Genomic DNA, 55,671 nt, shown 5'->3' with positions numbered 1-55,671 from the left:
CAACGGCCCGTTCCCAAGACTAATTCTAACTGTTTCTTAATGTGTAAATCTGCTATTAATCCTTTGGTTGAAGGTATTCTGTTTGAAATCTATCTTTACATAGGCATTTTTTTAAGGTTTAAGCCTAATGATGTGCGACTAATAACCAATGATTATTTTTAGCGGCAGCTATCCTAAGACTAATTCTAACTGGATTAGTGCGAAACTTTTAAAAAATAATAGAGCAATGCTAAGAATGAAGTGAGTGGACTTTTTTTTAATAAAAAAAGACGTGGAACTCAGCTTATTGCCGTTGAAGTACTGGTATACCGTGGAACAATAAGTGAGCCCACGTCAGTTGACGTGAGCATCTTACTTATCATCTCGTTCCAAAAATTACCAGTTTTCAACGGCGAGATTCTAAGCGAATGCTTCTATATATCTTATAGAAATGCTTTCGCAAATGTAATAAAATGTAACCTTTTTTAATTGGATACAAAGCGAATATAAAAAAAACAATTGACCTATTCAAATATATACCCATTTAATTTCAAGCACATCTGTGCAAATTGTTCCGAACACATATAATTAATATGATAAACAAGGACAATAACGAAATTAGAAATAGAAAGAAGTTTAGCAAAAACTTTCAAAATATTTTAGCTGTTAAAGGAATCACTCCGTATGAATTTGGTAAAATTTTCTTCCCTGAGAAAAAGAAAAGTACAATAGGGTATTACTATCTAAATAATCCAAATATTACTATTTATAATCTTTGCAAAGTTGCCATTATCCTTAACGTTGATATAACTATCTTTTTCCAAGATAATCTAAATGATATAATTAAACTTGAAAATGTTGATGTTAATAGTTATTATTCTCTAGTATTGAAAAATATTGCTACTAATATTAAATTAGTAAGAAAAGAAAAGGATGAATTGCTGCTTGACTTAGAAGTTCTTTCTAATATTGACAGTTCTAATCTCAGTAAAATAGAAAATGCAAAATCAAATTTGAGTATCGCAATTTTAACTAGGGTTGCGGATACCTTAAGCACGAATATTCAAGGACTGTTAGAGTGGAATTAAGAGATTTTACGGTTTTGACAAGCTATGGTAAAATTATTCTTTTATCAATTGAGTCTCTTCTATTGGTTAAATTTTGTTCTATCAATTTGAAAATTGTTGGTGAAACACACCAACAATGGCTAAACTTCAAATTGAGTTATCTATTTTTATTTTCGTATCGTATAATAATTCCATAAGTATTAGTAGAGAATCTCTCTTTATGGGGCAGTAATCCGATAATATAAAAAGTTCTATAACCTTTTTTGTCATGCCATGATAAACTAAATCATAAAATGGTTGATCTTCATTTCCCACAAATTCAATTTTGGTTAGTTCGTCACAAACCCTATGATATAAAATATTAATCTTCAAAACTTCTTCTTCATAAAAGATATCAAAAATTAGATTTATAAGTTTCGTCGGTGTTGTTGTTTTCATATCAATTTGTGTTTAAGGGAGGTTGGGAGCCATGAAATAGTTTATGATAACCGTTGGTAAAAACATTGTTCTGAAAATGAAACCTTTAAGGTTTGAAAATAATAAATTTTTTCAAAATAGGCAAAGAAGAATCAATTTACGTCGCTGCTGGTGTTTTCCACTACCAGCTTTGGTGTATTTGTCATTGTAAACCATCTGTGGGGAATTTGTTTGGTATTAAATCCCTCATCAAAATTACCAGGTTTAAATCAAATGAAGCTTAGCCACCCCTCTCAGGGTTTAAAAACCCTGAGAGGGGTTTTTAGTTAACAGACGCGGTTTCAGTTTAGACTTTTAAATGGTCGAAGTTAATGAATCAGGAAAGAATAATTTCTTAAAGCAAAAAGAGTGTGGAACTCAGCTTAAACGCCACTAAGAAATTGTGATGCGATGCTACCGCTAAAAAATAAGCCCACGTCAAGAGACGTGGGCATCTTACTTATCATCTCGCTTCTTAATAAATTACCAGTTTTCTAAGACGAAATTCTAAGCAATATTTGTGAATTAGTTCAATCAATGCTATCGTAAGTAGTTTATATCAATATAGGTTGATGAATACTAAATAAATCATTGTTGTCCGATAAAGAATCAAGACCGCTTCGCTGTTAGAATCAAGAATAAAGACTTGATTGTAAATAACTAATAAACAGAGTGCCTATAAAACAAAACTATCCTCTCTTACTCTTTAAAATCATTTCCAATAAAGCAAGGTCGTTCTTTAAATACTTCTTGAATCTCTTACATTTACAAGCCTCATCAACTTTTTACAATTTTTAATCGGACACTAATGTAAATAAATATAGTAAAATATTCTATATGCCATATATGTTTGTTGATTATTTTTCAAGATAGGGATGGGGGTGACTACTAATAACGGAGACTATATACTTCAGAAGAAAGATTGTATACATGGCAAAAAATATATTAAAAACTTAATGTTTCTACGACGTCCCCATAAATTCGCTCTTCTGCTTCCATGTTTCTCATCAGAATTACTATATTAGACCCATTCAAAAACTGCTATATCATTGAATACAAAAGACGACGACTGGTTATACACCATCTCTTCCAAAAACAAACTGATCGATCTCAATTTTAAAGAGATCTGGCGTTATCGTGATTTACTGATGTTATTTGTAAAGCGTGATATTGTAACGGTGTATAAGCAAACCATTTTGGGGCCGTTGTGGTATGTGATTCAGCCCTTGTTTACTTCGGTTATATTTACCTTGATTTTTAATAATCTTGGGAATATCAGTACCGGAGGTATTCCTCCATTTTTGTTTAACCTTGCCGGTATCACGGCTTGGAACTATTTTAATAATTGTTTGACCGGAACTAGTGACACCTTTAAAAAGAACGAGAATATATTCGGGAAGGTATATTTTCCTAGGGTCATTATGCCCATGTCGGTAACCATTTCCAATTTGTTGAAGTTTTTTATACAGCTGGGTATCTTTGCAGGTTTTTATATCTTTTATTTAAGTACAGGCAGTATCCTATCAGTGAATATGAATTTGTTATTATTTCCAATTTATATTTTAATGATGGCCATGCTTGGATTGGGACTGGGCATGATTCTGTCATCCATGACCACCAAATATCGAGATATGACCGTAGTGATCGGGTTTGGTGTGAGTTTATTGATGTATATGTCGGCGGTGCCTTATCCGTTGTCGGAGGCACGAAAAAAATTTCCGGAATGGGTTGCAAATTTCGTGGAATACAATCCACTGACACAAATTATTGAAGGGTTCAGATATATGCTACTCAATACGGGTACCTTTACTTGGTTTGGTTTTTTATATACATTAGCTATTAGTATTGTGTTATTTTTAGTGGGAATTATTATTTTTAATAAAACGGAGAAGACGTTTATTGATACAGTTTAGGCATTAGGCATTAGGGATTAGTGAGTAGAAATTTGTATGTCTCTAGTATAGGTTGACCACTTTAAACAAAGTGTAAACTTATGAAAGCAAACATTAAACTATTGAAAAAGCAACGCATTTATTCGGATGAATTTAAACTACAAATTGTAAAAGACTTTGAATCGGGAGAATTCAGTGTAACTCAGTTAGAGAAATTACATAATATAAGTAATGTATCGATTTACAAATGGATTCATAAATTTTCTACCTTTAATGAAAAAGGTTCAAGAATTGTAGAGATGAAAAACAGTAGCACCCAAAAGATGAAAGAACAACAAGCTCGAATAAAAGAGCTTGAAGCCATAGTTGGGCGCAAACAGATCAAGATAGATTATTTGGAGAAGATGATTGATATCGCAAAGGACGATTTAAATATAGATATCAAAAAAAACTTCGGCACTCCACAATCAACTGGTTCAGGACACATAAAGAAAAAATAAGCTTTAGTATGAACCAGCTTTATCAAACCATAGGCATAAGTAAACAAGCTGTCAGTCAGTATGCACGGCGACAGGCCGTTTTCGATGGCCGAGTGTCTCAATTAATTTTAGAGGCGGATGATCTTCGGGAGGACCATCCTGGTTGTGGAGTTGAAAAGATGTACGATATATTAGATCCGGATTTTATAGGTAGAGATCGGTTTATAGAAACCATGATGGATCTCGGTTACAGGATAAAAAGGAAGAAGAATTATAAACGTACAACAATAGCAGGCAAGAAGTTTTATCCCAATCTAATAAAAGGCTTAAGAATAAACGCACCAAACGTATTATGGCAATCGGATATAACCTATTTGCCACTCAATGGCAAACACTATTACGCTGTGTTCATAATAGATGTTTATACAAAAAAGATTGTTGGATTTATAGTATCGGATAACATGCGGGCTCAAGCCAATTTAGAAGCTCTTAAAATGGCACTAAAGGAAAATAATGCACCTGAGATTCATAATTCGGACAGAGGAAGCCAATACACTTATCATAAGTATATAGATTTATTGGTAAGCAATGGAACCAAGATAAGTATGTCCTTAAGTGGATTGGACAATGCATATGCGGAACGTATCAATAGAACTATAAAGGAAGAGTATCTAGATTATTGGAAACCTGAAACATCCGTTCAGTTAAAAGAATGTGTAGCAAAAGCTGTAAAAAATTACAATGAAAAAAGAACACATAAAAATTTACCAAAAATGAGCCCAAACAATTTTGAGGAATATTGGTTGACCTTGAAACCTGAAGATAGACCAATAATAACTATTTTTAACAATGAAATAAATAACTAAAAAAACGGTCAACTCTATTCAGGGAAGTACAATTAGAGTCGGTAGAGGATAGAAAATAGATCAACGATTCAAGAATCAGGAGCCAGGACAGAGAAGCCAAAACAAAGAATAACGAGATGTCATTGAGAAGCCTCTCCACCTAGCGTCATTGCGAGGAGTGACGAAGGAACGACGCGGCAATCTCATAATTGGTTAGCTAAAACCCAAAGATTACTAACGTCTTTTAGTTTTGATAAAGGGGTGTTAGTGAATGCTCTGCATTTGCTTCACATCGTTCGCAATGACGGCATAATTAAGAAGCTCGCAATGACGACCAAACAATAAATAAAAAATAAAGAATAAGTAATATTTTAATGATCATTTTAAAAGCCGAAAATATCAGCAAACAATACCGCCTCGGGCTCGTGGGTACGGGTACTATCAGTCATGATTTGAACCGATGGTGGGCTGGCATTCGTGGGAAGGAGGATCCATTTTTAAAGATTGGATCGGTAAATGACCGCAGTACGAAGGCTGATAGTGATTATGTGTGGGCGTTACGGGATATTAATTTTGAGGTGAAACGTGGCGAAGTACTGGGGATTATTGGAAAAAATGGTGCCGGTAAATCTACTTTACTTAAAATCTTGTCGCGTGTAACAGGACCGACTACGGGCGAGATCAAGACTAAAGGCCGGATCGCCTCATTATTGGAGGTTGGTACGGGTTTTCACCCTGAATTGACAGGACGAGAAAACATTTATTTAAACGGGGCTATTTTAGGCATGAGCAAAGCTGAAATAAAAGCCAAGGAGGAAGAGATTATTGAATTTTCTGGGTGTGAGCGTTATATTGATACCCCGGTAAAACGTTACAGTAGCGGGATGCGGGTGCGTTTGGCATTTGCCGTAGCGGCGCATTTAGAACCTGATATTTTGGTGATTGATGAGGTGCTTGCGGTTGGGGATGCGGAGTTTCAGAAAAGGGCGATTGGGAAAATGCAGGACATTAGTAAAGGCGACGGACGGACGGTATTGTTTGTAAGCCATAATATGGCGGCGGTGAAGAGTTTGTGTACCCGTGCTATTGTTTTGGAGCATGGAAAAACCGTTTTTGAAGGAGAAACGGATGAAGCTGTTGATTTTTATTTAAATCAAACTAAAGAAAGATCAAAACGCTATATTTCAAAAAAAATAGGAAATAATGAGAATTACGTAAAAAGTGTAAAAGTAATTACCAGTAAAAAAGGTTTTCATGAATTCAAGGAAGACTTACAAGTTGAAATTATAATTAATTGTGCAGAAGAGATTCAGGCACCGGCCGTTTCTTACCAAATAATAAATAATGACAACCTGCCTATCATCCATGAACTTATTTTAAATACTGAGGAAGCATTTGGAGAAGAAAAAGGTATTTATAGATTAACTTCTGTTATAAGAGGCTTAAAACTATATGAAGGCGAGTATAGATTAAATGTTTTTTTTGCAGATAATTTTAGCAAGAAAGCCTTTGATAGGTTATTTGAAGTTTGTCATTTTGAAATTATTAACAGTGATAAAAGACCTTACTATTGGCAGAAAGGATCGGCAGTATATAAGGAGAATGATACAGAATGGTTTATTTCTATAAATGATGAAAACAAGGTATAGTAACCCTCTATATAAAGATGGTTTAGTTGATAAAATTGAAACATTTAAAACTAGGCTGATTCTTGATGCTTACAACTCCATGGGAATTGACGTAGCAAGATTATTTAATGGAACGAAAGAAATAGAATTGTTACGATGTCGTAAAACAGGTTACAGATATTATTATCCATTTTCAGTTATAGGTGATGCAACTTTTTACAAAGATTTATCATTAAATCGAGAAAATTATTATTCAACCCGTTGGGAGCATCTTGAAATATTACCGACTATTAAAAAGAATGAAAAAGTTTTGGAAATAGGCTCTGGTTTTGGAGTTTTTTTGAAGCTATTAAAAGATAGAGGAATAGAAGCGGAAGGTATTGAGCTCAATCCAGAGGCAATTAATATTTGCAAAAAGGAAGGGTTGAAAATACATAGTATGCTTATAGATAAGTTTTCAAAGAATCATCCAGAACAATTTGATGTGGTCTGTTACTTTCAGGTTTTAGAACATGTAACGAATGTTCATGATTTTATCAACGACTCTTTGAAAACAATAAAAACAAATGGAAAGCTAATTATTGGGGTTCCTAATAACAACCCTTATTTGTTCGTTAAAGATAAATATCATACACTTAACTTTCCACCACATCATGCTGGATTATGGAACAAGAAATCATTGAAATCCTTAGAAAGTCTTTTTGAAGTTAAATTGGAGTCTGTAAGTTACGAACCATTGGAAAAAACCTATTCTCAATTTTTAAAAACATATATTAAGAATTCTAATCCAATTTATGCTGGGTTTTTAAAAATGATCAATGGGATTTCACCTAAATTTTTAAAAAAGATATTGTGTCATTTTATTGATGGGAGAAATATTTTAGTGGTATTTAGAAAATTGTCTTAATGAAAGATTTTATTGACATAAAATTAAATGTAAAAAATCTCGATAAGTATATTATCAGGAATGCAATATTTAATGCACTTAAAGAAGTTCTTATCAATTTTAATGGTGAATTATTAGATGTTGGTTGTGGTAAAATGCCTTATAAAAATTATATATTAGAAAATTCTACAGTTTCAAGTTATTCAGGTTTAGATATTGAAACGGCAATAATTTATGACAAGAATGTGAAACCTGATTTTTTTTGGGATGGTATCATGATGCCTTTTGAAGATGCCAGTTTTGATTGTGCTTTTGGCACTGAGGTATTGGAACATTGTCCACAACCTGAAATAGTTTTAAAAGAAGTATATCGCATTTTAAAACCAGGTGGTGTTTTCTTTTTTACGGTTCCATTTTTGTGGAATTTACATGAGGTTCCACATGACGAATATCGTTATACGCCATTTTCTTTAAAACGTCATTTGAAGAATAGCGGATTTAGAGATATCAATATAAAGGCTACAGGAGGCTGGCATGCATCTATGGCTCAAATGTTGGGTTTGTGGGTGCGACGAAGCCCCATGTCTAAGAGAAAAAGAAAGTTTTTATCAAAATCACTAAAGCCAATAATAAAGTATTTAATCAAATTGGATAACCCTAAATCTGTTCAGTTTAAAAACGGACAGATGATTACTGGCTTATATGGAATTGTCAGAAAATAAATCTTGAAAATGAAGATTGCTTTTATTACGAATAAACCATACGAAGATTGTGAAACATTCATTAAAGCTCAAGTTGATGGTTTGCCTTTTAAAATGCTGCATTATTGGGGTAGAAAAATACCATTTAATATTGAAGCAACCAAACCAAGCATATTATTCTTGGGGTTTCGGAAGTTGGGTTTAATAAAAAAGAAATCTAATCTGAATCGTTTTGTGGAAGATTTACACTTAAAAAACATTCAATTGATTTTTGCTCAATATGGAATGATGGGTGAAGAAGTTTTGAAAGCATGTAAAATTTTAAATTTACCTTTGGTCGTTCACTTTCATGGTCATGATGCAGTTAGGAAATCAGTTTTGGAACACTATGAAAATTACAAAAAGCTGTTTTCTTATGAACGATTAACAATTGTTTCTGTAAGTAAGGAAATGACCAAGCGATTAATTGCTATTGGATGTCCAGAAAACAAAATAGCGTATAATGTTTATGGTCCAGCAAATAATTATTTAAGTTTATTGCCAAAATACAGCCAAAAACAGTTTATCAGCATTGGTCGTTTTGTCGATAAAAAAGCACCTCATTTAACTATCTTAGCCTTTAATGATGTGTTAAAAATCCATAATGATGTTGTATTGATATATGCAGGGGATGGGGTTCTGTTGGATAGTTGTAAGGATTTAGTGGAAGCATTAGGTATTTCCAAAAAAGTGAAATTTCCTGGTAGGATTACACCCAATGAATATCAAGACTATTTAGCAGAATCATTAGCCTACGTGCAACATTCTATTGAAGCACAAGATGGTGATATGGAAGGTACTCCTGTATCTATTTTAGAAGCAAGCGCCGCAGGATTACCTGTAATAAGTACGATTCATGCGGGTATTCCAGATGTTATACTACATGAAGAAACAGGCTTGTTAAGTCAGGAAAGGGATATAATAGCTATGACCAAACATTTGTTGTGGGTACTTGAAAACCCACAAGAATCGCAAATTATGGGTATGAGAGGGAAAGAGAGAATTGAAAATAATTATACAATGTCACATCATTTAAATAACCTATCAAAAATAATTAAAATAGCAAAGACGAAGGAATGATGGTTTCTATAATTATGCCAACTTACAACCGCGCGCATTTGATTACTGAAACATTAGATTCCATCATAGCGCAAAGTTATATACATTGGGAATGTTTGGTTATAGATGACGGTAGTTCCGATAATACCATGGTTGTCATAAATAAATATACCAATCGAGATTCACGCATCAAACTTTTTTGCAGACCCGAATCAAAACCGAAGGGAGCAAATGCATGTAGAAACATAGGCTTGGAGAAAGCACAAGGTAATTACGTAGTTTTTTTTGATAGTGATGATTTAATGACCGAAAATCATTTAGAAGTTAAAGTACACGCAATGCAAAAATATAATTGTGATTACGTGATTACTCGAACGGAATATTTTAACCATACATCAGAAAAACTTAGGAATTATTACAATTTCGAAGATTTCAAAATATCAAAATATAATTATATCGCACAGAATATTAATTGGTTGACCTTAGATATTTGTATTAAAAGAGATTTGGCAACGCGTATAAGATTTAATGAAGCGTTACAATCTGGTCAAGAGTATAATTATTTTTCCATTTTGGTTCATCACTCAACCCATGCTTATTTTATAGATAAGGTTGTAAGTTTACGGCTTTATCACACAGATTCTATACGAGGACGTATTGATAATGAGCAAAAGTTGCTTTCTGGTGCCTTTAAATCAAAATGGTTAACTTATTTAGATTTAAAAGAAATTACTGAAAAGGAAATAAGGGTTTTACTGTTAGAAAAGTGTCTTTTTTATATGGCCAAAGGTCGCAATATGGGTTACGCACCCAAAAAAATTGATTTTATAAAAGCGCTATTTAGCGAACTACACGTTAAAGCCATTTACTTTTTTCCCATGTGGTTAAGTTTTAAGGTTAGCGAGGATAAGGGTTATTTTTTCTATAAAAAGCTAATTGGTCATAGTGTTTAAAGTTTTACCTTAAATATTAAATTAGTATCCGATTAAAATAGTGTTTTAATATAAATAACCATTGTCATTGAAAGAAAAACCTTTAGTTTCTATTATTATTCCTACCTACAACCGTGCATACCTCATTGGTGAGACACTTGATAGCGTATTGGCACAAAGCTATACGAATTGGGAATGTATCATAGTAGATGATGGGAGTACAGATGAAACTGCGGATTTACTCATTCAATATTTAAACGAAGATAAACGATTCAAGTTCTATAAACGTCCAGATTCTCATAAACCTGGAGGAAATGGAGCAAGAAATTATGGGTTTTCAAAGAGTACTGGGAAATATATTCAATGGTTTGATAGTGATGATATCATGATGTCGGATTTCCTTGAAGCCAAACTACGACCTTTTATAATAAACCTTGATACGGATGTTGTGTTTTCAGCTTTTGAAAACGTCAATGAAAAGGGTGAACGAACGAGAATAGCCAATCAAAGCTTTAGTGGCAACATCCTTGACGATTTAGTAGATGGACATGTTTCTTTTGGGCCTTATTCTTTTATGTTGCGAAGAAACAAAATAGCAAATATGCGCTATGACGAAACTTTGAAAAAAAACCAAGATCTTGATTTTTTCTTTCGGTTTTTTACATCATCTGATTCCTTAAAAATTGTCCATGTTAACAAGATACTTTTTACAGTTAGGACTCATGATGGTTCAATGAGCTATCATTCGGATAAGGATATTTTAAAAATGGTATCTATATATCAAGTATATCATATGGTTTTGAATTATTTTGCGGCACAAAAGCACACAAAAGGTATTTACAGATATAAACAACGCTGTTTAAATAGTTTAAAAGTGATGTTAAGAAATGGTTACTATCATGAGGTAGTTAAGCGCTTGATTGCTTTTCAATACTTGAGCATAGGCCAAAAGGTTTATTTAATGGGCTGTATTGTCTCTCAATTTTTAATAAAACGCGGTGCTACTCAATTTGTTATTATTGATTCGCAAAAAACCTTTAAGGACTTTAAAAGTGATTGAACAAACGATTATAAATAGATTTTATAATTAACACAAACACGCAACTTAAAAACTGAAACAATGTCATTTAATTTCAAGAAAAAATTACAAATCTATATACAGGATCGTATTAAGGAAATAGCTGTAAATCAACAAAAAAGCGAGCAAGTTGTGTTGGATTATGCTCAAATAAGCAGATTATTTCCTGAGCCTGATTTTATTCCTTATACGGATTGGTCAATTTCACCAAGTGTTATTTTGCACATCTTAAATGATATAGTTATTAATAAACGTCAGAATATTATTGAGTTTGGCTCTGGTGTTTCTACACTGTATATAGCTCAATTAATTAAGACTTTGAAACTGCCTACACGATTGTATTCTGTAGAGTCAAATGAAGAGTGGCTATCAAATATGCACAAGGAAATTTCTCGTTATGGTCTAAATGATATTGTTACATTCGTTCATGCTACTATGGTCGCTGTTCCTAAAGAGCTTGGTTTACATGAACAAGAACTTTGGTATGATTCAGAGAAACTAACTAGCGCTTTGCAGAATGTGAAAAAGTTTGATTTAGTTATAGTTGATGGACCTTTTGGAAGTAGCACTCCATACGCTCGCTATACAGCAATTCCATTCCTTCAGAATAGATTAGCCAAAGATTATGCGGTTTTTTGGATGATGGTCATAGAGAAGAGGAACGTAAAATTTCTGAAAATTGGGCTCACATATTACAGGTCAAACCTCAATTTATGGGGAGATATACTTATTTTAGGAGTAACAAGTCTTTTGATACTTTACCCTTTATGATTTCAAATTTTTAAATAATTTCTTAGAATAGAATAACGAGCATTGCTCATTTTTAAAAACATTAATAATCTCAGAAGGAGTCAATACTTAAATTCAAGAGATGTTAAATAGTTTAATAAGCTCTATATTGAAAGACCTAAAAATGACTGTATATAGCTTATTGTAAATATACTTTAAACTAAAATATTAGAATGCCGATTTTATATATTTGAAAACAAATTAAATGCTTAACCCACTAGTTTCTATAATCATTCCAACCTATAATCGAGCACATTTAATTGGAGAAACGCTTGATTCAATTATTGCACAAACCTATAGTAATTGGGAATGTATAATAGTTGATGATGGAAGTATGGATACTACAGAACAACTTATTGAGGGTTATATGGTCAATGATAGTCGATTTCAATATCACCAACGCCCAGACACACATTTACCAGGTGGTAATGGTGCTCGAAATTATGGTTTTAAATTAAGTAAAGGTGATTATATTCAGTGGTTTGATAGTGATGATTTGATGGTTCCCAAAAAATTAGAGTTAGAAGCTAAGGCTTTGACTGAAAATGATGTTGATTTTGTGGTGAGTAAAACAAAGTACTTTAATACGAAAAATAATTCATTTTTTAATTATGATTTTGAAGTGTCAGATGTCACCTTTGAAAGTTATGCAATCGATTATATAAGATGGCACACGCCAGATTTGATGGTAAAACGTTCCGTTATTAAAACTATTCAATTTAACGAAATTATGTCCGCCGGACAAGAGCATAACTTTAATTGTAAGCTCTTATTAAAAACCAATAATTTATATTATTTAGACACTTTTTTAACGTTGAGAAGGTACACACCAAGCTCGATACAAGGACAACGAGATCAATCAGCTGAAATACATCTTAAAAAAATGTTTGAAACACATTGGCATAATTATATAGATATAAAAGAGCAAGCCAATTCATCGAAATTTAACAGGTATTCCTTGTTGCAATGTGTTCATTGTTATTTAGAATTGAAGAACGAAATAGGTTTACCAAATGGATTTATGAAAGAATTAAAAGAGGCATTTCCAAAACGTTATTACTTTTTTTATGTTGCAAAATTCACAAATTCAGCTTTTGGTAAGTATTACAAATTTTATGAGTTGATGAAACAGAATGAAGTTTTTAATACTTACCATTTAAAACAAGAAAATCAATAAAAGACTTGATGATTAATTTTAACAGATCTTGGTTTATATTGGGAAAGAAATTGGTAGCAATAAGCTCAGTTTAGCCGTTACTTTGTTTTTGAATAAAAGGTTTAAACATAAGGTATTAAAGTTTGACTTAGTTATTTTAAATAATTTTGAAACTCATCCAAGTTCAAAATATAGTTTCATCAAATATTATGATTCACTTTCTATATAATTTCACCTTAACGAGAAAACCCTCTAAAAAAGACAATAAGTTGATTGAGTGGTTACATTGGCAACTTTATAAATATTTGAAAGTAGGTTTGATTAAATACTATAAGAATGTTTCTCCCAAATCTTTAGGGATTGATGCTGGGAGTAGTTTTATCGTCAGCTTGACTTCTTTTCCAGCAAGAATTGATTTGGTTTATCTGTCCATACGGAGTATACTAAATCAAACCCTAAGACCCCAAAAAATAATATTATGGTTAGGGAATGCACAGTTCCCTCTTGGTGAAGAGAGTTTACCAAGTTCATTATTGGAATTGAAACCCTTAGGATTGGACATTGAGTTTTGTGAAGATATCGGTGCCCATACAAAATATTATTATGCTTTTCAGAAATATCCAGATAATTTAATTGTGACTGTAGATGATGATATAATATACCCTATACATCTATTGGCTAAGTTATTTGAAGCCCATCAAAAGTTTCCCAATTGCGTGGTAGCCAATCGCGTTCGTTATATGGAAATGAAAGGCAATCAATTTAAACATTATAGAGCTTGGAAAATAAACGAAGTGGGCAGGGGTAACCCTTCCAAAAGAATATTTGCTACTGGAGTTGGGGGTGTGCTTTATCACCCAAGATTTTTTAAACAATCGTTCTTTGATCTCGAAGGAATTAAAAAAACGAATTGTCTTGGAGATGATATTTGGTTAAAAGCTGGTCAGATTGATAATCATATTGCCGTTGTATTTACCAGTTTTTATTTTCAACCTTTTCTTGAAATTCCTGATTCCCAAAAAGAAAAACTGTCGTCAAAAAATGTATTTAATAACGACAATAATCGGCAAGTTAAAGAGGTGTTTGAATATTTTGGAATCACTAATACATTGTTCGAATAGAGTGGCGCTTACAATTGGTAATTTTAACATGTATCTGAATCAGCAATTTCAATCTTATTTCAGGATAATCAATAGATGCATTATCATCCATAATCAACTTTTTATCAAGATAGATCGCGTATGAATTTCACTTTATTATTACAAAAGTCACAAAATATGTTATCTTCAATTTTGCTTTAACATGAAAACAATCACAACCCCAATTATTCCTGTAAAACAGACGTTTGCGAATGTAAAGACGCCACATACACTTAATTATGAAGCCATCTGTGTATTTACAGCTATTGGCTTTTTTTTGGATCAGGATACGTATTGGAAGGATGAAATTGCCTTAAAGCCAGGAACGACTTATACGCTTGATGGAAACGGTGAGGTTATTAATAGTAAAGAGAATTTCCGTTGGCATTATAAGCCACGAAATATCAGTTTTAAAACAGCTGTTACTGAATTTACAGATTTATTTGAAACCATTATTAAGGAACAAAGTGGTACTAATACTGTTTTGTTACCCTTGTCTGGAGGATTGGATAGCCGGACCCAAGCGGTGGCTTTAAAACATCTTGGTGCAGCCGTTCATTCATATTGTTATAGTTTTGAAAATGGGTTTAAGGAACACGAAATTGGCAGAAAAATAGCGGAGGTTTGTGGCTTCAGGTATGATCCATTTATAATTCCACCCAATTATTTATGGGATGTGATAGAAGAGGTGTCAAGTATCAATGATTGTTATTCGGATTTTACGCATCCCAGACAAATTGCGGTATTAGATGATTTTAAAAGAATGCAAGGTGAATTTTCATTAGGGCATTGGGGGGATGTCTTCTTTGATAGAGGTTTTGCTGCGGCAGATGAAAAGTACTCTGATTTGGAAATCATCTATAAAAAGGTAGTCAAGAAGGGTGGCATGGCAGTAGCTTCTAAACTCTGGAAGGCTTGGGATTTGGATGGCGATTTTGAATCTTATTTAAAACAACGCATTCAGGATCTATTAGACAAGATTGACATTCCACACAGAGAGTCTAAGGTTAGAGCTTTCAAATCGTTGTATTGGGCGCCACGATGGACTTCAGTAAGTTTAACCTTTTTTGAAAACGCACATCCAATCCATCTACCTTATTATGATGACCGCATGTGCCGTTTTGTTTGTGGAATACCAGAAGCCTATTTGGCAGATCGCAAAATTCAAATTGAATATATCAAAAACAGGAATCCCAATGTGGCAAAGATTGAATGGCAAGATCAAATGCCCTATAATTTGTATAATTATAAGGACCGTCAATTGTTGAAAACTTTTTCGTATCGGGTTAAGAATAAAATGCAACGAGAGATTAATGCTGTTTTAGGTAAAAAATATATCCAACGTAATTGGGAGTTGCAATTTTTAGGTGAAGAAAATGATGGTCATTTAAGAGGTTATTTATATCAGCCAGATTTTTTAAATTTTGTAGGTAAGGACGTTGTTGATTATTTGTACCAAAAATTCACAACTGAAGATGTCGTCTTTTATTCGCATGCTATGAGTATGCTGCTTACGTTATCAGTATGGCACAGAAAGTTAAAAACCTTGTGAGTTTGGAGGATTTATCAATAAATAAAATGCAACTTAGTCCTTTGGTCAGTATCATTATTCCTGTCTTTAATGGGCAATCTTTTATTAGAGATGCTTACCGGCTTTTAATTGATCAGAAGCTTGATAATTTTGAGATTATTTTTGTTGATAATAATTCAACTGATAGTTCTGTTGAGATAATTAATAACATAATTAAAACGGATGCTCGTGTGTTGCTTTATCAAGAGTTTGAGCAAGGGGCAGCTGCTGCACGGAATGCAGGTTTAAAATATGCAAAAGGCGAATTCATTTACTTTTTTGATGTCGATGATGAATTATTTGATAATGCTTTAAATGCCTTATTGGAAGTATTAATTAGCAATGAAGATTTAGATAGCGTTCATGGGAATATGGTAAGGTCGACCTTGAAATTATTAGATACACCTATCGGGAACGATGACACTAATAAAATTACTTTTTGTGAACGTTATTATTGGGGCATGCTCTGGATGACCTACGCTACGTTACCAAATACAGGATGTTTTCTTCACAGGAAAAATGTTTTTGACAAGATTAGTTGTTTTAATACCAAATTAAAGCTCGGTGAGGATGCTGCTTTTCATGTGAAGTTAGGCATGGAATGCCAGGTCGCCCATTTAGATAAAAACATACTATTGTATTTTAGACACGAGCAGTCAACCGTATCCGCTCAAAACAAAAAGCAATCAAAGGTTTTTACGTATTGGGAACCTTTGATCCATTCGCATATTCCTTATCTGTTAACGCATGACGTGCCGCTCGATTTTAGAAAGCAAGTTTTAGTGCGGGTTTATGGTTCTATTCCGCACATGTTGTTTTTAACTAAAGGCTATGCCCAAAAGAAGCAATTAAAAAATAAATTATTCCGAGAGATAAAACCTTTAAGGATTCCTGTTTTTTTAAGACCTTTTATTAATATTGTTATGTTATCCGGAAACGGCAATGTTTATAAGGTGTATGCTTATTTTGTGCTGAGATATTACATGAAATATGCTGTTAAATGAGTGTAAAACATACTGCTATTGTCAGCATTTGGACTTGTTTATAGATCGTTTTGTTATTTTAAAATTAGAACATTTTTATTTATGTGTGGATTTTTAACTGAATACAATCTGTCAAGTTCAAGTAACTTCCGTAAGGGTCAGTTTATAGATTTGTTGAAGCTCTCACACAAGCGGGGTCCTGATAGCTGCGGTTATATTTCTATAGAACCACATTTACAAATGGGTTTTAATAGGTTGGCTATACAAGATACTTCTATAGCGGGAAAACAACCCATGCAAAGTCCTAATAATAAATTTACAATTGTTTTTAATGGTGAAATATATAACCATTTAGATTTGCGTAAAGCACTCGGTTTTACAAAGTATCGTGGCCATAGTGATACGGAGACCATTACTGTTTGTTTGGAGGTTTGGGGAATTGAGAAAACCATAAAATCGCTTAATGGTATGTTTTCTTTGGTTATCTATAATCACTTAACACAAGAAGTGAGTTTGGTTCGGGATTTTGCAGGCATCAAACCTTTGTTTTATGGATGGGATGGGAGGACATTAGTTGCCGCCAGTCAATACGATCAAATTAAAGCGCATCCTGCTTATTCAAGCAAATCCGTTAATCCACAGGTTTTGAAGCTCTACTTACAACAACATTTTTTACCTGTACCTTTTGGGCTTCATGAGGACACCTTTCAAGTTTTACCAGGTGAAATCATAACGTTCAATAATAAGGGATTTAAAACACAGCAACGTTATTGGGAATTGCCGGTGGATCGAACCTCATTTATATCCGATTCTAAAGAGGCCGAAACTTGTATAGAATCTATATTAGATCAGGTAGTCCAAAGACAACTGATCTCTGATGTTCCTTTAGGCGCTTTTTTGTCAGGAGGTGTTGATTCTTCATTAATTGTGAGCTCCTTAAAGAAATTTCACAAAAACACTCAAGTATTTACCATTGGTTCTGATAGTGAAAAGCACGACGAATCTGAACGTGCCAAGCAATTGGCTGAGGCGATGGAATTACAACAGACCATTTGGAATTTGAACGCTAAGGAGATGCTTTCTTATTGGGATGAAGCCATGAAGGCGGTGCATGAACCAATGGCCGACTTTAGTATCTTGCCCACCTATTTAGTCTCTATGTTAGCTAAAAAACACGTAAGTGTTGCTTTAAGCGGGGATGGAGGCGACGAGCTATTTTTTGGCTATGAACGTTTTTGGAGTATAGGTAAGAACATCAAATACCAACACTATCCAAGTCTTTTGCGCAAAGGTTTATATGGTTTAGATAAATATACCAGTGGGAATAAAAACTTAAACGCCGTACTTTTGGCTTCGAGTCAAGCAAAAGCGCACCAGGGTTTACATTCAAGGTTCAGAAATGAATGGTTAGATCGATTGACACCAGATCTAACAGGTGTGGCTTTGCCTGACGCATATCAAGTATATAATTATCAGAACACAAAAGATACAAGAACCTTATTGCAACATATGCGGCATGCTGAATTTTATGGGATGATGCAAAAAACGTTGCGCAAGGTGGATTTGGCCAGTATGGAAAACAGTTTGGAAGTGCGGGTGCCTTTTTTAGACAAAGAGATGATTGAAGCCAGTTTGCGAATCGATCCTTTGTTGAATTATGGCAGAAATAAAAGCAAACAAGTACTAAAGAATATTCTTCATAAACGTATTCCATCAGTAGGAGAAGAAAAGGTTAAAAAAGGATTTTCAATCCCGATAACAGATTGGCTCAGGGAAGATTTGAAACCTCTTTTTATCAAGCGTCTTTTGGATGCCGATTTAACCTCTTTTGGGTTTGATCGCCGTGCTATAGAAAATATGTTGCAGGTGCATCAAAGTGGCCAGCACGATTTAAAATGGCCGTTATTTACCATATACGCCTTATTGAAATGATAAAAATATTGTTTACCATCCCAAATTTTGATACCGCCGGTAGCGGTAAAGCCTTACTTCACATCGCCAAAAGATTAGATCCTAAGCGTTTTGAGGTGCACATTGCATGTATGCACAATCGCGGGGCTTTTTTTAAAACTGTTGAAGCCTCTGGTTTTTCTATTCATATTTTTGACTATACGACGCCCATGAAACCCTATGTTAAAGGTTTGAAAGCGTGTTATGAGATAAGCAAAAAGTTAAAAAACATCGGACCCGATATTATCCATAGCTTTCATTATGCCGCCGATTATTCTGAACCCTTAGCAGCAAAAATGGCTGGTATTCAATGGGTCTATACTAAAAAGAACATGAATTGGGGAGGTGCTTCTAAAAACGCTTGGTATTTAAGAAGCTTTTTGGCGGCTGCTATTGTAGTTCAGAATACTGATATGATGGTAGAGTTTTTTAAGAATTCAAGCAAAACAATTCTAATTCCGAGGGGTGTGGATGTGGAGACTTTTAAGCCCTTGGAAAAAAGTGAAGACTTAGCTAAGGAATGGCAATTGGAGACTGACAAGCGCATTATTATGTGTGTGGCCAATTTAGTGCCCGTAAAAGGCATTGAAGTGTTGTTACAGGCTTTTCAATGGATGAATGCAAAATTTCCAGACTGGAAATTAATGGTTGTGGGGGATCATAATAATCCTTATGGACAGAAAATGATTGGCCTAGCAAATACATTAGGTTTAAAAGAGCAGGTTGTATTTTGTGGCAAGCAAAATAATGTTCAAGATTATCTGAGTTTGGCGGAAGTTGTGGTATTACCAACGCTTAATGAGGGCAGAAAGGAAGGCTCGCCTGTTTCTTTGTTGGAAGCGATGGCAAGCGGTAAGAACGTTTTAGGTTCAAATGTGTCGGGCATAAAAGATCAGTTACAACCCTTTCCCCAACATTTGGTGAAAGCGGGCGATATCGAAGCTTGGTATATAGCATTATTAAGGTATTGTTCCAATACAAGAGAGAGGAATGCCCATATTGGAAACCAATTTAGGGACTATGTTGTCCAACATTACCATATTGATAAAGAAGTCAAACGTTGTCAGGAATTATATCTTAAACTCATCAATTAGTCGCGTTACATGCTTTTTAACTCTTTAGATTTTGCAGTTTTCCTTCCAATAGTATTTGTACTCTATTGGTTTGTTGTGAATAAGGAGTTGAAGTATCAAAACTTACTCATTGTTGTTGCTAGCTATGTGTTCTATGGCTGGTGGGATTGGCGCTTTTTGATCTTAATACTTTTCAGTACCCTTGTTGATTATGCAGTCGGCATGGCTTTATCCAAACAGCAAAATTATAGCAATCGCAAAATACTATTATGGATTAGCATTATAATTAATCTCGGTTTTCTGGGCTTCTTTAAATACTATAATTTTTTTGTTGATAATTTCGTACAAGCGTTTTCTTTTTTCGGTCGTGAGATCCAGCCAAATACCTTAAATATCATATTGCCTGTCGGTATAAGTTTCTATACGTTTCAAACACTAAGCTATACTATCGATGTTTATAAACGAAAATTGGAACCTACGAGGAATTTTATATCTTTTGCAGCTTTTGTAAGTTTTTTTCCGCAATTAGTAGCAGGTCCTATAGAGCGCGCTTCGAACTTGTTGCCACAATTTTACGTTAAACGACATTTTATTTACCAAAAGGCCGTTGATGGACTACGACAAATACTTTGGGGTCTGTTTAAAAAGGTAGTCATTGCCGATAATTGTGCAAATGTTGCCAATGCGATTTTTGAGGGTTACGAATCTTATTCTGCAAGTACCTTATTGTTAGGAGCGGTATTTTTTGCCTTTCAGATTTATGGTGATTTCTCTGGGTACTCAGATATAGCTATTGGCACCTCCCGACTTTTTGGATTTGATTTAAAGCAAAATTTTGCATTTCCTTATTTTTCTCGAGATATGGCTGAATTTTGGAGGCGCTGGCATATTTCTCTATCTACGTGGTTTAGGGATTATTTATATATCCCATTAGGAGGATCACGGGGAACTAAAAGGAATCAAATCCGTAATGTTTTTATCATTTTTATAGTAAGTGGATTTTGGCATGGTGCTAATTGGACCTTCATTATTTGGGGTGGATTAAATGCTGTGTACTTCATACCTTTGTTATTACTGAATAAAAATCGCGTAAATACCGATGTTGTGGCCGAACATCGCTTATTGCCAAGTGTTAAAGAATTGTTGCAAATGGGGCTGACGTTTAGTTTGACGGTTATTGCTTGGGTCTTTTTTAGAGCTGAGAGTGTTTCAATGGCACTTCACTTTCTTTATAGAACAGCGAATTCATCTTTATTTACCATTCCACAAATAAGACCAACGGATTTACTGATTTTTTTACTAATTTTCATTACTATAGAATGGGCAGGGAGACGTGATTTTTATGCCATAGAACGTTTGTGGTTTAAATATCCTAAACCTATAAGATTGTTTGTTTATTATACAATCGCAATGATGATTTTTTTATACGGTGGAAGGACTCAAGAATTTATTTATTTTCAATTTTAATGCGGCGATTTTTATTTCATACAAGTTTATTTTTAATTGTGTTGCTTGCCAGTTTTTTCGTGGTGTTTAGTATAGCAGATGGGACTACTGATGCGTTTTATAAAAAACTGTCATCACCAAAACAAACATCATTAATTGTGGGATCCTCTAGGGCTGCCCAAGGAATCCATCCAAACATTATAGATTCTATCTATGGTTCCAACAATATATATAATTACAGCTTTACAATCTCAGCTTCTCCTTATGGCAAAGCATATTATGAAAGTATTTCAAAGAAGCTTAATAGTAAATGTAAAAATGGTGTTTTTATAATAGCCGTAACCCCATGGTCTTTATCAGAAAATAAATTCAATAATAAGAATAGCATGGGATATCCTGAAGATCATGATTTTATTGGAAAAACTAATTTTGTTAATTTAAAACCCAATATTGAGTATCTTTTAGAATCTTTTATTCCGAAAAACGAGGCTATTATTAGAAATAAATATAGGAAAGGCTTATATCAGACATTTTACGTGCAAGATAATGGTTGGCTAGAGGTAACTATAGAATCCGATATGATTTCCAAGACAATAAGAACGAAAAATAAAATTGAAAGCTATAGGAACATGCTTTCTAATTATAACGGCTTTTCTGAATACAGATGGAATTATTTAATTAAAACGATTAATTTATTTAAAGAACAAGGAGATGTATATTTAGTTAGAATACCTGTAATAGAAGAGATGTTAGAAATTGAAAATGAATTGATACCTAATTTTGATGAAAGAATCGACTTGCTAGCAAAACACCACCAAAGTCCTTATATCAATATGATGCTATATAACCACGCTTATGATTATACGGATGGAAATCATTTAACTGTTAATTCAGGAAAAAAATTTTCATTAGATTTAGCATACCAAATGAAGAAATTGAAACACGTCAGCAATTAAAATGATTATAGGAATTATACTTTCCAAACCTCCTGGATATTCTGAAACCTTTTTTAATTCCAAAATTAAAGGACTGAAAAAAAATGGGTATAAAATTGTTCTGTTTACGGGACCTACTCAGGAAAAATATGGAGGTTGTACACATATAAAAAGCCCGAAAGTCTATAAATATTTTATATTACAAGTGTTCAAGATGTTTTTGGTAGGATTTCAGTTGCTTCCACACTTAAAAGCCGTGAGGAACTATTTTAAACTTGAGCGGCAATACGGTAGTTCCTTAAAAAGATCGATTGAAAAAATTTATATGAACTCTGAATTGTTAAAATTTAAAGGTGATTGGCTACATTTTGGATTTGCTACTCTCACCATAGACCGAGAACTAGTTGCACAAGCAATTGGAGCTAAAATGGCTGTGAGTTTGAGAGGTTACGACATCAATGTCTATCCTTTAAAACACCCCAGTTGTTATAAATTGCTTTGGAAGCAAGTGAATAAGGTTCATTCTATATCTCATTTTTTGTTACAAAAAGCTTGGCTTTTAGGTTTATCTAAACATGTTCCCTATCAAATAATATCCCCAGCAGTTGATTTAAGTAGTTTACCAAGTACAAAGAATCATAATTCTAAGGGGATTATTAAAATTGTCACTATTGCTCGGTTGCATTGGATAAAAGGGATTGATTATTTAATTGAAGTTGCTAAATGCTTAAGAAATGCTAAGGTCAATTTCGAATGGCTCGTCATAGGCTCAGGGCTAAATGCGGAAACAGAACGTTATATGTATCTTCTTAAAGAAAGAGAATTAGAAACGCAGGTAATTTTAAAAGGGGCTTGTTCACATTCTGAAACTTTGAATTGTTTAGCAGCTGCTGATATGTATGTACAAACCAGTTTAAACGAAGGGTTTTGTAATGCGGTTTTAGAAGCGCAGGCATTAGGAATACCAAGTCTTGCATTCAAAGTTGGCGGCTTGCCAGAAAATATTAGGGATAAGGAAACCGGTTGGCTCATTGAACCTTACGACGTGGAAGCGATGGCAAAAATTATCATTGATATTTCTGAGTTTAGTTTTAAAGAAAAAGAAGCTTTCACCAAACGAGTTATCAAACGCGTGCAAAACGATTTTAATTTGGAGCAACAGAAACAAGCTTTTGACGAATTTTATATGAAATAGCCTCTATGAAACTATACTATCCATCCAATCATTATAATGCTTCTTATCGTGGCCAAGTATTCCCGTTATTAAAGGCATTTATAAAAAATAAAGATTTTACCGACATGCAACGCGTATTATTATATGGTATTAGTGAGCGTGATTTTGAAATGGTAGACACGATGGATACTGCTGATATAGTGGTTCTACCCATGTCTTGGAATTATTATGTTAGAACAAAGCAAATGGATTTGGCCTATACACTTATACAAGAGGCTAAAAAGTTAGATAAAAAAGTTTGGTCTATTAATACCGGTGATTTTGGGGTGAAAATACCGTATTTTAGAAATCTACTAGTTTATAGACAAAGTGGTTATGTTGCAAATAAACAATTAGGTCATAAAGGTTTTCCTTCTATAATTGAAGATTACCTTCATAAACATCAGATAGGAGATAGGTATTTAGACAGTGTTTATGGCACACTGCCCCTTGTTGGTTTTTGTGGACAAACAAATTCATCAAAATTGGATGCCTTTAAAGAAATGATAAAGCAAGTTTTACGTAACTTGGGTAGTAGGATAGGATTGAGGAACTTAGAGCCACAGAAAATTTCAGCTACGAGTTTTTTACGTGCGAACTTGTTAAAAAAATTAGAAAGTAATAAAGCTATTGATTCCCGTTTTATTAAGCGCAAGCACTATCGCGCTGGAGTGACTAAAAACAAAGAAACCCACATTAGCACTAAAGAATTTTATTGTAATATGTTGATGTCGCAATATGTATTATGCGTGCGTGGCGCAGGGAATTTTTCAGTCCGCTTTTATGAAACACTCATGATGGGACGAATTCCGTTGTATGTGCATACCGATGGCTATTTGCCTTTAAATGATATAATAGATTGGAAGAATCACGTGGTTTGGGTGGATTATAAAGACCGACATCGTATAGCGGACATCTTGTTAGAATTTCATAGCAAACTAGATCAAGAGAAGATGCAGGTATTGTTTGAAAACAATCGTAGGTTGTGGAAGGAAAACCTAACCTTATCTGGGTTTTTTAAGATGCAAAAAATAAAAATGTAACAACGTCGAGTATTTTGTGAAAAATATTGTCTGAATTTATCCTATATAAAAAAGAGATTATTTTTTTAGAAGTCTAATTATCTAACAATAGTTAATGAAAGTATATTTCTTATCTTATAACTTAATGAATACGTCAACTGGTGATTATTTTATTACCTTAAGTAATAAGTTGTCTGAAGAGAATGTAGTGGTAGTTATTGCTGGAAAGATTAGAGAAACGAATATTATATTAAAGGAAGATATTACCGTTTTAAAATGGCCGTCAGAAAGACCAAACTCTTGGAAGGATTTTTGGTTTCTTTATAAATTAATCAAAACTTATAAGCCAGATGCGATGCTATCCATGTTTAGTTTTGTTAATCCGTTTTTAATTGTAGGCTGGTTTTTACGTGTAAATATTAGAGTCGCCTGGATTAGAACTTTGAGCTCTCAATACACTCAAAAAAGATACAAAGTAATGCGGAAGTCGTTGATTTATAGTTTAGCAACAAATATCATAACAAACTCAAATACGACTAAAAAAGACGTTTCTAATTTTTTTAAAATTCCTAAATGTAAAATAACAGTACTTCCAAATTCAGTAAAAGATTATAGTGATACATTATTGGAAGAAACTACCAATAAAAAAAACCTACTATATGTTGGACGTCTTCATCCCAGCAAAGGCATTGATGTTTTGTTACGTGCTTTTTCAACATTATTAAAGAGGTTTCCAAATTTTCATCTAGATATAATTGGTCAGGGAGAAATTTTAAAGGAACTTATAGCGCTAACAGAGTCTTTAGACATATCTAAGAGTGTTTCTTTTTTAGGAGAACATAAAAAAGAAATGGTATTAAAGGCCTATAAAAAGTCATTTTGTACCATTATTCCAAGTCGTTCTGAAGCCTTTGGGTTTACTGTTATAGAAGCTATGAGCGTTGGTACTTGTGTTATAGGTGCTAATAATACGGGGATCAAAGAGATAATTAAACATGAGGAAACAGGCTTGCTGTTTGAAACTGGTAATCCAAATGATTTGGTTCAGAAATTACAAATAGTCATTTTGGATGTAGATTACCGAAATTCTTTAGCGCAGGCTGGTTATCAGCGATTCATAGAATGTTATGAGAATTCGGTTGCTATTAATCGAGATATTAATTTTTTTAAAGAATTAGCAAATAAATAAACAAAAGTCAAAATGAGTATTAATTTAAGTAACATAGTCATTCTCATGACTGGTACTATTAAACCTAATAGTTTTGCGACTTTAGCATTGAAAGATCCAGAGGTAAGGAAGTCGCAATATGTTGATGCCATAAGGTTTTATCTAACAAATACTACGCTAAATATAATTTTTGTTGAAAATTCGGGTGTTGAACTATATAAAGAATTTGAAAATAATAAGGATAGAAAAAGGTTGGAGCTCATAACCTACAAATCAAAACCAACTGTACCTGATAAAGGAAAAGGAGCAAAGGAACTTGAGATTATAGATTATGCTGTTAATCATTCTAAATTTATATCTGAATCTTTTGCTGTGATTAAAGTAACTGGAAGACTAAAAGTTTTAAATATAATAGAATTAACTACGAAATATTTATCCCAAGCAGAGCGATTTAAAAAAGTTTTTTCTTGCAATATCTATAAGTTGAAAAAAATGGATGCTCGTTGTTTCTTTTTTACTAAGGATTTTTTTCCATTTCTGCGGGAAGTAGGTCAGACTATTGATCTTCAATATTCAATAGAGATGGCGTTATGGGATTCTGCTTTAAAATATCTAAATTCTGATGGGAATTTTAGGCAACTGAAACATCCATTGAGGATTAAAGGTGTCAATGCTGGGTTTGGAACCTCTTATGAAGACAGCTTTATTAGTGCTACAGCAAAACGGATAAGACATTGTATTCGAGCTCCATATTATTATCAAAAAATGATAAAAAAAGCTAAATCATATGGTAAGATTAAAAATAGGAACCATTGAAAATACTTATCCTATACACTTATAACAAAGGTCTTTTGTCTGAGTTTTATCAAGAGTTTTCAGAGAAACTTTGTGCTGATGGGTTTGAGGTGGATAATTTTTATTTAAAACATGAAAAAGCCTGTTTTAAACAAAATGGGGTAACGATTTATGGGGAAAAACGACGTGATTTTATTTCTAATTATCACGCTATATATAAGATGATTAAACAAAGTCAACCAGATATAGTCGTCTCTAATTTTAGTTATATTAACCCTGCTATTTTATTTGGTAAATTATTAGGCGTAAAACATAACGTAGCATGGTTTCATTCCGCTTATGGCCATACAAAACCCAACAAATTAAAAGTATGGAATAAAACGCTTTATTTAAATATGGCAGATGTGGTGGTAGCAAATTCAGCGTCTTTACAAAAGGAAATGCAGAGCGTCTATAAGGTGCCAGAAAATAATACCAGAAGGGTACCGTTTTGGACGAATATTACAAAATATTCTTCAGATTCAAACACTTTAAAGATTCCAAAAGACCAATCTGTCATAAATATTGGTTGCCCTGGTCGTTTGCTTGCCGATAAAAATCATGCCTTGGTGATAGAGGCAGTCTTCCAGCTTAAAAAAAACCATACAAGTCGCATTCGTTTATACATTGCAGGCAATGGTGTGTATCGTAACCAATTAGAAACCTTGGTTAGAGATTTAAAGCTTGAGCAGGAGGTCGTTTTTTTAGGGTTGTTGGATGTAAATAGTATGGCCGCGTTTTATGAGGCTATGGATGTGGTGGTCTTGCCAAGCTTTCATGAAGCTTTTGGATTAGTTTTTATTGAAGCTATCGCTTTAGGTACTCCGGTGTTGGTTTCGAAAGCTTTTGGAGCTTTGGACTTTATAAATGATAAGAAGTTCCCCTTGGAAGATTTTTCTTTTAACCCACATTCACTCCATGAATTAATTAATAAATTAGCCCCTTATATAAATCATAAAGGCTTTAAGGCTGATTATTTTAAAACCATGTACTCTGAAGCTTTTGAAAAAGAGATTATTTATAAAAGGATAAAAGCGGTGATTTTAGATCAAAAAACAGATACTTGACGACTTTTAAAGGACAACGTAATATAGCCTTATGCCATTTAATTTTTTAAAATATTTACAACCTACTCACTATTTTCGTCTATATACTAAGAATAGAGCCACAGTGTTTCCTTTAGTTTCTTCCCTGCCAGAGTCTATTTTAGAACAACTTGTGGAAGATACGGCTTATGAAACAGAAATAGCACGCGACTATGATTTATCATGGCAGGCTGTACAAGCAGGGTATGTGGGTTCTGCAAAAACCTATAGTCGCTTTGAAATCGTTTCTGTTCGTGATAATTATCACTTTATTCGCAAACAGTTTCATCCTATTTGGGTGTTTTATGTGTTGGTTATGCGGTTGGTGACCTTACATCATCCATTAAGAGACATTCAGGCTTGGTTAAGAACATCCTCCATAAAAAACCAAAATAACAACATTAAACCCATAGCTTACACTCCTTGGCAATCTTATGAATCTACGTTAATCGCTCAGCAGTCCTTAGTGTCTGTGGTGATTCCAACCTTAAATCGCTATGTATATTTAAACGATGTGTTGGAAGATTTGGAAAAACAAGATTATCACAATTTTGAAGTGATTATTGTGGATCAATCCATACCATTTCAGCCCGAGTTTTATAATGATTTTGATTTGGAGATTCGTGTGATCCGGCAAGAAGAAAAAGCCTTATGGTTGGCTAGAAATAGAGCCATTAAAGAAGCCAAGGGTGACTATCTCTTATTATTTGATGATGATAGTAGAGTTGCAGTTAATTGGATAAGTAACCACTTGAAATGTTTAGATTATTTTAAAGCTAATGTTTCTTCTGGAGTTTCCATTTCTCAGGTAGGTGCTAAAGTGCCTAAAAACTATTCGTATTTTAGATTAAGTGATCAATTAGATACCGGTAACGTATTAATAAAAAAAGAAGTTTTTGAGCATGTTGGACTTTTCGATAGACAATTTGAAAAGCAGCGAATGGGTGATGGCGAGTTTGGTTTACGTTGTTATTTAGCAGGTGTTTTGAATGTGTCAAACCCCTATTCTGAGCGTTTACATTTAAAAGTTGGTACAGGGGGGTTGCGTGAGATGGGTAGTTGGGATGCGTTTAGACCTTCGACAATTTTTGCACCTAGACCGATCCCGAGTGTGTTGTATTTTTACAGAAAATATTATGGGAATGCAGCAGCGCGATGGTCTCTCTTACGCACCATACCTTTGTCAATAATGCCCTATCAATTTAAAAAAAACAAACCGATGTTGGTGATTGGGGCGCTCTTGAGTATCTTGCTGATGCCCGTGGTGGTGGTCCAAGTGTGGCGGAGTTGGCGGTTGGCGAGTGTGAAGTTGGGGGAAGGGGCGAGGATTGAGAGGCTATGAATTAGGGAGGAATAACCCTTCCGTCTTTAAGCTCTTTTCTGAGCTTAAAGCCACCTTCCCTTGAAAAAAGGGAAGGAGCTTATTGTGTTTGTTTGAAAATGAATAATGAATAACGAATGATGAATGACGAATACTGAAGTAAAAAAAGTAGCTTATTAAACGACAACAGACAACAGACAACAGACAACAGTGAAAAAGAACATACTCATCGTCACCTCTGAATTTCCACCACAACCTGGCGGCATAGGGAACCATGCGTATTATTTGGCTTGGTATTTATCTAAAAATGATTATAGCGTTTCGGTAATTGCGGATCAGCGTGATGTTGATAATAGTGTAGAACAAACTTTTGATGCGGCCTTGCCTTTTGTTGTGAATCGGATCTCTTTGAAACGGTTTAGAATTTTCATGTATTTTGATCGGATTTTTAAAACCTTTCAAGCGTTCAAGCAAACCGATGATGTGATTGCCACAGGGAAATTCTCGCTTTGGAATGTGGCGTTCTGTTCGCTTTTTTTTAAGCGTCACAAAATGGCGGTGATTCATGGTACGGAGGTGAATTTTAGATCGACTATTTTGAAAAAAGCGATTGATTTGTCGCTTAAACGCTTTGATGTTATAGTCGCCGTATCTCTATATACCAAGCAGTTGGTAGCTCATTTAAACCGTAAGGTTGCGGTCATTCCTAATGGCATCGACTTAAGCCAATGGCAGGCCGACAACATATCAAAAGGGCGTTTAAAAGGATTTCCTGTTTTAACTACGGTTGGCAGGGTGAGTTCTCGAAAAGGCCAGTTGCAGGTCATTAAATTATTACCTGAATTGAAAAATATATATCCAAAAATTCATTATCACTGTATCGGGATTCCTACCGAAGCTGAAGCGTTTTTAAGTCAAGCAAAAGCCTTGGGAGTGGAAGATCAAGTGAGTTTCCATGGGGCTGTGGATGATATAACTTTGAAAACATCGCTTTTAGCAACAGATGTGTTTGTGATGTTGAGTACTGAGAGTAATACAGGCGATGTGGAAGGCTTTGGGATAGCAATTTTGGAAGCCAACGCTTTGGGGATTCCGAGTATTGGTTCCAAAGGCTATGGGATAGAGGATGCCATTGCAGATGAAATTTCAGGGTTTTTAGTGGATTCACAGGATGTGGTTGCTTTTAGTTCTATTCTTAACAGCTTATTGAACGATCCACAAAAATTCAAATCCCAAGCAAAAGCTTGGGCTGAGGAGCACGATTGGAATCAGATTATAAAACAGTACCTATTGCATTTGTCATGAGAAGTTTAACCATTATTTCACATACTGAACATTATATCTTGCCTGACGGAAGTCTTGTGGGCTTAGGTTCTACGGTGACTGAAATCAATGAGCTTTTGGCGATTTTCGATAACATTACCCACGTGGCCATGCTGCATCATACTGTAGCACCACCAAGTGCCTTGCCGTATGTTTCCGATAAAATTAGGTTCGTGGCTTTGCCAGCAGTTGGTGGTGAAACTTTGAGCGCCAAAATGGCTATCGTGTTTCAAGCGCCTAAAATATTGGGGACCATTCGAAAGGCATTAAAAGCATCCGATTATTTTCAATTTAGAGCCCCTACAGGGATAGGTGTTTTTGTGATTCCTTATTTGGTAATGTTTAACTCGCAAAAAGGCTGGTTTAAATATGCGGGGAATTGGAAACCATCCGACGCACCTTTAGCGTATTGGTTTCAGAAATGGCTTTTAGAAAGACAATCCCGACCAGTAACCATTAATGGGTTTTGGGAGGATCAACCCAAGCAATGTTTGAGTTTTGAAAATCCCTGTCTGACCGACGAAGAAATTCAAGCAGGACAAGTAGTTATTGCCACCAAAACGCTTCAATTTCCTTTGGAACTTTGTTTTGTGGGGCGTTTGGAAGCTGCCAAAGGTGTGGATTTGATTATTGAGGCTCTAGCAAATTTAGATGCCGAGTCACTTCATAAGATAGGAATAATTCATTTGGTTGGAGCAGGACAGCAGATGGCAGCCTATCAAAAACGAGTGGACGATTCAGCTTTGCCTATTTTGTTTTATGGGTATCTATCCAGAACTGAGGTGCATCAGATTTACAGAAAATCTCAAGCTATTTTATTGCCATCCGCCTCTGAAGGCTTTCCTAAAGTGATTGCCGAAGCCATGAATTTTGGATGCGTCCCTATTGTTTCGAACGTGTCTTCTATCAGCCATTATATAAGTCACCTTGAAAATGGATTTTTAATGGAAGAATTGAATGTTTCTTCATTGCAGGTCTGTCTCATGGCCTTATTGGGCATGGAGGCGTCTGCTTATAAACAGATGGCATCGACCTCCCATGGATTTATAGATGCCTTTAGTTATGCCCATTACAATCAGCGCCTATTAAAAGATGTTTTATAATGCCTCATATTTTAAAATAAAAATGATATTTTTAACCCGAACTAACTCTTTGTCATTTAGTTGATGATTCTTAAAAAAATACACTGGACTTTAAAGCGACACCCTTTTTTGTACATGACCCGATTTCGGTTATTGTCTAGGAACTCGAGTGCCGCCGCTATTGAGTCCATTTCTTATAATGTTTTGAACAAGAAGGAAGAGATGCCTCGTAATTTTTATAAGGTTAATGAACTTATTTTCGAGCAAACAAAACCTGATACAGATTTGGAAGTTGTTAAACAAATGGTATCTTGGCTCTATGAGCATACTAGAGTAGGACCTGGTTTGAGTGAGCCTTCTGACAAGGCCCTTGAAATTATGGTCTATGGGAAAGGGGGGGTGTGTAGTGATATGGCTCAGATCTTTAATAATTTTTGTGTGATCAACGATATTCAAGTCAGAGAATGGGGTACTACGAGTGCACCGTTTAGTCGCGAAAACGGAGGGCATTCGTTTAATGAAGTGTATATAAATGAATTGCAAAAATGGGTGTTGATTGATGCTAGTTTAGGTTTGTTGTTCTATGATGAACAGGGGGTGCCCTTATCGGTTCTTGAATTATACCAATTGTCCCGAACAGGTGAAACCGTAAGGTATCGCTCTTTCATTGAAGGTCGAGTAATTGAAGAAGGCCAAGTGATTAAAAACTATTTAAATACGGATGTCACTCCTTTTTTAATTTGTGATTATCGGAATAAAGTCTATGACACCTATCTAAGGTGGGCAAGACCTCGAGTTCCTGTTTTTTTAATTCATTTTGCGGTTTATGTAATCGGAAAGAGCTATCACTATGAATTTCCAATGGACGATTATAAAAAAATATTTTCCTAATCGTTTTTATTTTCTCAGGCACATGATATTAGCAATTATATAATATCTTACAGACATATAATTTTAAACTCCAACCAGTTCTAATTTGAAGACTAATATTACCTATATCACTCTTGTTGGTTTTCATGTTGCTTTGGGGATTTTAATTTTTCTTATTGAGAATATTGCTAAGCTCTATTTTTTTGCAGCTACATTTTATTTTTTATTCCGCATCATCACAGTTGCAGAGAAGGAGAAAACCTATGAAGTTCTAAAAGCTTGTGCTTACTTTGTGGGGGCTGAAGTACTGTTTAGAGCCACAAAGGGTGGTATCTCCTACGAAGCCGGGAAGTATATGGTCATCCTTTTTGTAATGATGGGTATATTTTATAGGGGCTTATCTGGTAAAGGCTATCCTTACTTCATCTATCTCATGTTATTGATTCCTTCAATTTTTGTGGCTTCCACCACTTTGAGTTTTGACGCCAATTTCAGGACGAATATTGCTTTTGTTCTGAGTGGTCCTGTCTGTTTGGGATTGACAGCTTTATTTTGTTATAATAAGCCTATATCGTTTAAGCAGATGTCGGAAGTTTTATTATATATGTTACTCCCGATTCTTGCACATACTGCATATGTTTATTTTTATGCACCTGATTTACGAGATGTTTTGACTAGTACAGCTTCTAATAGTGCAGCCGCTGGTGGCTTTGGAGCCAATCAAGTAGCAAGTGCGTTAGGGTTAGGCATGTTTATCTTAGCTGTTCGGATATTTTTGAATTCACCGACATTTAGTTTTAGGCTGTTAAATATGGTGCTTTTAATTATAATATCGTACCGTGCCATTCTTACGTTTAGTAGAGGCGGTGTGATTACCGGACTTTTATGTATTGCCATTTTTCTAGTGATGTATTACCAGCAAGCAAAACCGAAGGTCCGAAATCAAGTGTTAAGTGCGTTTATTTTGTTTATTGGAGCATTAGCCTTGGCATGGGTAATAAGCTCGAATCAATCTGGAGGTCTAGCTGAAAAACGCTATGCCAATCAAAACGCTGCGGGTATTGAAAAGGAAGATATTACTACCGGTAGGACAGAGTTGTTTATCAATGAATTAGAAGGCTTTGTTGCAAGTCCCTTTTTAGGAATAGGCTCCAGTCGTGCTAAAGACCAACGTATTGAAGAAGCTCAGCAAGGATTAACTTCTCACAATGAGATAAGCCGCACCTTGGCAGAACATGGTATTTTTGGTGTGATTATCTTGGTTATTCTCTTATTTAAACCATTGAATATGCGCGCTAACAATAGACAAAATTATTATTTTTATGCTTTTTTAGCATTTTGGTTTGCTACTATTAATCACTCTTCTATGAGAGTTGCGGCACCAGCCTTTATATATGGCCTCGCTTTACTAAACGTTAGAAATGAAAAACCTAGTCTACGTCGGAAACCATCTCCAGAACTCACAGACTAACCTTAGTTACAGTGCTGTTTTGGGACCTTTGCTAGAGCAAGGCGGTTATGAAGTACATTATACCTCCAATAAAACCAATAAAGTACTGAGACTTTGGGATATGCTATGGACCACATTTATCTCTCGTAAAAAAACAGACCTCGTGCTGATTGATACGTACAGTACCCAGAACTTTTATTTCGCGTTGCTGGTCAGTCAATTGTGCCGACTATTAAAATTGCCCTATTTGCCCATTCTGCATGGCGGCAATTTGCCTAACCGTTTAAAAAAATCTCCGAAACGCTCCAAGAAACTTTTTAAGAATGCTTATGCGAATGTGTCTCCGTCTTTATATTTAAAAGAAAGCTTTGAAGCGTTTGGCTATGAGAATGTGGTGTATATTCCCAATACCATTAGCCTTGAAAATTACCCGCAGCACAAAAAAACCTATGATGCACCCCGACTTTTGTGGGTGCGTTCGTTTTCTGAAATTTATAATCCGACTTTGGCGGTCAAGGTGTTGCATGCACTTAGGCAACGTGGTTATGATGCAACTTTATGTATGGTAGGACCCGATTCGGATGGGAGTTTGGCCGAGGTGAAGGCCTTGGCGGAACGGCTGAATGTGTGCGTTACTTTTACTGGGAAACTCACGAAAGCTGAATGGATTGAACTTTCAAAAGATTATAATGTGTTTATCAATACCACCAATTTTGACAATATGCCGGTAAGCGTCATTGAAGCTATGGCTTTGGGACTTCCTGTCGTGTCAACCAATGTGGGTGGGATGCCGTATTTGATTGACGATGGCGAGGATGGGCTTTTGGTGGCTCCTAGTGATAAAGTGGCGATGGCGGATGCGATTTGTTCGGCTTTTGAAGATGTTGATCGGACGGAGGCGAGGGTTGTTAGGGCGAGGAAGAAGGTGGAAGATTTTGATTGGGGGAAAGTGAGAGGACTTTGGGAGGAGGTGTTGTTGGGGAGGGATGAGTTATGAGTTCAGAGTTCAGAGTTATGAGTTATGAGTTATGAGTTCAGAGTTTGGGCTTTGAAGATTGAGGAGATGTCTAAGTCATTGGTTTGCTGAAGTTAAATTGAAATTGCCTGCCCGTCCGTAGTAAAGCGAAGGCGGGAAATTGAAAATGAAGGGTTTAACTGACTTCCTTATCGTTTTTATAGATGCGAGTTTCTTGCCATAAAACTATGACGCACAAAGGAAAGAGGTTTTAGGGATTTGGGATTAGTTGGTGTAGTAAGTAAGGAAATGTTATAGACTGTTTTAAGGAAGGATTAATGGATTAGTGTTCTGCGAGCATCTGCAACCCGAGCGATAGCGAACTGGCGAAGTAAATCTGCGGGACATAATAGTCCTGACACAGGTAATTCAGAGAGATTTTGCTGATATAAGATGAAATTGGTGAAATTATTGAATCCGTGAAAATTCGTGTAATCAGTGTCTAAAAAAGTAAACTTCAATTTTTTGAGTTGTTACACAGAGTTCCACAAAGGAGGCACAGAGTTTCACAAAGCAGACACAGGTTGCACAAAGGCCCTCAAAAGACCTTGGATTTTATAATTAATACTGACTATTAACGTGAAAATTATTCAATGTTATTTTGGCATTGACAGACTGAGGACTGTTGATGATTTACGACCCGCCCGAACGGACCTTTGTAGGTATGGGCGGGTTAACGATTTTTTTGGATAATAATTAACGATTAATGATCGGAGAATTTTGATTGAAGACTGAGGACTGAAGACTGAAACATTTAATCTGCTGACATTTAATGATAAAATCCGATGAATACTTGTAGAATTGTGAAGACTTACTATCTTCGCTTTAAGATTATTTTAACAAATGCCAAAAAAGAGAATTCATTTTCAAGTTTCAGAGCGTAAACTCTTGCTCCGAGGAATGGATTTGGTGATGGTGGTGCTTGGGTTATACTTGCTGAGTTTCTTTTTTGATTATACCTATCTTGAGATTTGCTGGGACAACAGTGTGGCCATTTTTCTTCTCTTGTTGTACTTAGCCGTCTTTGGGACGGTTTTTGAAATTTACGATTTACAGAAATCGAGTCAACTTGATGTGACGTTTAGGATCATTGTACTCATGGTTTCTACAAGTGTGCTCTTCTATTTTTTGACCCCGGTATTGACCCCTTTTTTACCTGAGAAACGCCTTCAAATTGTCTATTTTTATCTGACCATCATCTTTTGTATCTTTTTTTGGCGGGTGGCCTATGTCAGTTTGATTGCGTCCCCCCGATTTTATAAAAAGGTACTGTTGGTTGGTGAGGTCACTTATGTAGAAGCTTTTGTCAATGCCCTAAGCCAATCTGATCCGCATTATAAGATTGTCGGGTTTATCAATTGCGAACTACCAAAGGAGCATCCGATAAAGTTTAAGGGGATTCCTGAATTTCAGCCCAATGACTTGATGCAGATGATTATTGACGAGCAGATTTCAGAAGTAGTGGTGGCCAGCTTTAATACGGAGACCATCACTGCGGACATCTATAGTGATCTCATGCAGCTCTTGGAGCGCGGCTTTACCATCAGGGAATATACCCAGGTGTATGAAGAGATCACGCATCGGGTGCCGATTCAATTTGTTGGAAAGGATTTTTATAAATATTTCCCTTTTAGCCGCAGTAACCAAAACACCTTATACCTGTTTTTTCATCGCATATTTGATATCCTCTTTTCGATGATTGGATTGCTTGTTGGGATTTTCATTCTACCATTTATCTTGATAGGAAATCTTTTTGGCAACAAAGGCCCTTTGTTTTACAAACAGGAACGGGTGGGTAAAAACGGAAAGATTTTTAAGATTGTCAAGCTGAGAAGCATGATCGTCAATGCCGAAACCAATGGTGCCGAATGGGCGAAAGTCAATGATGTGCGGATCACTAAATTTGGAAAGTTTCTGCGACGCAGTAGAATAGACGAAATCCCCCAGTTTTATAATATCCTCAAAGGCGAGATGAGTGTGATCGGTCCGCGACCTGAACGGCAATTTTTTGTTGATGAACTCGCCCGGACCATTCCTTTCTATGAAACCCGACACATCGTGAAGCCTGGACTGACAGGTTGGGCGCAAGTGAAAACACGGTATGGCGCTTCGGTTGATGAGAGTCTCGTTAAATTGCAATATGACTTATTCTATATTAAGCATAGAAGCATATTTCTCGATCTGAATATCATGGTGAAGACCTTAAGTACGGTGGTTTATTATAGAGGGCAGTAGTTGGTGGGTAGTGGGTAATTTGTAGTGGGTAGTGGGTAGTTGGTAGTGGATAGTGTGGCGGAGAAGTGAGTTGGAGAGAGGTGTGTGAAGTTTGATTAACGATTCGCCCGAACGTACCTTTTAAAGTATGGGCGGGTTGATGATTGATGAATGTCCCTGAATAGAGTTAACCGTTATTTGTTATTCCAAAAGCCAGATCCCTCCTCACCCCTTTAGGGGCTGGGGGTAAAGCCCCAAAGAGCATCTTTTCATTAAAAAAGTCATTGCTCAACTTTGTATCCCCTCTTGGCTTTAACGATTTACGACTTGGCCGAACGAATCTTTTTAGGTTTGGGCGAGTTAACTTCCTAATGCCATTTCCCTAATCCCTAAAATTTTCCAAATCAATTCGTATCTTTGCAGCTTCAAATAAAAACAAAAAATAATGCAAGACGGTTTATATGCAAAGTTCGTCACCAATAAAGGTGATATTTTAGTGAATTTAGAATACAAAAGAACCCCGGGGACGGTTGGTAATTTTGTGGCGTTGGCAGAAGGGAATTTAGAGAATTCTGTTAAGCCACAAGGCAAACCATTTTATGATGGTTTGAAGTTTCATCGTGTGATTCCTGATTTCATGGTCCAAGGTGGTTGTCCGCAAGGCACAGGAACTGGAAATCCAGGCTATAAATTTGACGATGAGTTTCATCAGGACTTAAGACATGATGCTCCAGGTGTCTTGTCTATGGCTAATTCAGGGCCAGGATCAAACGGAAGCCAGTTTTTTATTACGCATATTGCTACCCCTTGGTTAGATGACAAGCACACTGTTTTTGGAAATGTGGTTGAAGGTCAGGATGTGGTTGATGCTATTGCACAAGGTGATGTGATAGAAAAAATAGAGATTGTCAGACAGGGCGAAGAAGCCAAGAATTTCAATGCTGTTGAAGCTTTTAGAACTTTTGAAGGATCAAGAGAAAAACGAATTGCTGAAGAGCGCAAAACGAAAGCGGCCGAACTTGATAAATTGGCTGCTGGTTTTGAACAGACAGACAGCGGTTTACGATATAAAATAATTAATAAAGGTAGCGGAAAGGCTGCTGAAAAAGGTAAAATGGTTTCTGTGCATTACAAAGGCCAATTGGCCGATGGAACTGTTTTTGATTCCTCATACAAACGAAACCAGCCTTTAGACTTTCAAGTTGGCGTGGGTCAGGTGATTTCCGGATGGGACGAAGGTATTTGCTTGTTGCAAGTAGGTGACAAGGCGCGTTTGGTCATTCCAAGTGATTTGGGCTATGGGGCACAAGGCGCTGGAGGTGTGATTCCTCCAAATGCCATCTTGGTTTTCGATGTGGAATTGATGGATGTGAAATAAGCAAGAATCCAACTTTTCTTTCAGTATTATTTTGAAAAAGAACCAAGACCGCTGCGCTAAAAGAGTCAAGATTCTTAGACAAGCTTAGCAATTCTCGTTGCGCTAGAAGAGTCAATCTACTGGCCAGTAGGAACCAAGACTAGAAGTCTTTTTTGGAAATCAATTAGAATAAGCACTTACAATCAAGTAACAATTCATAATAAAAATCGTCTCATTCTTTAATGGGACTTTTTTTATACCATTATTCACCACTAAATCCAACCGAATGAAGACCACAACTTCTTTATTAGCCTTAATTTTAATTGTCATTATTTCAAGTTGCTCAAAAAATATACATTATTCTGCGGAGCATATTGAGCAAACTTCAGGACGTTATTTATACGATAACAATGAAATTATTGACATCTTTTATGACGAGAATAAGTTGTTTGTAAAATATAAAGGCGTTGCGAAGACCCCTGTGGTTTTGGATGAGAACACTTTTTTTGTGGCTGACCTCTACAAGAAATTACGCTTTGTAAAACATCAGGACAACCAGAAAATGTATCTCGGACTGGTGTCTGAAGATGATGATGAGATTCTGACTTTTGAATATCCCAAAGTTGATGACCACTACAAAACGCCACGCATGCATTTAAATGACGGCGAATATGACCTTGCCATCGAGGGGTTTTTGGAACTTAAAAAACAAAACGCATCGAAGATTTATATTGAGGAGCAGGAGGTAAATAATATTGGCTACGGTTTATTGCAAAAGAAGAAGTACGAAAATGCCATTGCCATTTTTGAAATGAATACAGTTTTGTTTCCGGAAAGTGACAATGTATATGATAGTTTAGGCGAAGCTTATTTGGAAACTAAAGACAGTATGCAGGCTTATGTCAATTACAAAAAGGCTCTTGATCTGAATCCGAAAAATAAACGTGCAAAGAAATTTGTAGATGCTTATGCTGAAAATAGAGATTAAGACATTAAAGTCTTTCTGAAGTCAATAGAGATTGGAAGCATTGATTCCCACCAGTGGGTTTTAATATCCCGAGGTTCTTGATTCGCGATGAATAATTTCCCACGCTATTTGTGTTAAAAACCACGGCAATTATTCAGTATACACCTGCCCACGATGGGGTTTTAACGCATCTCTTATTGGTTTCATCTGGTTTTCAGGAGTAATTAAAAAAGCAATCGCGTGAAACTCATTGAGGGCTTCAAACCCCGTAGAGAGATCCTCGTAGTTTTCTGCTTCAATAAATTCGTTGAGATGAATGGCATGGTGTTCTGCAATCTTTATGCCGTCGGGACCTTTAAAATCCCAAATTAATTTTAGTTTACGCATGAGCTACTGAAGTTCCATTTTCGACAAAGTTCTTAAAATCTTTCATCGCTTGCAACGACTGTTTCTTAAATGTTTTTGGCATTAGCCATAGTTTGATGCGCATGTTAAAATTTAGTGGCACACATTCATTAACACTGGTCCATTTGGTTTGGTTTTGGGATGTGGCCGTAAAAAAATTATCTTGAAGATGGTCCAGATCTTTTGTGGCGTAGGAGCAATGGAGCTCATGGGGTAAATTTTTATGGGTGATGGTCTCAATCTGATTTAAATTGAGTCCTCCGATCTTGTAATGTAATTTCATTTTTGATCCAAGTTCATTTGGGATTCCCGATAAATGTTCTATCGAAACCAAGCCGCGGTGCCAGTGATTCATGTATTCTGTTATGCTAAATTTCTTGGCACAAACCTCCAAAGGAGCCTCAATTAGGATGTCGAGCGTATATTTCATTGATCAAAAAAATGAAAATCTTGGGATAAAGATACATTGGTTTCTAAAAAGAATGGATCTCCTAATGTTTAACTGTAAAAAAAACTGCTGAAATGTTATTTATTGATCTATAAAAGCATTTTTCATGAGATAATGCAGGCCTCCAAGTTCTTGAATCGATATTTATTACCTGCCTTATACGCCAATTGATATACTAAACACCGATGTGCTTCGTTTGAAAAAAAGCAACTTGTTTAATGCACTAATTATATTATTTTTGCAACTATTGTCAATCTGTTTTTAACACAAAGATATGGCCGTCCTTTCAAAAGACTATAGAATTGCCATGTTTTAAAATGAAGATATCAAATTAACATAATGAAATTATATATCAGTTTATTGGTGCTTTGGCTCGCGGCCTTTGCAAATGCACAAGTGACTCCTGAGGACGTATTGTTTACCGTTGATGGCGACCCGATTAAAGCGGAGGAATTTATAAGAGTTTACAATAAAAATCTCGATTTGGTAAAGGATGAAAGCCAGAAGGATATTGATGGCTATCTCAATCTTTTCGTGAACTATCAGTTAAAGGTCAAAGAAGCCAAGCGTTTGGGACTAGATCAAGATACCAAATATATAAGAGAGTTTTCATCGTACAAAGATCAGTTGGTTAAAAACTACCTATCCGAATCAAAGGTTACAGAGGCCTTGATGAAGGAAGCTTATGACCGAATGGGCTATGATGTAAAGGGGTCGCACATCTTGATCCGCCTAGATGAAAATGAAACAGACACTTTAAAGGTATATCAGGAGCTATTGAAATTGCGTGATCGTGTCATCAAGGAGGGGTTTGCGAAGGTCAAAGACGAGGTCCACGATGGGAAGACTGTTTTTGCTGAAGAGTTAGGTTATTTTTCAGCCTTTAAAATGGTTTACGAGTTTGAAAATGCCGCCTATACTACTAAGGTGGGTGATGTTTCTATGCCGTTTAGAACACGTTTTGGTTATCACATTGTCAATGTTGAGGACAAAAGACGTTCACTTGGTGAGGTGACCGTAGCGCACATCATGGTCACGGCCAATGAACAAGATAGTATATCTGATTCTGAAAAACGGATCCGTGAGATTTATAAGAAGTTAAAACAAGGAGAAGACTTTGAGTCCTTGGCCAAACAGTTTTCTGACGATAAGAGCTCAGCTAACAATGGTGGGGTATTGGCGCCATTTACCGGCGGACAATTGAGCGCTCCTGAATTTGAGAAAGTGGCCTTTGATATGAAGGCTATTGGTGGTATTTCAGAGCCGTTCAAAACCAATTACGGATGGCATATTATTAAGCTATTGGATAAAAAAGGAGTACCACCCTATAATGATGTGAAGTTTGATATTGAGAATAAAATCCAGCGCGATTCACGTTCCAGTCTGATCAATACCTCTTTGGCAAATGATTTAAAGGCCAATTATGAGCTGGTGATCAACCCGAATGCAAAAGGCTATTTTGAATCTATTATGAATGCCAATTTTTTCTCGAGCTCATGGACCTTGCCGAAAAATTTTGAAAAGGATCAAATCTTATTGACCATTGAAGCAGATACTTTAAGATACGACGATTTTGGAAAGCGTCTGATGAGCATCCAAAGAGTGTATGCAGACCAAAAGATGCCTTTTAGAACGGTCATTGAGAAGGAGTATAAAAACTTTGAAGAAGACGCTATCCTAAAGTATCATGAAGATAATTTGGAGTTTGAAAATGCAGACTTTGCCCAAATCTTAGGAGAATATAGAGATGGGTTGTTATTGTTTGATCTTATGGAAAAGGAAGTGTGGAATGCCGCCGCTTCAGATACTATAGGCTTGCAAAAATATTACAAGACCCATAAAGATGATTATTTTTGGGAAGATCGTGTAGATGTCCTTATTGCTACGGGAGCTAAAGAAAATGATATCAAAACAGTTGCACGACTTTTGAGAAGAGGTCAATCGGCAGATGATATCAGCAAAGAACTGAACACAGAGAAGGAACAGAAAGTTATGTTTACCAAAGGAATCAGGCCTTCAAATGATCAAAGTTTGCCTCAGGATGGAATTTTCAGGACAGGACTTTCTAAAATTTATCGATACAATGATGCGTATCATGTTGTGAAAGTGAATGCATTATTGCCTAAAACCAATAAGACCTTTGACGAGGCAAAAGGTAAGATTATTAGTGATTATCAAAATACGTTGGAAGCCAATTGGTTGGAGGCGCTTAATGAGCGTTATGAAGTGGAGATAAATGCTGATGTTTTACAAAAAGTGAAATCTCAAATCCAACCCAAAATTGATTAAAAGAGCAATTCTTATACTCGTAAATTGTAGCTTTTTGGTCTCTTGCAACTTTTTCAAGCAGACTGATTCTAGGACGCCAATTGCAAGAGTTGGAGAATCTTATCTCTATAAAGAGGACGTTGAAGATTTGGTGGCCGGAGGAACATCTGTAGAAGACAGCACTCTTTTGGTCAATGGCTATATCACCCGATGGGCAACCCAGTTATTGCTGGTTGACGGTGCCAAAAGGAATCTGCCAGAAAACATACAGAACGAATATGGTAAGCTCGTCAATCAATATCGGAATGACCTGTTTACAAAAGCTTATGTGGAAACCTTGGTAAAAAGGAGTATAGACACCGCTGTCTCCATGTCTGAGGCGCTTAAGGTGTATGAAAGCAATAAGGAATCCTTTAAACTTAATGAGGAGTTGGTCAAGTTGAGGTATATCAATATTTCTCAAAATGCTCTCAATAAAGAGGATATTGAAAAACGCTTTAAGCGATTTGATGAAACGGATAAGCGATTTCTTGATTCTTTGGGGATTCAATTTAAATCGTATTTCTTAAACGATTCCGTCTGGATCAGGGCTGCTCAAGTCGCTCAAAAAATTCCAGTTGTGAATGCCGATAACAAAAAAGAACTGTTAAAAAAATCTAATTATATACAGCTCAAAGATTCATTAGGACTATATTTGATCCAAATTAATGAGGTCCTACAGCAAAATGATTATGCGCCCTTAGAATATGTGAAACCTACGGTCAATCAGATCATACTCAATCGTAGAAAATTAGAACTCATCAAGCAATTTGAAAAAGATATTACAAAAGATGCTATTAAAAACAACCAATTTGAAATTTACAACTAATCTTAAGTTCGCATTAACCTTAGTTGTCCTATTATCCTATGCGTTTACTTCTGCTCAGGAAGTCATTGAAGAAGGGGTTGTAGAAAAGGAAAGAATAAAAGACACGTCTACTCAAAAGCGTGTAAAAATTGATGGTGTAGTTGCTGTTGTAGGCGACTATATTATTTTGGATTCCGATCTTGACAAGCAATTGGCCCAATTGGAAGCCTCAGGAGTGTCTAAATCAGATATGCCCAACCGCTGTCAGTTGTTTGGGAAGTTACTTGAAGACAAACTATATGCGCATCACGCTGTTCAAGATAGTATTGTGGTCAATGACTTGGAGATTCGCTCTCAGGTCGATCAACAATTTAGCTATATATTGGAGCAAATGGACGGAAGTTTACCAAGAATGCTCAAGTTTTATAACAAAGACACAGAAGAAAGTTTGCGTGACGAAATGTTTGAAATCAACAAAAGTCAGCAACTTGCAGGCCGGATGAAAGAAAAGATAGTTGCAGATATTGAAGTCACTCCAGAAGAAGTAAGACAATATTTTAATGATATCCCTAAAGAAGAACGCCCGTTTTTTGGTACGGAATTAAAGGTTGCCCAGATTGTTATTATCCCTAAGATTTCTGATGCTGAAAAACAAATAGTTATAGAGAAACTTAAAGAATTTAAAGAAGATGTTGTTGAAAGAGGTGCGAGTTTTACCTCTAAAGTCGTTTTATATTCTGATGATGTATCATCGCGTAGAACAGGAGGTTTATTTACCTTGAACAGAAAGCGTCCGCAGATGGTGAAGGAATTCAGAGATGTTGCATTCTCTTTGCAGGAAGGTGAAGTTTCTGATCCTTTTGAAACCGACTTTGGATATCATATTATCTATTTGGAAAAAATAAGAGGTCAAGAATATGATGTGCGTCATATTTTATTGCGTCCTTCAGTCACTCAAGAAGCCATAAAAGATGCGAAGGAAAAGATGGAACTTGTCCGCAAGCGTATTGTAGATGGCGAAATTACCTTTTCTCAAGCAGCGAGGGAATTCAGTGACGAGGATGAAACGCGGAACGATGGTGGACAGCTCATCAATCCACGGACGCAAGACTACAGTTTTGAATTGACCAAAATGGATCCAGAGCTCTATACCCAAATTGAAAGCTTAAAGGATGGTGAGATCAGTTTAGTGCTTCAAGATGAAGACCGCATCAATCCGATAAAATTTAAGATTTTGACCGTTACCGACCGAATAAATGAACATGAGGCCGATTTTGCCAAAGATTATCTGAAAATCAAAAACTTGACAGAACAGGACAAGCAATTCAAGGCCATTGAAAAATGGGTCAATGAGAAAGTGATGGATACCTATATCAATATTAATGGCGAATACAGAGACTGTGAGTTTGAAAGTAATTGGTTAAAAAAAGGATAGTATGTCTGACGTTGCTGCGGTAGAACAGTTTGTAAAAAAGTATAAAGCCTTAAAGATTGAAGTTGCCAAAGTGATTGTAGGGCAGGATGAAGTGGTGAACCAAATCTTGATTTCTATTTTTTCCGGCGGACATGCCTTATTGATTGGCGTTCCCGGATTGGCAAAAACATTAATGGTCAATACCATTGCCCAAGCCTTGGGTCTTGACTTCAAACGCATCCAATTCACACCCGATTTAATGCCGAGTGATATTCTTGGCAGTGAAATCTTGGACGAGAACAGACAGTTTAAATTTATCAAAGGTCCCATATTTGCAAATATCATCTTGGCGGATGAGATCAACAGAACGCCTCCAAAAACACAAGCTGCATTATTGGAAGCCATGCAGGAGCGTTCCGTAACCGTGGCGGGACACCATTACCAATTAAGCTTGCCTTATTTTGTACTGGCCACACAAAACCCAATTGAGCAGGAAGGAACCTATCCTTTGCCAGAAGCTCAGTTGGACCGTTTTATGTTTGCCATCCACTTAGAGTACCCCTCATTTAAAGAAGAAGTACAAGTAGTCAAAGCGACAACTACCGATTTGAAGCCAACGGTCAATCCATTGTTTTCAGCCCAAGAAATTAACGATTTCCAAAATTTGATTCGCCGCATTCCAGTTGCGGACAATGTTATTGAATATGCAGTGGCGATGGTTGGTAAAACACGACCCAAAGAAGCATCAGCTTCCGATTTGGTGAGAGAGTTTGTCGATTGGGGTGCAGGGCCAAGAGCTTCGCAAAACCTGATTTTAGCAGCCAAAACACATGCCGCTATTAATGGTAAGTTCTCTCCGGATATTGAAAATGTACAAGCTGTGGCGAATGGCATTCTCAGACATCGCATCATCAAAAATTATAAGGCCGAAGCTGAAGGCATTACCGATGAACAGATTATAAAAAGCGTGTTTTAATGAATTTAAAAACATTCATCTTACCACTTATTCTCTTTCTATCTGGTTTTGTGTTCATCATAATAGGGAGCCTATTCAAAATAATGCATTGGCAGTTTGCTGTGGAAGCTTTAATTGCTGGAATGGCTCTTGAAGTTATTTCCTTAGTTATGGCAATACTAAAGCTTATCAAGATTTACAATGGAAAAACGAATTGAGAAAGTGTTCAATGTCATATAGAAAACAATCGAGCCTCTCCAATATGAGATTATAGAACTTTCTTATTTGCTAACTTTTATTTTTGAAAGCAGATGGTTACTTCTATTAAAACAATGAGAACGCTTTTGTTGATTAGTGACAATATCATATCATAGAGCATGCATTTACTTATTACACCATAATAAAATTGGTAAGCTATTTTATTCCCATAGAAAGCTTTGCAGGGCTTAGTCATTGTTTGTGTTTATAATAGTTTATTCCCACTAGTGGGTTTTAATGCCGAGAGGTGTTTGATTCAACCTTAATTTTTTTGAATGCGAAGAGAACGTAATTTCGGATTGGATTTGGTAAGAGCAATTGCTATTACTTTGGTCGTCCTGTCCCATGCTACGTTTTTCTTTGTTCAAGATTCCGAGAATTTGATTGTCGTCTTGATACGAACAATGGGGGCCGTGGGGGTCGATCTGTTTTTTGTGTTGAGCGGTTTTTTAATCGGCGGCATATTATTAAAGGAAATTGAGCAAAAACGCACCAAATTCTCTAATTTATTGACGTTTTGGAAGCGTCGCTGGTGGCGGACCTTGCCCAACTATTTCTTAATATTGCTCATAAACATCGGAATTCTTTATGTTTTTTCGAAAGATTTACCCGATACCATCGGCTCCTATTTTGTGTTTCTTCAGAATTTTTCAGACCCTCAGTCCGAGTTTTTTACAGAGTCTTGGAGTTTGTCAATTGAAGAATATGCGTATTTAATTTTGCCCTTTCTTCTCTTCTGCGGATTCTTTGTTTTTAAAGACCGAGAGAACTCTGTTTTTTTATGGGCCACTTTGGCGGTTATTTTGATGGGGTTTTTGTTGAAGATCCAATTCTATATGAATACCGACTCGCTAAGTCAGAAGAATTGGAGTTCCATGTTCAGGAAAGTGGTGATTTATAGATTGGATGCTATATATATCGGGTTTTTGCTGGTGTATTTGATGCGACATTGGCCGGACTTTTTTCAAAGGTTTAAACTGGGGTTTTTGCTTCTGGGTGGTAGCGTTTTCGCCGCAACCCATCTCTTGATTTATATTGCGAACATACAACCGGAAACCCATCTGTATTTCTTTGTCTTTATGTACCTTCCTCTGATCTCGATGAGCTGTGGGTTATTATTTCCTTATGCTATCGGGATGAAACGCAGTGGAACTTTTAACGGACTCATATATTTTGTTAGCACCCGATCTTATGCCATTTATCTTGTGAATTTTTCCGCCATTTTGTTGTGCTTCTATTATTTTGTTGATCTTAACTCAGCCTCCCTAATGATGAAAATTGGTTTGTGTACGATTTATTTGCTGTTAACACTGAGTATTTCGAATTTGGTTTATACCTATTTTGAGAAGCCAATTTTAAATTACCGTGACAGAAAGTTGCGATAAAATACCTTCAATTTTCATTTTGAAAAGATTCACTGATCAGATAAATTGTTAATTCAATATTTTATCAGCATCTATTTTGTCAAAGTCACTATTTCGCAGCCTTTTATTTGCTATTTATTGATGAATGTTTAATGTTTGTTTGATTTCCTTACAGATTTTTAAAAGTCTCTTAAATTTCGTAAATTTGCACACTCCGAGTCCTCGGAACATAAAATAAACATCAACCTTAAAATATACTCTATGGCATTTGATATTGACATGATTAAAAAAGTTTACAAAACTATGCCTGAACGTGTGGACAAAGCACGTCAGATTGTTGGTAAACCTTTAACTTTATCTGAAAAGATTTTATACGCCCACCTTTGGGATGGGAATCCAACCACCGCTTTTACAAGAGGTAAAGACTATGTAGACTTTGCTCCGGACAGGATTGCGTTGCAGGATGCTACGGCACAAATGGCACTGTTGCAGTTTATGCAAGCAGGAAAACCTAAAGTTGCAGTTCCTACAACAACACATTGTGACCACTTGATTCAAGCAAAGCAAGGTGCAGCGCCAGATTTAAAACGGGCAAATGAAACGAGCAGTGAAGTTTTTGATTTTTTAGCGTCAGTATCTAATAAATATGGTATCGGCTTCTGGAAACCAGGTGCAGGTATTATCCACCAAGTTGTTTTAGAAAATTATGCATTTCCAGGCGGAATGATGATCGGAACCGATTCGCATACTGTGAACGCAGGTGGATTGGGAATGGTAGCTATTGGTGTTGGAGGTGCAGATGCTGTTGACGTGATGGCCGGGATGGCGTGGGAATTGAGATTTCCTAAGCTGATTGGCGTGAAATTGACAGGAAATTTGAACGGATGGACTGCTTCTAAAGACGTGATCTTAAAAGTGGCTGGTATTTTGACCGTGAAAGGTGGTACCGGAGCCATTGTTGAATATTTTGGACCTGGTGCAAAGAACCTATCCTGTACAGGAAAAGGAACCATTTGTAATATGGGTGCCGAAATTGGCGCGACGACATCTACATTTGGTTACGACGATTCTATGGAGCGTTTCTTAAGAGCGACAGACCGTAATGAAGTAGCTGATGAAGCTAATAAAATCCGTGAGTATTTGACCGGTGATCCTGAGGTTTATGAAGATCCTGAGTCCTATTTTGATCAAGTTATTGAAATTAACTTAGATACCTTACGTCCACACTTAAACGGACCGTTTACGCCAGATTTGGCTACGCCAGTTGGACAGCTTGGTAAACTTGCCAAAGAAAAAGGATGGCCAATTAAAGTTGAGTGGGGCTTGATCGGCTCATGTACCAACTCGTCTTATGAAGATTTGACACGTGCTGCTTCCATTGCGAAACAGGCCGTAGATAAAAATATAAAAGCAAAATCAGACTTTGGGATCAATCCGGGTTCTGAACAGATCCGTTTCACCGCAGAACGTGACGGTATTTTAAAAATATTTGAAGATTTAGATGCCACTATTTTTACGAATGCTTGTGGGCCTTGTATTGGGCAGTGGGATAGAAGTGATTTAAAAGGGGATGAGAAAAATACGATTGTACATTCGTTCAACCGTAACTTTTCTAAACGTGCTGATGGCAATCCTAATACACACGCCTTTGTGGGATCTCCAGAAATGGTGGCTGCAATTGCTATTTCGGGACGTTTGGATTTCGATCCGATGAATGATGTCTTGATCAATGAAGATGGAGAAGAAGTGCGATTGGATCCACCACAAGGTATTGAATTGCCACCAAGAGGTTTTGATGTAGAAGATGCAGGATATATAGAGCCGGTTGAAGACGGAAGTAAAGTGGATGTATCGGTTAGTCCAACCTCAGAGCGTTTGCAATTATTAGAACCTTTTACACCTTTAGGAAATAAAATTACTGGTGCAAAACTATTGATCAAAGCTTTTGGAAAATGTACCACAGACCATATTTCAATGGCTGGACCATGGTTGCGTTACAGAGGGCATTTGGATAATATTTCCAACAATATGCTTATTGGAGCCGTAAATGCTTTTGGAAAGAAAACAAACTTTATTAAAAACCAATTGACTGGTGAGTTTGGCGGTGTTCCTGATGTAGCAAGAGATTATAAAGCAAAAGGTATCCATACGATTGTTGTGGGCGACCATAACTACGGTGAAGGTTCTTCTCGTGAGCATGCGGCCATGGAGCCAAGACACTTGGGTGTTGCGGCGGTATTGGTGAAGTCTTTTGCACGTATCCATGAAACAAACCTTAAAAAACAAGGGATGTTGGGCTTGACTTTCGATAATGAAAGTGATTACGATTTGATTCAGGAAGATGATACCATCAATTTCTTGGACTTAGATCAATTTGCGCCGGACAAACCACTTCATATAGAGTTCGTTCATGCCGATGGCAGTAAGGACGTTATCAAAGTGAACCATACGTACAATCAACAACAAATTGATTGGTACAATGAAGGTTCTGCATTGAACTTGATTAAAAAGGAAAGTGCTTCTTAAGTAGATAATCGTATTATTAATTATAAAACTCCCGATGAATATTGGGAGTTTTTAATTTATGGCAATGAAAATATCAAAAAGTCAACGTAGTAATATTATTTTTCTTGTGATTATTTTGCTGATCGTTATCCCGCAAACACGACAGCCGATTCAAGTTTTTTTACAAAAGGGTTTGGCTATGTTCAGTCCGTCGGTGATTGACGAAGAGGATCGTGTTGTTCTGACCGATTATAACTGGCAACTTGTAGATGAGAATGGTTTGGCCTATAACTTTAATGACGCCAGAGGAAAGGTGGTTTTTATCAATTTCTGGGCGACTTGGTGTCCGCCATGTATTGCTGAAATGCCAAGTATGGAAAAATTATATCAAGACTATAAGGACGATGTCGATTTTCTTTTTGTTTCAAATGAAACGCAAGAGGTCATTTCCAAATTCAAGAAAAAGAATGACTACGAGTTTTTAGTGCATGCTTCTTTGACTGCAAATCCTGAGCAATTGGAAACGTCTTCCATTCCGCGGACTTTTGTTTTGGATCAACAAGGGAATATCGTTATTGATAAGACGGGTGCGGCCGATTGGAACAGTAAGAGTGTAAGGAAATTATTGGATGATCTTTTACGACTTGAATAATACCTTAAAGAAAGCCTTTATGAAAGCCATTGAAAAAAGCGATTTCATAATGCCGAGGTCTTCCGAAAAGGTGGTCTCCTCATCTAAAAACCGAAACATAGTCCTTATGGAATTTTTGGAATAGAAGCTTTCGAAAATCCACACGCCTTTTTCGTTTTCATCGTGGAGTACTTTTAGAAAGATCTTATCGTAAAACTTGAATTTCTTTTTGAATAATTGATGGGAGGGACTTTTCTTTGCTTTGATGTTCTCTATAATTTTGGCAACATGCTTTTCGGTATGCTTAAAAGAATAGCCCGTTGAGCCTTTGACCCAACCGCCTCCAGTACCAATTTTAGTAATATTTTCTGTGTGATAGTTCCAAAATGGGAAATCGGTCATCGGAATATTGCCAACTTCAGTTTCCAGAATTTGAAAATTGCTTAGTTGGTATTCGGTTTTGAGATAGTTTTTTAGTGCCTCCTCATAAACCTCAGTTTCAACCAGAAATGGTGTGAAAAAGGTATATTCTACCAAGGCCTTGGTTTCGGAAAATGGCAAGACATAGATAAAACTTGTGGAATCTTTATATTGAAATCTGTAATCCATCATCGTAAAAGCTTCCGGTTGAAAGCAAGCCGATTCAGTTTCGATGATCCATCCTTTAAAATGCTGATGGATTAAGGTGTAATGTGATTCCTTCGCGTAAAATTCCTTGGGAACTCTGCTGTCAAACACATGGTTTGCCGAATAGCTTTGGTGGTCGCCAACGACTTTGATGCCATCAGCTTCTTCAATGTTTTGAACAGTATCTAAAATGAATTTGAAATTGTCTTTTGCTGATAGTTCCTTTTTTGCCCAATTGTAAAATTCAATGGATCTGATGGTTTTGTAATCGTATTCTTTGAGAGGCAGGGTTAATGAAACTTCAGCAGATTCGAATTTCGCAGTGTGCCAAACCTTTTCTACAATCGCGTCAAATTTTCCCTGACCCTGTTCCCAAAAACTCCAGGTTTTATCGTTTTCAGATTTATTGGAGGGATCAATAAGACCGATGGTGTAGGTCTTGAAAAATGGATCTTTTGACAGTTCCAAGGCTAATTGCAACCCGGCAAGACCATTTCCAATAATGAGATAATCAAAATGGTTATCGTCTTGCATGTCTGACCTATCGATTATTTTTTGAAGTATTTAAAAGGAACGATAAGCATCCCAAAACATTCGCCATCTTCTTTTCCCAAATGCTTGTGATGCATTTTGTGGGCGCGTCTTACCCCTTTAGCATACCTGTTATTGGCGTTTCTAAAGATTTTAAAGCGTTGATGTATGAAAATGTCATGAACGGTAAAATAGGCAATTCCGTAAGCTAAAATGCCGAGTGCAAGCGGAAGGCAGTACCAAAGATCTTCATAACTCCAAAGATAAAACAAGGTCATGCTCACCACGGCATAAAAGATGAAGAAGGCATCATTGCGTTCAAACCAGCTTTTATGGTCTTTTTTGTGATGGTCTTTATGAAGGCTCCATAGAAAACCATGCATAATGTACTTGTGAGTAAACCACGCATTAAACTCCATCATGGCAAATGTGCCAAAAAATATAAGGATCCAATAAAATGTTTGCATGATCAAATTTACATTAAATTGAGTTGATACTTGACGTAACTTCTGGTCAAAAGTTCAAACTTCTTATAGTTGGGTACGCGGATGCGAGTGGACTTTATTTCCAATGCAGGGGTGCTCTTCAACTTTTTAAGGAGTTGGTAGTAGTAGCGATAGGCCATGAAAACACCAAATTTCGCCTCAATGGGAAGTTCCTTTATACCTTGAAAACCTAAAGTAAAATCATTCTCGATATCCTTGATTATCCGTTGTTTGGAACCTTCATCTAAGTGATTCAAATTGGTGTTGGGGAAGTATGTCCGGCTCAAATCCTCATAATCGGCTTTTAAGTCCCTTAAAAAATTCACTTTTTGAAATGCTGAACCTAAACTCATGGCACTTTCTTTCAAATGTTCATACTTTTTTCTGTCACCTTTCACAAACACCATTAAACACATGAGCCCGACCACATCGGCAGAGCCATAAATATACATTTTATATTCTGCTTCCGTCAAGTAATCACTTTTGTGCAAATCCAATCGCATGCTTTTCATAAAAGAAACCACCAAATCCTTGTCAATATTGTATTTGTGATACGTTTCCTGAAAGGCATTCAAAATGGGATTCAAACTGATTTTATGCAAAAGGGCGAGTTCCAGATCTTCCTCAAAACGGTCGAAAAGCGCCTCTTTATCATAATCGTGGAAAGAATCGACGATCTCATCGGCAAAGCGCACAAATCCGTAGATATTATAAATATCCTGTCTGATACTTTGTGCCAACATTTTGGTGGCCAAAGAAAATGACGTGCTGTACGAGTTGGTAACTGCCTTACTACATTGATGTGAGACGAAGTCAAATAGCGCTTTCATGAGCTTTCAGTGTATGATGTTTTTTGATGAGTTCAGCAACCAACTTTCCGGAAATCAATGATGGCGGTACTCCAGGACCAGGAACTGTAAGTTGGCCTGTAAAATATAAATTCTTTACTTTTTTACTTTTTAGTTTGGGTCTTAAAAAGGCGGTTTGCAACAGTGTATTTGCCATTCCGTAGGCATTACCTTTATAAGAGTTATAGTCCTCTATAAAGTCATTAACACAAAAAGACTCTTTAAATATAATGTTATTTTTTACACTTTGCGAGGTTAAATTTTCAAAACGCTGTATTATTTTGTCAAAATAAACAGACCTTAATTCGACTGTATCTTCTAAACCAGGTGCCAACGGAATTAAAAATATACCTGCTTCCTGACCTTGGGGCGCCACGCTCTTATCGGTTAAAGATGGAAAACTTGCATAAAATAATGGATTTTCTGGCCATTTTGGGGTGTCATAGATCTCTTTGGCGTGCGCTTCAAAATCAACATCAAAAAACAACGTATGATGGTTGACGTTTTTTATTTTTTTATCAAAGGCCACATAAAATAGGAGGGAGGAAGGCGCAAAAGTCTTCTTTTCCCAATACGCTTCGGAATATTGGCGGTATTTTTTATCCAATAAAGTTTCTGCATGATGGTAATCGGCGCCGCTCAAAACAATATCACAATTATAGACTTCACCATTGGAAATGATGCTGGTTGCTTCACTATCCGAAACCAAAATTTTCTCGACCGAATTCTCCGTTTTAATGGTCACTCCCAAGCTTTTGGCGAGTTGTTCCATGGCTAAAATGACTTCATACATCCCTTTTTTTGGATGAAAAGTGCCAATTCCAAAATCGGCATAATTCATAAAACTATAAAATGATGGGGTGTTGTCAGGTTTTGCACCGAGAAATAGTACTGGAAATTCCAGGATTTTGGCAAGGCGATCATTTTTAAACTCCTTACGGACGTCCTTTTTTATGGTGCTAAAAAATTGATCCAATTTTTTAATGGTCACAGGAGTCATCAACTCAAAAGGAGTCACTCCTGGTCGGTACACTAAATCCTTAATGGCTACGTCATAATTGTGTTGGGCGTTGGCAATGAATTTTTTAAGTTTTTGGGAACTTCCGGGTTCTTCTTTTTCAAAGGTGTCGCAAATTTTCCCCAAAGTGTCTTCAATGGTAATAAAATCGTCCTTTCCAAAATAAACGCTGTAGGCTGGATTCAGTTTTTCTAGTTGATAATAATCTGAAGGTTGTTTTCCAAAATCGGCAAAAAAACGTTCAAAGACATCGGGCATCCAATACCAGGTGGGGCCAATATCAAAGGTAAATCCCTCTTTCTTGAGCTGTCTTGCCCTACCTCCGATGGTCTTGTTTTTTTCAAAAATGGTAACTTCATGACCCTCTTTTGCAAGGTAGCATGCTGCAGATAATGCAGAAAATCCAGAACCGATGATGGCTATATTTAATCTCATTGTTTAACAAAAGTAAATAAAAGTTAAACAAAAAACAATTCTAAGGCATTAAATCGTCGCAATTAAACTGTCTATTGTTTTAAAAGTTTTAATATTCTTTGGTAAACCCTTAGTGTCAATGTGTTGTGTCATCTGACCAAGAATCCATAATTCATGGTTATTATCTTTTAGAAGCTGTGCATTAAAATCGGCAAGATAGTTGGAGAGTTCCGCTTTTGGAGGGTTGACTGTAAAATAGGAAATGAACGTCACCTGTTTATAATAGGCCAGTACATCAGTTAGGCTCACGATTGGAACACTGGAACCCAGAAAAATTGCGCGCTGTCCCTTTGCCACAAGCTCATAATTTACAAACATGAGACCAATCTCATGGATTTCATTATCCGGGAGAAAAAGAACGTAGGCATTGTTGTGCTCTATTTTGTTTTTGGCCTGAAGAAGCTCCGTATTTACCAATAGCTTCTGTTTGATGAGCGCCGAAATAAAATGCTCATGGGCAGGAGTGATGGTGTCTGTTTGCCATAGCATGCCAATTTCAGAAAGGAAAGGTATAAACACCTCGTAAAACAGGTCTCGGAACGATTTGTTTTTAATGAGTCCATTATAGGTTTCATAAAAAAGTTCCTGATCAAAATCCAACATCGCTAATTTTAGCGTATTTATGGCATGATTTTTCACTTGGCCTTTGCCCGCTAATGCTCTGACTTGGTCATGTATTTCAGAAGTTTTTAAAGATGCTATTTTTGAGATCTTCAGCCCATTATTGTTCAAAAAACTAATGTTCAACAATTTTTGAAGATGACCTAAATTATAAAATCTAATATTGGTGTCCGTGCGTTCGGGTTCGAGCAGATCATAACGTTTTTCCCAAATCCGGATGGTATGCGCTTTTATTCCCGTAAGGTTTTCTAAGTCCTTAATACTGAAAATCGTTTTGATGTTGTTCATTCTTTTTTGAAAAGTATAAAACAAAATTAAACTATTTTATGACATGTTGTAAAAAGGCATGTGTTTTAAAAGGAAATAATATTGGAATGCATTGAAAAAGCGGTTGGTGATTCAGTTGTCACTTTAGATTTAAAAAACGCTTATCCTTATTTAGATCATACTCCATCTGATTCTTTAGATAGACCGCGCTTTAGAAAGCACGGATTTGTCGGAGAAGCTTCCATTCTGAAGCAATGATTTGCAAATAGTGCGCACGAGAAGACTCGAACTTCCACGACCTAATGGTCACCAGCCCCTCAAGCTGGCACGTCTACCAATTCCGCCACGTGCGCATTACATAATAATTAATGGATTTGAATGTCAAGCAATTGCTTAGCGTTCTGCGTTATGTCTGGTAAACAAAACTAAATCCAAAAGAACTTTAGCGGTGCAAATATAAAAAATCAATTATTTTAATTGCGATATTTTCAATTTACTTTTCAGAAGAGTTCATTATAATCTCATTAGGTTCTTATTAAACTCCTCAACTTCTACCTGTCTACACACTGTCAGGAGCCAGGAGCCAAGAAGCAAGAGAAAAGAATAAAGATAAAAGAGAATAGAAAATAGAAACGGGAGAAAAGAATAAAGAGCAAGGAGCCAGGAGCCAAGAAGCAGGAGAAAAGAATAAAGATAAAAGAG

The 55,671-nt window shown here is 36.1% G+C and carries 49 protein-coding genes and 1 tRNA gene; 41 read left to right on the top strand and 9 right to left on the bottom strand.

Annotated features, from left to right (window positions below; genetic code table 11):
* Window positions 1–572: 572 nt before the first annotated feature.
* Window positions 573–1,067 carry a hypothetical protein gene (locus J4051_RS16765; protein ID WP_208235029.1) on the top strand — a complete coding sequence of 165 codons (495 nt, stop codon included), beginning with the start codon at window positions 573–575 and terminating at the stop codon, window positions 1,065–1,067.
* Window positions 1,068–1,193: 126 nt separating this feature from the next.
* Here the strand turns inward: J4051_RS16765 and J4051_RS16760 are convergent, their stop codons facing one another.
* Window positions 1,194–1,484 (bottom strand): hypothetical protein, encoded by a 291-nt coding sequence (locus tag J4051_RS16760; RefSeq protein ID WP_208235028.1) that lies wholly within the window; start codon window positions 1,482–1,484, stop codon window positions 1,194–1,196.
* Between the two features lie 1,067 nt (window positions 1,485–2,551).
* Between J4051_RS16760 and J4051_RS16755 the strand changes: the two genes are divergently transcribed.
* The 32 genes from J4051_RS16755 to J4051_RS16600 all read left to right on the top strand — a co-directional run bounded on the left by J4051_RS16755 (window position 2,552) and on the right by J4051_RS16600 (window position 39,024).
* On the top strand, window positions 2,552–3,415 hold the full coding sequence (locus J4051_RS16755) for an ABC transporter permease (RefSeq protein ID WP_208235027.1): 864 nt from the start codon (window positions 2,552–2,554) through the stop codon (window positions 3,413–3,415).
* An 80-nt stretch (window positions 3,416–3,495) separates the two neighbouring features.
* Window positions 3,496–3,894 (top strand): transposase, encoded by a 399-nt coding sequence (locus J4051_RS16750; RefSeq protein WP_208235026.1) that lies wholly within the window; start codon window positions 3,496–3,498, stop codon window positions 3,892–3,894.
* Window positions 3,895–3,902: 8 nt separating this feature from the next.
* Window positions 3,903–4,739: an IS3 family transposase gene (locus tag J4051_RS16745; RefSeq protein WP_208235032.1), complete on the top strand. Its 837-nt coding sequence runs from the start codon at window positions 3,903–3,905 to the stop codon at window positions 4,737–4,739.
* 353 nt (window positions 4,740–5,092) lie between these two features.
* Window positions 5,093–6,367, top strand: a complete 1,275-nt coding sequence (locus J4051_RS16740; protein ID WP_208235025.1) for an ABC transporter ATP-binding protein — start codon at window positions 5,093–5,095, stop codon at window positions 6,365–6,367.
* A complete protein-coding gene (locus J4051_RS16735; protein ID WP_208235024.1) occupies window positions 6,348–7,253 on the top strand; it encodes a class I SAM-dependent methyltransferase in 906 nt (301 codons plus the stop codon). The genes J4051_RS16740 and J4051_RS16735 overlap by 20 nt, the downstream gene beginning before the upstream one ends.
* Window positions 7,253–7,954 carry a class I SAM-dependent methyltransferase gene (locus tag J4051_RS16730; RefSeq protein WP_208235023.1) on the top strand — a complete coding sequence of 234 codons (702 nt, stop codon included), beginning with the start codon at window positions 7,253–7,255 and terminating at the stop codon, window positions 7,952–7,954. The genes J4051_RS16735 and J4051_RS16730 overlap by 1 nt, the downstream gene beginning before the upstream one ends.
* Before the next feature lie 9 nt (window positions 7,955–7,963).
* On the top strand, window positions 7,964–9,052 hold the full coding sequence (locus tag J4051_RS16725) for a glycosyltransferase (protein WP_208235022.1): 1,089 nt from the start codon (window positions 7,964–7,966) through the stop codon (window positions 9,050–9,052).
* A gap of 14 nt (window positions 9,053–9,066) precedes the next feature.
* Window positions 9,067–9,984, top strand: coding sequence for a glycosyltransferase family 2 protein (locus J4051_RS16720; protein ID WP_208235021.1), 918 nt, complete (start codon window positions 9,067–9,069; stop codon window positions 9,982–9,984).
* Window positions 9,985–10,051: 67 nt separating this feature from the next.
* The gene (locus J4051_RS16715) at window positions 10,052–11,023 is read left to right on the top strand and encodes a glycosyltransferase family 2 protein (protein WP_208235020.1); all 972 of its coding nucleotides are present in this window, start codon (window positions 10,052–10,054) and stop codon (window positions 11,021–11,023) included.
* 60 nt (window positions 11,024–11,083) lie between these two features.
* Window positions 11,084–11,812 carry a class I SAM-dependent methyltransferase gene (locus J4051_RS16710; protein WP_208235019.1) on the top strand — a complete coding sequence of 243 codons (729 nt, stop codon included), beginning with the start codon at window positions 11,084–11,086 and terminating at the stop codon, window positions 11,810–11,812.
* A 223-nt stretch (window positions 11,813–12,035) separates the two neighbouring features.
* The gene (locus J4051_RS16705) at window positions 12,036–13,007 is read left to right on the top strand and encodes a glycosyltransferase family 2 protein (protein WP_208235018.1); all 972 of its coding nucleotides are present in this window, start codon (window positions 12,036–12,038) and stop codon (window positions 13,005–13,007) included.
* A gap of 188 nt (window positions 13,008–13,195) precedes the next feature.
* The gene (locus J4051_RS16700) at window positions 13,196–14,107 is read left to right on the top strand and encodes a hypothetical protein (RefSeq protein ID WP_208235017.1); all 912 of its coding nucleotides are present in this window, start codon (window positions 13,196–13,198) and stop codon (window positions 14,105–14,107) included.
* Window positions 14,108–14,288: 181 nt separating this feature from the next.
* Window positions 14,289–15,677 (top strand): asparagine synthetase B family protein, encoded by a 1,389-nt coding sequence (locus J4051_RS16695; RefSeq protein WP_208235016.1) that lies wholly within the window; start codon window positions 14,289–14,291, stop codon window positions 15,675–15,677.
* A complete protein-coding gene (locus J4051_RS16690; RefSeq protein ID WP_236027566.1) occupies window positions 15,650–16,699 on the top strand; it encodes a glycosyltransferase family 2 protein in 1,050 nt (349 codons plus the stop codon). Before J4051_RS16695 ends, J4051_RS16690 begins: the two co-directional genes overlap by 28 nt.
* Window positions 16,700–16,780: 81 nt before the next feature.
* Window positions 16,781–18,610 carry an asparagine synthase (glutamine-hydrolyzing) gene (gene asnB / locus J4051_RS16685; RefSeq protein WP_208235014.1) on the top strand — a complete coding sequence of 610 codons (1,830 nt, stop codon included), beginning with the start codon at window positions 16,781–16,783 and terminating at the stop codon, window positions 18,608–18,610.
* Entirely contained in the window at window positions 18,607–19,722 is a 1,116-nt protein-coding gene (locus tag J4051_RS16680) for a glycosyltransferase (RefSeq protein WP_208235013.1), read from the top strand. The genes asnB and J4051_RS16680 overlap by 4 nt, the downstream gene beginning before the upstream one ends.
* 9 nt (window positions 19,723–19,731) lie before the next feature.
* Window positions 19,732–21,168, top strand: coding sequence for an MBOAT family O-acyltransferase (locus J4051_RS16675; RefSeq protein WP_208235012.1), 1,437 nt, complete (start codon window positions 19,732–19,734; stop codon window positions 21,166–21,168).
* Entirely contained in the window at window positions 21,168–22,103 is a 936-nt protein-coding gene (locus J4051_RS16670) for a hypothetical protein (protein ID WP_208235011.1), read from the top strand. The genes J4051_RS16675 and J4051_RS16670 overlap by 1 nt, the downstream gene beginning before the upstream one ends.
* A gap of 1 nt (window position 22,104) precedes the next feature.
* Window positions 22,105–23,277: a glycosyltransferase family 4 protein gene (locus J4051_RS16665; RefSeq protein ID WP_208235010.1), complete on the top strand. Its 1,173-nt coding sequence runs from the start codon at window positions 22,105–22,107 to the stop codon at window positions 23,275–23,277.
* A gap of 5 nt (window positions 23,278–23,282) precedes the next feature.
* Entirely contained in the window at window positions 23,283–24,338 is a 1,056-nt protein-coding gene (locus tag J4051_RS16660; RefSeq protein ID WP_208235009.1) for an exostosin domain-containing protein, read from the top strand.
* Window positions 24,339–24,432: 94 nt separating this feature from the next.
* Complete coding sequence (locus J4051_RS16655) at window positions 24,433–25,506, top strand: glycosyltransferase family 4 protein (protein ID WP_208235008.1); 1,074 nt, start codon at window positions 24,433–24,435, stop codon at window positions 25,504–25,506.
* A gap of 12 nt (window positions 25,507–25,518) precedes the next feature.
* Window positions 25,519–26,301 (top strand): hypothetical protein, encoded by a 783-nt coding sequence (locus tag J4051_RS16650; RefSeq protein ID WP_208235007.1) that lies wholly within the window; start codon window positions 25,519–25,521, stop codon window positions 26,299–26,301.
* Window positions 26,298–27,386 carry a glycosyltransferase family 4 protein gene (locus J4051_RS16645; RefSeq protein ID WP_317192737.1) on the top strand — a complete coding sequence of 363 codons (1,089 nt, stop codon included), beginning with the start codon at window positions 26,298–26,300 and terminating at the stop codon, window positions 27,384–27,386. The genes J4051_RS16650 and J4051_RS16645 overlap by 4 nt, the downstream gene beginning before the upstream one ends.
* A 103-nt stretch (window positions 27,387–27,489) precedes the next feature.
* Entirely contained in the window at window positions 27,490–28,746 is a 1,257-nt protein-coding gene (locus J4051_RS16640; RefSeq protein ID WP_317192736.1) for a glycosyltransferase family 2 protein, read from the top strand.
* 189 nt (window positions 28,747–28,935) lie between these two features.
* A complete protein-coding gene (locus J4051_RS16635) occupies window positions 28,936–30,030 on the top strand; it encodes a glycosyltransferase family 4 protein (RefSeq protein WP_208235004.1) in 1,095 nt (364 codons plus the stop codon).
* Window positions 30,027–31,151, top strand: coding sequence for a glycosyltransferase (locus tag J4051_RS16630; RefSeq protein WP_208235003.1), 1,125 nt, complete (start codon window positions 30,027–30,029; stop codon window positions 31,149–31,151). The genes J4051_RS16635 and J4051_RS16630 overlap by 4 nt, the downstream gene beginning before the upstream one ends.
* Window positions 31,152–31,283: 132 nt before the next feature.
* Window positions 31,284–32,021, top strand: coding sequence for a transglutaminase-like domain-containing protein (locus tag J4051_RS16625; RefSeq protein ID WP_208235002.1), 738 nt, complete (start codon window positions 31,284–31,286; stop codon window positions 32,019–32,021).
* Between the two features lie 85 nt (window positions 32,022–32,106).
* Window positions 32,107–33,471 carry an O-antigen ligase family protein gene (locus J4051_RS16620; RefSeq protein WP_236027564.1) on the top strand — a complete coding sequence of 455 codons (1,365 nt, stop codon included), beginning with the start codon at window positions 32,107–32,109 and terminating at the stop codon, window positions 33,469–33,471.
* Window positions 33,422–34,447: a glycosyltransferase family 4 protein gene (locus J4051_RS16615; RefSeq protein WP_208235001.1), complete on the top strand. Its 1,026-nt coding sequence runs from the start codon at window positions 33,422–33,424 to the stop codon at window positions 34,445–34,447. Before J4051_RS16620 ends, J4051_RS16615 begins: the two co-directional genes overlap by 50 nt.
* 861 nt (window positions 34,448–35,308) lie before the next feature.
* The gene (locus J4051_RS16610; RefSeq protein WP_208235000.1) at window positions 35,309–36,700 is read left to right on the top strand and encodes an exopolysaccharide biosynthesis polyprenyl glycosylphosphotransferase; all 1,392 of its coding nucleotides are present in this window, start codon (window positions 35,309–35,311) and stop codon (window positions 36,698–36,700) included.
* A gap of 424 nt (window positions 36,701–37,124) precedes the next feature.
* A complete protein-coding gene (locus tag J4051_RS16605) occupies window positions 37,125–38,057 on the top strand; it encodes a peptidylprolyl isomerase (protein WP_208234999.1) in 933 nt (310 codons plus the stop codon).
* Between the two features lie 265 nt (window positions 38,058–38,322).
* The gene (locus J4051_RS16600) at window positions 38,323–39,024 is read left to right on the top strand and encodes a tetratricopeptide repeat protein (RefSeq protein WP_208234998.1); all 702 of its coding nucleotides are present in this window, start codon (window positions 38,323–38,325) and stop codon (window positions 39,022–39,024) included.
* A gap of 129 nt (window positions 39,025–39,153) precedes the next feature.
* Here the strand turns inward: J4051_RS16600 and J4051_RS16595 are convergent, their stop codons facing one another.
* Together J4051_RS16595 and J4051_RS16590 are read right to left on the bottom strand one after the other, a co-directional pair.
* Window positions 39,154–39,390: a hypothetical protein gene (locus J4051_RS16595; protein ID WP_208234997.1), complete on the bottom strand. Its 237-nt coding sequence runs from the start codon at window positions 39,388–39,390 to the stop codon at window positions 39,154–39,156.
* Entirely contained in the window at window positions 39,383–39,838 is a 456-nt protein-coding gene (locus tag J4051_RS16590) for an SRPBCC family protein (RefSeq protein WP_208234996.1), read from the bottom strand. The genes J4051_RS16595 and J4051_RS16590 overlap by 8 nt, the downstream gene beginning before the upstream one ends.
* 357 nt (window positions 39,839–40,195) lie before the next feature.
* On the opposite strand from J4051_RS16590, the gene J4051_RS16585 reads away from it, so the two are divergent.
* The 8 genes from J4051_RS16585 to J4051_RS16555 all read left to right on the top strand — a co-directional run bounded on the left by J4051_RS16585 (window position 40,196) and on the right by J4051_RS16555 (window position 50,119).
* Window positions 40,196–42,145, top strand: a complete 1,950-nt coding sequence (locus J4051_RS16585; protein WP_208234995.1) for a peptidylprolyl isomerase — start codon at window positions 40,196–40,198, stop codon at window positions 42,143–42,145.
* A complete protein-coding gene (locus J4051_RS16580) occupies window positions 42,138–42,992 on the top strand; it encodes a peptidyl-prolyl cis-trans isomerase (RefSeq protein ID WP_236027563.1) in 855 nt (284 codons plus the stop codon). Before J4051_RS16585 ends, J4051_RS16580 begins: the two co-directional genes overlap by 8 nt.
* Window positions 42,955–44,406 (top strand): peptidylprolyl isomerase, encoded by a 1,452-nt coding sequence (locus J4051_RS16575; protein WP_208234994.1) that lies wholly within the window; start codon window positions 42,955–42,957, stop codon window positions 44,404–44,406. The genes J4051_RS16580 and J4051_RS16575 overlap by 38 nt, the downstream gene beginning before the upstream one ends.
* A 1-nt stretch (window position 44,407) precedes the next feature.
* Window positions 44,408–45,361, top strand: a complete 954-nt coding sequence (locus J4051_RS16570; protein ID WP_208234993.1) for an AAA family ATPase — start codon at window positions 44,408–44,410, stop codon at window positions 45,359–45,361.
* Complete coding sequence (locus J4051_RS19300) at window positions 45,361–45,558, top strand: GldL-related protein (protein ID WP_394368932.1); 198 nt, start codon at window positions 45,361–45,363, stop codon at window positions 45,556–45,558. Before J4051_RS16570 ends, J4051_RS19300 begins: the two co-directional genes overlap by 1 nt.
* A 315-nt stretch (window positions 45,559–45,873) precedes the next feature.
* On the top strand, window positions 45,874–46,983 hold the full coding sequence (locus J4051_RS16565) for an acyltransferase family protein (RefSeq protein WP_208234992.1): 1,110 nt from the start codon (window positions 45,874–45,876) through the stop codon (window positions 46,981–46,983).
* 240 nt (window positions 46,984–47,223) lie between these two features.
* A complete protein-coding gene (locus J4051_RS16560) occupies window positions 47,224–49,488 on the top strand; it encodes an aconitate hydratase (RefSeq protein WP_208234991.1) in 2,265 nt (754 codons plus the stop codon).
* A gap of 64 nt (window positions 49,489–49,552) precedes the next feature.
* A complete protein-coding gene (locus tag J4051_RS16555; RefSeq protein ID WP_208234990.1) occupies window positions 49,553–50,119 on the top strand; it encodes a TlpA family protein disulfide reductase in 567 nt (188 codons plus the stop codon).
* On the opposite strand, the gene J4051_RS16550 is transcribed toward J4051_RS16555, so the two are convergent.
* The 6 genes from J4051_RS16550 to J4051_RS16525 form a co-directional block, all read right to left on the bottom strand.
* Window positions 50,105–51,259, bottom strand: a complete 1,155-nt coding sequence (locus tag J4051_RS16550; protein ID WP_208234989.1) for a lycopene cyclase family protein — start codon at window positions 51,257–51,259, stop codon at window positions 50,105–50,107. The genes J4051_RS16555 and J4051_RS16550 overlap by 15 nt on opposite strands.
* 14 nt (window positions 51,260–51,273) lie before the next feature.
* Entirely contained in the window at window positions 51,274–51,723 is a 450-nt protein-coding gene (locus tag J4051_RS16545; protein WP_208234988.1) for a sterol desaturase family protein, read from the bottom strand.
* An 8-nt stretch (window positions 51,724–51,731) separates the two neighbouring features.
* A complete protein-coding gene (locus J4051_RS16540) occupies window positions 51,732–52,571 on the bottom strand; it encodes a phytoene/squalene synthase family protein (RefSeq protein WP_208234987.1) in 840 nt (279 codons plus the stop codon).
* The gene (locus J4051_RS16535) at window positions 52,555–54,042 is read right to left on the bottom strand and encodes a phytoene desaturase family protein (RefSeq protein WP_208234986.1); all 1,488 of its coding nucleotides are present in this window, start codon (window positions 54,040–54,042) and stop codon (window positions 52,555–52,557) included. Before J4051_RS16535 ends, J4051_RS16540 begins: the two co-directional genes overlap by 17 nt.
* 48 nt (window positions 54,043–54,090) lie before the next feature.
* Window positions 54,091–54,990 (bottom strand): MerR family transcriptional regulator, encoded by a 900-nt coding sequence (locus tag J4051_RS16530; protein WP_208234985.1) that lies wholly within the window; start codon window positions 54,988–54,990, stop codon window positions 54,091–54,093.
* 248 nt (window positions 54,991–55,238) lie between these two features.
* Window positions 55,239–55,322, bottom strand: a tRNA-Leu gene (locus J4051_RS16525).
* Between the last annotated feature and the right edge of the window lie 349 nt (window positions 55,323–55,671).

This window comes from Gelidibacter pelagius, assembly GCF_017581925.1.
GTDB classification, from domain to species: domain Bacteria; phylum Bacteroidota; class Bacteroidia; order Flavobacteriales; family Flavobacteriaceae; genus Gelidibacter; species Gelidibacter pelagius.
The sequence above is the reverse complement of the archived record's forward strand: the minus strand, read 5'-3'. Positions and strand labels throughout refer to the sequence as shown.

Bases quoted from the DNA above. Each gene is read 5' to 3' on its own strand.
- J4051_RS16745 (WP_208235032.1), top strand. From the start codon at position 3,903: ATGAACCAGCTTTATCAAACCATAGGCATAAGTAAACAAGCTGTCAGT.
- J4051_RS16700 (WP_208235017.1), top strand. From the start codon at position 13,196: ATGATTCACTTTCTATATAATTTCACCTTAACGAGAAAACCCTCTAAA.
- J4051_RS16575 (WP_208234994.1), top strand. From the start codon at position 42,955: ATGCTATTAAAAACAACCAATTTGAAATTTACAACTAATCTTAAGTTC.
- J4051_RS16560 (WP_208234991.1), top strand. From the start codon at position 47,224: ATGGCATTTGATATTGACATGATTAAAAAAGTTTACAAAACTATGCCT.
- J4051_RS16660 (WP_208235009.1), top strand. From the start codon at position 23,283: ATGAAACTATACTATCCATCCAATCATTATAATGCTTCTTATCGTGGC.
- J4051_RS16570 (WP_208234993.1), top strand. From the start codon at position 44,408: ATGTCTGACGTTGCTGCGGTAGAACAGTTTGTAAAAAAGTATAAAGCC.
- J4051_RS16720 (WP_208235021.1), top strand. From the start codon at position 9,067: ATGCCAACTTACAACCGCGCGCATTTGATTACTGAAACATTAGATTCC.
- J4051_RS16545 (WP_208234988.1), bottom strand. From the start codon at position 51,723: ATGCAAACATTTTATTGGATCCTTATATTTTTTGGCACATTTGCCATG.
- J4051_RS16740 (WP_208235025.1), top strand. From the start codon at position 5,093: ATGATCATTTTAAAAGCCGAAAATATCAGCAAACAATACCGCCTCGGG.
- J4051_RS16550 (WP_208234989.1), bottom strand. From the start codon at position 51,259: ATGCAAGACGATAACCATTTTGATTATCTCATTATTGGAAATGGTCTT.
- J4051_RS16615 (WP_208235001.1), top strand. From the start codon at position 33,422: ATGAAAAACCTAGTCTACGTCGGAAACCATCTCCAGAACTCACAGACT.
- J4051_RS16710 (WP_208235019.1), top strand. From the start codon at position 11,084: ATGTCATTTAATTTCAAGAAAAAATTACAAATCTATATACAGGATCGT.
- J4051_RS16585 (WP_208234995.1), top strand. From the start codon at position 40,196: ATGAAATTATATATCAGTTTATTGGTGCTTTGGCTCGCGGCCTTTGCA.
- J4051_RS16610 (WP_208235000.1), top strand. From the start codon at position 35,309: ATGCCAAAAAAGAGAATTCATTTTCAAGTTTCAGAGCGTAAACTCTTG.
- J4051_RS16595 (WP_208234997.1), bottom strand. From the start codon at position 39,390: ATGCGTAAACTAAAATTAATTTGGGATTTTAAAGGTCCCGACGGCATA.
- J4051_RS19300 (WP_394368932.1), top strand. From the start codon at position 45,361: ATGAATTTAAAAACATTCATCTTACCACTTATTCTCTTTCTATCTGGT.
- J4051_RS16680 (WP_208235013.1), top strand. From the start codon at position 18,607: ATGATAAAAATATTGTTTACCATCCCAAATTTTGATACCGCCGGTAGC.
- J4051_RS16600 (WP_208234998.1), top strand. From the start codon at position 38,323: ATGAAGACCACAACTTCTTTATTAGCCTTAATTTTAATTGTCATTATT.
- J4051_RS16695 (WP_208235016.1), top strand. From the start codon at position 14,289: ATGAAAACAATCACAACCCCAATTATTCCTGTAAAACAGACGTTTGCG.
- J4051_RS16765 (WP_208235029.1), top strand. From the start codon at position 573: ATGATAAACAAGGACAATAACGAAATTAGAAATAGAAAGAAGTTTAGC.
- J4051_RS16540 (WP_208234987.1), bottom strand. From the start codon at position 52,571: ATGAAAGCGCTATTTGACTTCGTCTCACATCAATGTAGTAAGGCAGTT.
- J4051_RS16735 (WP_208235024.1), top strand. From the start codon at position 6,348: ATGATGAAAACAAGGTATAGTAACCCTCTATATAAAGATGGTTTAGTT.
- J4051_RS16665 (WP_208235010.1), top strand. From the start codon at position 22,105: ATGATTATAGGAATTATACTTTCCAAACCTCCTGGATATTCTGAAACC.
- J4051_RS16565 (WP_208234992.1), top strand. From the start codon at position 45,874: ATGCGAAGAGAACGTAATTTCGGATTGGATTTGGTAAGAGCAATTGCT.
- J4051_RS16605 (WP_208234999.1), top strand. From the start codon at position 37,125: ATGCAAGACGGTTTATATGCAAAGTTCGTCACCAATAAAGGTGATATT.
- J4051_RS16670 (WP_208235011.1), top strand. From the start codon at position 21,168: ATGCGGCGATTTTTATTTCATACAAGTTTATTTTTAATTGTGTTGCTT.
- J4051_RS16650 (WP_208235007.1), top strand. From the start codon at position 25,519: ATGAGTATTAATTTAAGTAACATAGTCATTCTCATGACTGGTACTATT.
- J4051_RS16675 (WP_208235012.1), top strand. From the start codon at position 19,732: ATGCTTTTTAACTCTTTAGATTTTGCAGTTTTCCTTCCAATAGTATTT.
- J4051_RS16535 (WP_208234986.1), bottom strand. From the start codon at position 54,042: ATGAGATTAAATATAGCCATCATCGGTTCTGGATTTTCTGCATTATCT.
- J4051_RS16730 (WP_208235023.1), top strand. From the start codon at position 7,253: ATGAAAGATTTTATTGACATAAAATTAAATGTAAAAAATCTCGATAAG.
- J4051_RS16750 (WP_208235026.1), top strand. From the start codon at position 3,496: ATGAAAGCAAACATTAAACTATTGAAAAAGCAACGCATTTATTCGGAT.
- J4051_RS16760 (WP_208235028.1), bottom strand. From the start codon at position 1,484: ATGAAAACAACAACACCGACGAAACTTATAAATCTAATTTTTGATATC.
- J4051_RS16590 (WP_208234996.1), bottom strand. From the start codon at position 39,838: ATGAAATATACGCTCGACATCCTAATTGAGGCTCCTTTGGAGGTTTGT.
- J4051_RS16725 (WP_208235022.1), top strand. From the start codon at position 7,964: ATGAAGATTGCTTTTATTACGAATAAACCATACGAAGATTGTGAAACA.
- J4051_RS16705 (WP_208235018.1), top strand. From the start codon at position 12,036: ATGCTTAACCCACTAGTTTCTATAATCATTCCAACCTATAATCGAGCA.
- J4051_RS16630 (WP_208235003.1), top strand. From the start codon at position 30,027: ATGAGAAGTTTAACCATTATTTCACATACTGAACATTATATCTTGCCT.
- J4051_RS16555 (WP_208234990.1), top strand. From the start codon at position 49,553: ATGAAAATATCAAAAAGTCAACGTAGTAATATTATTTTTCTTGTGATT.
- J4051_RS16530 (WP_208234985.1), bottom strand. From the start codon at position 54,990: ATGAACAACATCAAAACGATTTTCAGTATTAAGGACTTAGAAAACCTT.
- asnB (WP_208235014.1), top strand. From the start codon at position 16,781: ATGTGTGGATTTTTAACTGAATACAATCTGTCAAGTTCAAGTAACTTC.
- J4051_RS16690 (WP_236027566.1), top strand. From the start codon at position 15,650: ATGGCACAGAAAGTTAAAAACCTTGTGAGTTTGGAGGATTTATCAATA.
- J4051_RS16655 (WP_208235008.1), top strand. From the start codon at position 24,433: ATGAAAGTATATTTCTTATCTTATAACTTAATGAATACGTCAACTGGT.